General features: G+C 47.2%; 49 protein-coding genes (2 of these 49 running past the window's edge). 10 read left to right on the top strand and 39 right to left on the bottom strand.

The genetic code is table 11. The features are described 5' to 3' along the window. The 14 genes from DC345_RS16115 to DC345_RS16050 form a co-directional block, all read right to left on the bottom strand. A protein-coding gene (locus DC345_RS16115) for a Stp1/IreP family PP2C-type Ser/Thr phosphatase (protein WP_090901037.1) crosses the window boundary here: on the bottom strand, window positions 1–705 show its 5' portion. It extends 72 nt beyond the left edge of the window; the window shows 705 of its 777 coding nt (coding positions 1–705); it begins with the start codon at window positions 703–705; its stop codon lies beyond the left edge, outside the window. Between the two features lie 7 nt (window positions 706–712). After that, entirely contained in the window at window positions 713–1,753 is a 1,041-nt protein-coding gene (gene rlmN / locus DC345_RS16110) for a dual-specificity RNA methyltransferase RlmN (protein WP_090901040.1), read from the bottom strand. A gap of 232 nt (window positions 1,754–1,985) precedes the next feature. After that, window positions 1,986–3,506 carry a 16S rRNA (cytosine(967)-C(5))-methyltransferase RsmB gene (gene rsmB / locus DC345_RS16105; protein ID WP_113053938.1) on the bottom strand — a complete coding sequence of 507 codons (1,521 nt, stop codon included), beginning with the start codon at window positions 3,504–3,506 and terminating at the stop codon, window positions 1,986–1,988. Further along, window positions 3,503–4,456: a methionyl-tRNA formyltransferase gene (gene fmt / locus DC345_RS16100; protein WP_113053937.1), complete on the bottom strand. Its 954-nt coding sequence runs from the start codon at window positions 4,454–4,456 to the stop codon at window positions 3,503–3,505. Before fmt ends, rsmB begins: the two co-directional genes overlap by 4 nt. 12 nt (window positions 4,457–4,468) lie before the next feature. Beyond that, window positions 4,469–4,957, bottom strand: a complete 489-nt coding sequence (gene def / locus DC345_RS16095; RefSeq protein WP_113053936.1) for a peptide deformylase — start codon at window positions 4,955–4,957, stop codon at window positions 4,469–4,471. A gap of 182 nt (window positions 4,958–5,139) precedes the next feature. After that, window positions 5,140–7,689, bottom strand: a complete 2,550-nt coding sequence (priA, locus tag DC345_RS16090) for a primosomal protein N' (RefSeq protein WP_113053935.1) — start codon at window positions 7,687–7,689, stop codon at window positions 5,140–5,142. A 1-nt stretch (window position 7,690) separates the two neighbouring features. Beyond that, window positions 7,691–8,926: a bifunctional phosphopantothenoylcysteine decarboxylase/phosphopantothenate--cysteine ligase CoaBC gene (gene coaBC, locus DC345_RS16085; protein WP_113053934.1), complete on the bottom strand. Its 1,236-nt coding sequence runs from the start codon at window positions 8,924–8,926 to the stop codon at window positions 7,691–7,693. 118 nt (window positions 8,927–9,044) lie between these two features. Then, window positions 9,045–9,260, bottom strand: coding sequence for a DNA-directed RNA polymerase subunit omega (gene rpoZ / locus DC345_RS16080; protein ID WP_024631120.1), 216 nt, complete (start codon window positions 9,258–9,260; stop codon window positions 9,045–9,047). 155 nt (window positions 9,261–9,415) lie between these two features. Beyond that, on the bottom strand, window positions 9,416–9,988 hold the full coding sequence (gmk, locus tag DC345_RS16075; RefSeq protein ID WP_024631121.1) for a guanylate kinase: 573 nt from the start codon (window positions 9,986–9,988) through the stop codon (window positions 9,416–9,418). A gap of 13 nt (window positions 9,989–10,001) precedes the next feature. After that, window positions 10,002–10,262 carry an extracellular matrix/biofilm regulator RemA gene (remA, locus tag DC345_RS16070; RefSeq protein ID WP_006209218.1) on the bottom strand — a complete coding sequence of 87 codons (261 nt, stop codon included), beginning with the start codon at window positions 10,260–10,262 and terminating at the stop codon, window positions 10,002–10,004. 51 nt (window positions 10,263–10,313) lie between these two features. After that, window positions 10,314–11,213 (bottom strand): YicC/YloC family endoribonuclease, encoded by a 900-nt coding sequence (locus tag DC345_RS16065; protein WP_076288229.1) that lies wholly within the window; start codon window positions 11,211–11,213, stop codon window positions 10,314–10,316. A 19-nt stretch (window positions 11,214–11,232) separates the two neighbouring features. Next, on the bottom strand, window positions 11,233–13,122 hold the full coding sequence (locus tag DC345_RS16060) for a bifunctional homocysteine S-methyltransferase/methylenetetrahydrofolate reductase (protein WP_113053933.1): 1,890 nt from the start codon (window positions 13,120–13,122) through the stop codon (window positions 11,233–11,235). Window positions 13,123–13,298: 176 nt separating this feature from the next. After that, window positions 13,299–14,132: a diaminopimelate epimerase gene (dapF, locus tag DC345_RS16055; protein ID WP_113053932.1), complete on the bottom strand. Its 834-nt coding sequence runs from the start codon at window positions 14,130–14,132 to the stop codon at window positions 13,299–13,301. 184 nt (window positions 14,133–14,316) lie between these two features. Then, window positions 14,317–17,193, bottom strand: coding sequence for a cation-translocating P-type ATPase (locus DC345_RS16050; protein WP_113053931.1), 2,877 nt, complete (start codon window positions 17,191–17,193; stop codon window positions 14,317–14,319). Between the two features lie 314 nt (window positions 17,194–17,507). Here DC345_RS16050 and DC345_RS16045 point away from each other — a divergent pair, with 314 nt between their 5' ends. Together DC345_RS16045 and DC345_RS16040 are read left to right on the top strand one after the other, a co-directional pair. Beyond that, the gene (locus DC345_RS16045; protein ID WP_113053930.1) at window positions 17,508–19,274 is read left to right on the top strand and encodes an Rqc2 family fibronectin-binding protein; all 1,767 of its coding nucleotides are present in this window, start codon (window positions 17,508–17,510) and stop codon (window positions 19,272–19,274) included. Window positions 19,275–19,485: 211 nt separating this feature from the next. Further along, window positions 19,486–19,932: a GNAT family N-acetyltransferase gene (locus DC345_RS16040; RefSeq protein WP_113053929.1), complete on the top strand. Its 447-nt coding sequence runs from the start codon at window positions 19,486–19,488 to the stop codon at window positions 19,930–19,932. Between the two features lie 156 nt (window positions 19,933–20,088). Here the strand turns inward: DC345_RS16040 and DC345_RS16035 are convergent, their stop codons facing one another. The 8 genes from DC345_RS16035 to DC345_RS16000 all read right to left on the bottom strand — a co-directional run bounded on the left by DC345_RS16035 (window position 20,089) and on the right by DC345_RS16000 (window position 28,699). Beyond that, window positions 20,089–20,949 (bottom strand): PHP domain-containing protein, encoded by an 861-nt coding sequence (locus DC345_RS16035; protein ID WP_113053928.1) that lies wholly within the window; start codon window positions 20,947–20,949, stop codon window positions 20,089–20,091. Window positions 20,950–21,064: 115 nt separating this feature from the next. Then, on the bottom strand, window positions 21,065–21,991 hold the full coding sequence (locus DC345_RS16030; protein WP_113053927.1) for a selenium metabolism-associated LysR family transcriptional regulator: 927 nt from the start codon (window positions 21,989–21,991) through the stop codon (window positions 21,065–21,067). A gap of 131 nt (window positions 21,992–22,122) precedes the next feature. After that, window positions 22,123–22,560, bottom strand: coding sequence for a hypothetical protein (locus DC345_RS16025; RefSeq protein WP_063565592.1), 438 nt, complete (start codon window positions 22,558–22,560; stop codon window positions 22,123–22,125). A 215-nt stretch (window positions 22,561–22,775) separates the two neighbouring features. After that, window positions 22,776–23,039, bottom strand: a complete 264-nt coding sequence (locus DC345_RS16020) for a YlbG family protein (RefSeq protein ID WP_063565591.1) — start codon at window positions 23,037–23,039, stop codon at window positions 22,776–22,778. Between the two features lie 83 nt (window positions 23,040–23,122). Further along, window positions 23,123–23,560 carry a YlbF/YmcA family competence regulator gene (locus tag DC345_RS16015; protein WP_113053926.1) on the bottom strand — a complete coding sequence of 146 codons (438 nt, stop codon included), beginning with the start codon at window positions 23,558–23,560 and terminating at the stop codon, window positions 23,123–23,125. 141 nt (window positions 23,561–23,701) lie between these two features. Next, complete coding sequence (locus DC345_RS16010) at window positions 23,702–25,603, bottom strand: helicase-associated domain-containing protein (protein ID WP_113053925.1); 1,902 nt, start codon at window positions 25,601–25,603, stop codon at window positions 23,702–23,704. A 50-nt stretch (window positions 25,604–25,653) separates the two neighbouring features. Further along, window positions 25,654–27,330, bottom strand: a complete 1,677-nt coding sequence (locus DC345_RS16005) for a DNA repair helicase XPB (RefSeq protein WP_113053924.1) — start codon at window positions 27,328–27,330, stop codon at window positions 25,654–25,656. 199 nt (window positions 27,331–27,529) lie between these two features. Continuing rightward, window positions 27,530–28,699, bottom strand: coding sequence for a M20 family metallopeptidase (locus DC345_RS16000; RefSeq protein WP_113053923.1), 1,170 nt, complete (start codon window positions 28,697–28,699; stop codon window positions 27,530–27,532). Between the two features lie 212 nt (window positions 28,700–28,911). Between DC345_RS16000 and DC345_RS15995 the strand changes: the two genes are divergently transcribed. Together DC345_RS15995 and ftsW are read left to right on the top strand one after the other, a co-directional pair. Next, window positions 28,912–29,259 carry a YugN family protein gene (locus DC345_RS15995; protein ID WP_053784292.1) on the top strand — a complete coding sequence of 116 codons (348 nt, stop codon included), beginning with the start codon at window positions 28,912–28,914 and terminating at the stop codon, window positions 29,257–29,259. Between the two features lie 13 nt (window positions 29,260–29,272). Next, window positions 29,273–30,559: a putative lipid II flippase FtsW gene (gene ftsW / locus DC345_RS15990; RefSeq protein WP_113053922.1), complete on the top strand. Its 1,287-nt coding sequence runs from the start codon at window positions 29,273–29,275 to the stop codon at window positions 30,557–30,559. Window positions 30,560–30,716: 157 nt separating this feature from the next. Here the strand turns inward: ftsW and DC345_RS15985 are convergent, their stop codons facing one another. After that, the gene (locus DC345_RS15985; protein WP_024631137.1) at window positions 30,717–31,079 is read right to left on the bottom strand and encodes an Asp23/Gls24 family envelope stress response protein; all 363 of its coding nucleotides are present in this window, start codon (window positions 31,077–31,079) and stop codon (window positions 30,717–30,719) included. A 184-nt stretch (window positions 31,080–31,263) separates the two neighbouring features. Between DC345_RS15985 and cax the strand changes: the two genes are divergently transcribed. Beyond that, the gene (gene cax / locus DC345_RS15980) at window positions 31,264–32,334 is read left to right on the top strand and encodes a calcium/proton exchanger (protein WP_063565584.1); all 1,071 of its coding nucleotides are present in this window, start codon (window positions 31,264–31,266) and stop codon (window positions 32,332–32,334) included. 195 nt (window positions 32,335–32,529) lie between these two features. Here the strand turns inward: cax and DC345_RS15975 are convergent, their stop codons facing one another. From DC345_RS15975 to DC345_RS15955, 5 genes are all read right to left on the bottom strand, one after another. Beyond that, window positions 32,530–32,823 carry an Fpa/YlaN family protein gene (locus DC345_RS15975; RefSeq protein WP_024631139.1) on the bottom strand — a complete coding sequence of 98 codons (294 nt, stop codon included), beginning with the start codon at window positions 32,821–32,823 and terminating at the stop codon, window positions 32,530–32,532. A 224-nt stretch (window positions 32,824–33,047) separates the two neighbouring features. Beyond that, window positions 33,048–33,293, bottom strand: a complete 246-nt coding sequence (locus DC345_RS15970; RefSeq protein WP_024631140.1) for an HPr family phosphocarrier protein — start codon at window positions 33,291–33,293, stop codon at window positions 33,048–33,050. Window positions 33,294–33,389: 96 nt separating this feature from the next. After that, window positions 33,390–34,505 (bottom strand): aminopeptidase, encoded by a 1,116-nt coding sequence (locus DC345_RS15965; protein WP_113053921.1) that lies wholly within the window; start codon window positions 34,503–34,505, stop codon window positions 33,390–33,392. 109 nt (window positions 34,506–34,614) lie between these two features. Then, window positions 34,615–35,481, bottom strand: a complete 867-nt coding sequence (locus DC345_RS15960) for a hypothetical protein (protein WP_113053920.1) — start codon at window positions 35,479–35,481, stop codon at window positions 34,615–34,617. Between the two features lie 132 nt (window positions 35,482–35,613). Next, entirely contained in the window at window positions 35,614–37,593 is a 1,980-nt protein-coding gene (locus DC345_RS15955) for a sensor domain-containing diguanylate cyclase (RefSeq protein WP_113053919.1), read from the bottom strand. Between the two features lie 462 nt (window positions 37,594–38,055). Here DC345_RS15955 and rpsD point away from each other — a divergent pair, with 462 nt between their 5' ends. Together rpsD and DC345_RS15945 are read left to right on the top strand one after the other, a co-directional pair. Then, entirely contained in the window at window positions 38,056–38,655 is a 600-nt protein-coding gene (rpsD, locus tag DC345_RS15950; RefSeq protein WP_076288214.1) for a 30S ribosomal protein S4, read from the top strand. Between the two features lie 356 nt (window positions 38,656–39,011). Continuing rightward, a complete protein-coding gene (locus tag DC345_RS15945; protein ID WP_113053918.1) occupies window positions 39,012–42,131 on the top strand; it encodes a transglycosylase domain-containing protein in 3,120 nt (1,039 codons plus the stop codon). A 178-nt stretch (window positions 42,132–42,309) separates the two neighbouring features. Here DC345_RS15945 and acsA read toward each other — a convergent pair whose 3' ends face one another. After that, a complete protein-coding gene (gene acsA, locus DC345_RS15940) occupies window positions 42,310–44,034 on the bottom strand; it encodes an acetate--CoA ligase (protein ID WP_113053917.1) in 1,725 nt (574 codons plus the stop codon). A 272-nt stretch (window positions 44,035–44,306) separates the two neighbouring features. Here acsA and DC345_RS15935 point away from each other — a divergent pair, with 272 nt between their 5' ends. Then, the gene (locus tag DC345_RS15935; RefSeq protein WP_113053916.1) at window positions 44,307–44,939 is read left to right on the top strand and encodes a GNAT family N-acetyltransferase; all 633 of its coding nucleotides are present in this window, start codon (window positions 44,307–44,309) and stop codon (window positions 44,937–44,939) included. Between the two features lie 151 nt (window positions 44,940–45,090). Here DC345_RS15935 and DC345_RS15930 read toward each other — a convergent pair whose 3' ends face one another. From DC345_RS15930 to DC345_RS15915, 4 genes are all read right to left on the bottom strand, one after another. Further along, the gene (locus DC345_RS15930) at window positions 45,091–45,786 is read right to left on the bottom strand and encodes a 5'-methylthioadenosine/adenosylhomocysteine nucleosidase (RefSeq protein ID WP_113053915.1); all 696 of its coding nucleotides are present in this window, start codon (window positions 45,784–45,786) and stop codon (window positions 45,091–45,093) included. A 202-nt stretch (window positions 45,787–45,988) separates the two neighbouring features. Next, window positions 45,989–47,002: a catabolite control protein A gene (gene ccpA, locus DC345_RS15925; protein ID WP_024631149.1), complete on the bottom strand. Its 1,014-nt coding sequence runs from the start codon at window positions 47,000–47,002 to the stop codon at window positions 45,989–45,991. 92 nt (window positions 47,003–47,094) lie between these two features. Continuing rightward, window positions 47,095–47,442 (bottom strand): bacillithiol system redox-active protein YtxJ, encoded by a 348-nt coding sequence (gene ytxJ / locus DC345_RS15920; protein WP_113053914.1) that lies wholly within the window; start codon window positions 47,440–47,442, stop codon window positions 47,095–47,097. A 122-nt stretch (window positions 47,443–47,564) separates the two neighbouring features. Further along, a complete protein-coding gene (locus tag DC345_RS15915; protein ID WP_113053913.1) occupies window positions 47,565–47,978 on the bottom strand; it encodes a hypothetical protein in 414 nt (137 codons plus the stop codon). Between the two features lie 272 nt (window positions 47,979–48,250). On the opposite strand from DC345_RS15915, the gene DC345_RS15910 reads away from it, so the two are divergent. Then, window positions 48,251–48,778, top strand: a complete 528-nt coding sequence (locus DC345_RS15910) for a type 1 glutamine amidotransferase domain-containing protein (protein ID WP_113053912.1) — start codon at window positions 48,251–48,253, stop codon at window positions 48,776–48,778. Window positions 48,779–48,891: 113 nt separating this feature from the next. Here DC345_RS15910 and ptsP read toward each other — a convergent pair whose 3' ends face one another. The 4 genes from ptsP to aroA form a co-directional block, all read right to left on the bottom strand. After that, the gene (gene ptsP, locus DC345_RS15905) at window positions 48,892–50,652 is read right to left on the bottom strand and encodes a phosphoenolpyruvate--protein phosphotransferase (RefSeq protein WP_113053911.1); all 1,761 of its coding nucleotides are present in this window, start codon (window positions 50,650–50,652) and stop codon (window positions 48,892–48,894) included. Continuing rightward, window positions 50,649–52,529 (bottom strand): glucose PTS transporter subunit IIA, encoded by a 1,881-nt coding sequence (locus tag DC345_RS15900; protein WP_063565571.1) that lies wholly within the window; start codon window positions 52,527–52,529, stop codon window positions 50,649–50,651. Before DC345_RS15900 ends, ptsP begins: the two co-directional genes overlap by 4 nt. Window positions 52,530–52,682: 153 nt before the next feature. Then, complete coding sequence (locus DC345_RS15895; RefSeq protein ID WP_053784277.1) at window positions 52,683–53,117, bottom strand: CoA-binding protein; 435 nt, start codon at window positions 53,115–53,117, stop codon at window positions 52,683–52,685. 76 nt (window positions 53,118–53,193) lie between these two features. Next, window positions 53,194–54,489: a 3-phosphoshikimate 1-carboxyvinyltransferase gene (aroA, locus tag DC345_RS15890; protein WP_053784276.1), complete on the bottom strand. Its 1,296-nt coding sequence runs from the start codon at window positions 54,487–54,489 to the stop codon at window positions 53,194–53,196. 163 nt (window positions 54,490–54,652) lie between these two features. Between aroA and DC345_RS15885 the strand changes: the two genes are divergently transcribed. Next, a complete protein-coding gene (locus DC345_RS15885; RefSeq protein ID WP_113053910.1) occupies window positions 54,653–54,958 on the top strand; it encodes a rhodanese-like domain-containing protein in 306 nt (101 codons plus the stop codon). Between the two features lie 284 nt (window positions 54,959–55,242). Here the strand turns inward: DC345_RS15885 and DC345_RS15880 are convergent, their stop codons facing one another. Then, the gene (locus DC345_RS15880; protein ID WP_258530689.1) at window positions 55,243–55,752 is read right to left on the bottom strand and encodes a shikimate kinase; all 510 of its coding nucleotides are present in this window, start codon (window positions 55,750–55,752) and stop codon (window positions 55,243–55,245) included. 520 nt (window positions 55,753–56,272) lie between these two features. Next, on the bottom strand, window positions 56,273–57,671 hold the 3' portion of the coding sequence (gene gndA / locus DC345_RS15875) for an NADP-dependent phosphogluconate dehydrogenase (protein WP_064636561.1). Its footprint extends 11 nt past the window's final position; the window shows 1,399 of its 1,410 coding nt (coding positions 12–1,410); the start codon falls outside the window, past its right edge; its stop codon occupies window positions 56,273–56,275.

The raw sequence follows: 57,671 nt of genomic DNA, 5'->3' as shown, positions 1-57,671 counted from the left end.
GTCATCTCCTCCAGCTAGTAAAGCCAGCTGAAGCAAGCGATCCGCTCGATCTTCCAATGCCAGTTCCAGATTACCAGCGACCTGAATGATCTGCTCATTGCTGACCAGATTACTAAGCCCGTCACTGCACAGGAGAAGCACTTCGCCTTCTTCCAATTTGACGGTATCCAGATCCACCTTCACTTCAGCATCTGTCCCAAGTGCTCGAGTCAGCACATTGCGACGTGGATGATGAGAGACATCTTCTTTGCTGATCTGACCATTTTTGAACAATTCATTGACCAGTGTATGGTCCTCGGTCAACTGGATCACATGTTTATTTGCAATTTTGTATGCTCTGCTGTCACCGATGTGACCAATAACGCCTTCCGTATCATTCAATAATGCCGCAACCACGGTAGTCCCCATGTTATGGTAATTATCATCCGAAGATGCAGTACGGAAGATCACTTCGTTGGCATGCAAAATAGCATCGCTCAATGCGGCCGACAAAGACGCATGTGAAAGACCTGGCTCAAGCGTTCCCAGATCCTGCACCAACGTCTCTACCGCCAGGCGGCTCGCTGTATCTCCTGCAAGATGTCCACCCATACCATCGGCAACAATACCCAGAATATAACCTGTATCGAGATTTCGAATCCAGGCTGAATCTTCATTCACCGAACGCACCCGTCCGATATGGCTCACATGAACTGTTTTGATCAAAACGTTCTCACCTCAACTCCATATGCTTTGCACGAAGCTGACCGCAAGCGGCAGCAATATCATGTCCCTGTTCACGACGAATGGTTACATTAACACCCTGCTCCGAGAGAATCTTCTGAAAATTGAAAATGTCGCTTCTGGATGTTCTTACGTACTTGCGCTCAGGTACATGGTTGACCGGAATCAGGTTCACATGGCACAGCATGTTTTTAAGCACGCTTGCCAGTTCTGCCGCATGTTCCGGCTGATCATTCACACCACCGATAAGTGCATACTCAAACGTAATTCTGCGGCCCGTTTTCGCCAAGTAATAACGCAATGACTCCATTACATCATCAAAAGGAAAACGGCGGTTTACTGGCATCAATTTGGAACGCAATGCATCATTTGGAGCATGGATGGAGATCGCCAGGTTAATCTGTGTATCTTCATCTGCAAACTTGTAAATGTTCGGTACGATTCCACTTGTGGATACCGTAATATGGCGCTGACCGATATTCAGTCCTTTTTCGTGGATCATAATACGCAGGAATGTCATTGTTGCTTCATAGTTCTCAAAAGGCTCACCTGAACCCATGATTACGATGCTGCTGACCCGCTCACCACGTTCATCCAGAATTTTCTGGGCTTGCACAACCTGAGCCACAATTTCGCCAGCTGTAAGGTTACGTTTCAGTCCACCCAGCGTGGATGCACAGAACGTGCAGCCAATTCGGCATCCGACCTGTGTTGTTACACAGATGCTGTTACCGTAGTTGTGCTTCATGATAACTGTTTCGATCGCATGATCATCATGCAGACCGAACAGGAATTTCACTGTTCCATCCTTGGATTCAAATTTCGTAATTTCAGTAAGTGTAACGAATTCGAATTGTTCAGTCAGCTTTTCACGCAGCGCTTTCGACAGGTTCGTCATTTCACTGAAATCATTCACACGTTTCACATAAATCCAGTCGAAGATCTGACCACCTCGAAAAGCCGGCTCCCCGTTCTCAACAGCCCACTGTTGCAGCTCCTCCAGGGAATAATCATATATAAAAGGTTTCATTTTGTTGTCAACACCTATTCCTTCTTTTCTTTTCATTCTTCCTATTCTATCACAAAGACCACTTTACATCCATGTATACCCTTGATGCCTTTACTTCATGCATTATAACACCTCAGTGCCTGCATCGCACCCTATCATCACATTTTACTGATGTAGAACACCTTGAGGCTAATCACAAAGAAATCCGCCGAAGTTCCCCTCGGCGGCTATCCTTCAGTGCTCTATTAAACTGTTAATCCGCTATCCTTGTCAACCTGGCAATGAAGAAGCCATCGCTGTGAGCATACTGTGGCAGGATCTGCACACCGCCGTTCACAACCTTCCAATCGGCTGTTTCCATACCAGACCAGGCAGAGTCTTCAGCTGCCTTGAATTCCGGATGCCGGGCCAAAAAGTCAGAGATCCTATGCTCGTTCTCCGCAGGCTCGATTGTACACGTACTATACACCAGAATACCCCCCGGCTTTAATAACGGTGCAACCCGATCCAGCAGTTCACGTTGCAGATTGGAGATATCTTGAATATCTTCCGCAGTTTTGGTCCATTTGACATCCGGCTTGCGGCGAATAACACCTAAACCGGAACATGGCGCATCCAGCAAAATACGGTCAAATGATGCCTCAGGATAACGCTCATCCAGATCAAGCGCATCACCTGTCACAGCATCAATGCAGCTAAGTCCCAGACGATCTGCCTGATCCATGATCAACTGACGTTTGTGAGCATGTACATCATTGGACACAATCCGTCCACGATCCTGCATTTTCTCCGCCATATGGGCTGTCTTTCCGCCGGGTGCTGCACAGCAGTCCAATACGGTTTGTCCTTCTTCAGGCCCAACTGCCTCGGCTACAAGCATGGAACTTTCATCTTGAACGGACAGCAAGCCATCCCGATACCAGGACGTAAGTGCCATGTTGCCACCACTACGAACGAGAATACCGTCTGGACTAAGCCGGGAAGGTTCCACGATCGCCCCCGTGCTCTCCATCTCCAGCATTAGTTTCTCACGAGTAGTCATTGTCGTGTTCACACGAACACTAACCGCAGGCGGTTCATTATTTGCACGACAGATCGCTTCCGCTGTCTCTTCACCATATTGGCTGATCCAGCGTTCAACCATCCACAGCGGGTGAGAATGCTCCAGTGAGATACGTTCAGCTGCAGGCAGATGATCGGGAATACGCAGTTCATCACGATTGCGAATCATGTTCCGCAGAACGCCATTCACCATACCCGAGATGCCCTGATGACCCAATTTCTTAGCCAAATTGACGGCTTCACTCACCACTGCGTGTTCCGGAATACGGTCCAGATATAACATCTGGTACACGCTGATGCGAAGCAGGCTACGAACCCACGGTTGCAGCTTGGACACACCTTTGGCTACATAGCGTTCCAGAAAATAATCAAGGGTATTCAATCTTGCGATCGTACCATAGACCAACTCCGTAGCCAGTCCGGCATCTGCCGGACTTAGTTCGGCCTCTTTCAGACGCCGGTTCAGCTCAAGGTTGCTGTACGCTCCTTCTTGCTCAACGGCGCTGAGTACCTTTACAGCGAGTGCACGAGCAGATGTTTTGGGTCGCTCCGAGCGTGATTTACCACTGGCAGAAGATGAGGATGCAGATGAATGTCCTGCACGACCCGATTTTCCCGAATTCGGACGACGTTGGTTTCCTCCGCGCCCGGGCGCATTTTCTGCGACTTTATGACCATTTCCTGACGGACGGCCTGATGTATTTCCGCTCATCTCAGCACCGTTCCTGGTTTCAGGGTACCACCACGGGCAAAGTCAGCAGCTTGCATTACTTTTTTGCCTGCAGGCTGAACCTCAGTAAGCCAGAGAGAACCGTCGCCTGTGCGAACTTCAATGCCGTTTTTGCCCAATTGTAACACCGTTCCCGGCTCAGCTTGTCCAGCATCCGATGATGAGAGTACATCTGCCTGCTTCGGATTTGCTGCTGCCCAAACCTTGAATACCTGTTCATCCCACATCGTAAATGCACCCGAGAACGGCACAAGACCACGAATCTGGTTGAACAATTCACGCGACGTGCGATTCCAGTCCATCTTCTCGTCATCCCGAGTTAGATTGCGAGCATACGAAGCATCGGCTTCATCCTGTGCATTAGCCGTTGTTTCGCCTGCAATCAGCCGCGGCATTTCTTCTTGAAGCAATTTGGAGCCCGCTTCGCTGAGCTTTACAAACATGGACCCTGATGTATCTTCATCCGTAATCTCCACTTCCACACGTGAGATCATATCTCCCGTATCCAAGCCTTCGGCCATAAACATCAGTGTAACTCCCGTCACCGGCTCTCCATTAATAATGGAACGTTGAATCGGGGCGCCACCGCGATATTTTGGCAAAAGAGAGCCATGCACGTTCACACAACCACGAACGGGCATATCCAGCACAGCTTTGGGCAGAATCTGCCCAAAAGCCGCAGTCACAATCAGATCCGGTTTCCATTCAGCCAATCGGGCTACAGCTTCTGGAGCACGCAGTTTCACTGGTTGAAATACAGGCAGGCCGTGGCGTTCTGCCGCAGCCTTGACTGGTGTTGGTGTAAGCACCTTTTTACGCCCCTGTGGTTTATCTGGCTGTGTTACTACCCCAACCACGTTATATCCCTCGGCTATAAGCATATCGAGAGACGGAACTGCAAATTCAGGCGTTCCCATAAAAACAATATTCAAATCGATCACTCCTTAGTTACGACGCGGCCCGGTTTGATCGGCTGCAATTTCGTATACCTTTTCAGCAATATCCGTAAAGAGCACGCCATCCAAATGGTCAATCTCATGTTGGAATGCGCGTGACAACAATCCGCTTCCCGTAATAGTCAGTTCCTTGCCTTCGCGGTCCAGCCCTTTGACTGTAACCGTCTCAAAACGACGCACATCACCGTTAATGCCAGGAATACTCAAGCATCCTTCAGGTCCAAATTGCTCTCCCTCGCTCGAAATAATCTCCGGATTAATCATCTTGATCAAGCCCTGCTCATCTCCGCAATCGATCACAATCAGACGTTTCAAAATACCAACCTGTGGTGCAGCCAGACCTACGCCCTCTGCGTCATACATCGTATCTGCCATATCATCCAGCAGTTTCTGTACATTAGGTGTAACTTTAGTTACTTCTTTAGCTCTTTTGTGTAGTACCTCATCTGGTTCTTTCACGATAATACGAATCGACATGTTGTAAGCACCTTCCTAATCCTCATCATAATTTCAGGACATCAGGCTCATTTCAAAAATAAGTACTGATTTTCTGCTATGTAGCAGGTATCAAAAACTGATTTTAAGATCGAGCCATCATTCATGCTGTTTTTAATCTATGTTTATACCGCTTGTTTACATCCGCATTTTACTACAAATGCTCACATTAACATTTGCGGGTCTACATCCAGACTAATTTGCAGTTTTTGCGCCTGAACATCGTCGTCCATGCGCCGGGCCGTCGCGAGCGCCAGTCCAATGGCGTCGACATCCCCCCGCCATTTTATCATACATTGGAATCTGTATCTATTCTTGATCCGAGGAATCGGTGATGCTACCGGGCCAAGCACATCAAAAGCATTATTACTGAAACGGTCCAAACTGCCTAACCAGCCAGCAGCATTTGCCTTTTCTTTCAGTATTCGTGTGTAGTTCTCAGCCAGCCGGATCAGTACCGGAAGCTGCTCATGTGAGAAGGTCACCAAAATCAGGCGACAGTATGGCGGATACTGCAAATTGCGCCGATGCAATAACTCCTCACGGACAAACGAAACATAGTCATGCTGGCTCGCATGCCCAATCGAATAGTGCTCTGGTGTATAGGACTGGACAAATACCTCGCCCGGCAGTTGATGTCGACCTGCACGGCCCGCCACCTGGGTGAGCAGCTGAAATGTTTTTTCGGCAGCCCGGAAATCCGGCAAATTGAGTGCCGAGTCTGCTGTGATGACTCCGACCAGGGTGACATCAGGAAAATCAAGCCCTTTGGCAACCATCTGGGTACCCAGCAATACGTCTGCCTTTTTCTCACGAAACTGCTTCAATAACTTCTCATGCGAACCTTTTTCACTCGTTGTATCCACGTCCATCCGAATGACGCGAATACCCGGGAACAGTTTCGCCAATTCTTCCTCTACCCGCTGTGTACCTGTACCAAAATATCGAATATGCTCGCTGCCACAATCCGGGCACACTTCTGGTGCTGCTTCCGCATATCCACAATAGTGACAACGAAGATTGTTTGAGCGCTGATGATAGGTTAATGAAATATCACACTCGGGACAGCCTGCAACGTATCCACAACTGCGACACATTACAAAGGTGGAATAGCCACGTCGATTCAGCAAAAGCACGGTCTGTTCCCCACGCTCCAACCGCTCTTCCAATCCTTTGTGCAAGGCGCGGCTGAACATCGAGCGATTTCCATCCTTCAGCTCTTCGCGCATATCAACAATCCGTACCTCTGGCAGCTTATTACCAAGTGCGCGGGTAGGCATCTCCAACAACAGTGGTGCAAAATCATCATTGCTCTGCGAACGGGCAGCATAGTAACTTTCCAGCGAAGGTGTCGCTGAACCCAGGACTACGACCGCCTGGTGCTGCTGTGCTCTTTTTACCGCTACATCACGGGCATGATACTTCGGAGTTTCTTCCTGTTTATATGAAGTCTCGTGCTCCTCGTCCATAATGATCAAACCAAGACGACTGAACGGAGCAAAGACTGCTGAACGGGCGCCAATGGCAACCTTCACCTGACCTTCCCGAATTTTGCGCCACTCATCATAACGCTCCCCACCGGACAACCGACTATGCATCACAGCAACCTGGTCACCAAAACGTCCTTTAAAACGCTCTACCATCTGTGGTGTCAGTGCAATCTCAGGTACAAGTACAATTGCCTGTCGATCCTGTTCAATACAGCGCTGAATGGTCTGGAGGTATACTTCCGTCTTGCCGCTGCCTGTTACACCATGAAGCAAAAAGACGCCATGGCGCCTTTCCTGTAATCGACCATTAATATTGTTATAGACAAGCTGCTGCTCGTCGGTCAGATTCAGTGGCTCGGTCGCACGAAACTTCCGGCCCTGATAAGGGTCACGGAAGACTTCGACGTCCTCCGTCACAACCAACCCTTTCTCCTCCAGCCCTTTGACTGTAGCCGCTGATACCTGAAGTGTGGACAACAATTCTTTCATCGCCATCGGCAACAGTTCTTTCATTTCCAGCAAGAAGGCCAAAACTTCCTTCTGCCGTTGCGCCTTTGCCGGGAATGAAGTCAATGCCTCTTCCGCAGCTGCTGCATCCACAGCTAGATTAATGGATTTCATCGTTTTTTTATTCAGCTTGTCCTTAATCGCCTGACTTTCCAGCAGGACACCACTGAGCAACAACTTCTTGATCAGCGCAGCATGATTGGGATATTTACGACTCAATTGTTGCAGGGGAACCTGCCCACGACTCTTCACAAAACGAATAATATCTTGCTGCACTTTTTCTGAAGTCGATTCTTCTCCCCACACAAAAAGAACTTCTTCACCTGACGCAGAACCTGCCATTTGTCCGTCCAGGGCATCTCCAAGTGAGATATACCGTTCTGCTTTCCCTTTCAGCGCAGTCGGTACCATCACCTGCAAAGACAAAATGCGATTGCTGGCATAACGTTCACTCATCCATTCGGCTAATTCAACCAAATCTTCTGACAACGGTGGAACGATATCCAGCAATTCCTGAATCGGTTTGAGTTTGAAAGTCTCCGTACCCGTGCGAGGCACCAGATCAATTACGAAACCCTGCACCGTCCGATGACCAAAAGGTACACCTACCCTGCTGCCAATCTCAATCCATTCACGCATGGATTCCGGCACCAGATAATCAAACGGCCGGTCCGTTTCCTTCACAGGAACATCGACAATAACCTTGGCGATTTCCATATTAATTCCTCCCGGCAATGCGCTCCGCCGCAATCGAAAGCAACCGGCGAGCCACCTCTTCCTTGGCCACCACCTGAAGCTTTTCCACCAAACCTTCACGGTCATAGATGTGCACCGCGTTGGTATCTGTTCCAAATCCGGCACCCGCCTGGGTGACATCATTGGCTACGATCAGATCACAGTTTTTCCGTTCCAGTTTCTCACGTGCATACATTTCTAATGAATTTGTCTCCGCAGCAAAACCAATCAAAAATTGATGGCTCTTCTGCTTGCCCAGCGTTTCAAGAATATCTATATTTTTAATAAGTTCAAGCGATAATGTATCGCCTTTCTTCTTGATTTTCTCCGTGTACACTTCCTTGGGGCGATAATCCGCAACAGCCGCGGCCTTAACCACGATATCTGCATCATCCCACTCACCTGCTACCGCATCATACATATCCTGCGCAGACTGTACCGGGATCACCTTTACATTGGCTGGCGGTTGAACCTGGGTATTCCCCATAACCAAAGTCACATCTGCCCCCAGATCACGCGCTGTCGCTGCAATGGCAAAACCCATTTTTCCAGAAGAATCATTGGTAATATACCTCACCGGATCAATGCGTTCGATGGTACCTCCTGCAGTGACTACAACCTTTTTCCCGCTCAACAACGAAAGCTGTTCGTTACGTTCCCGTTTGGCAGACTCCTGCTGTTCAAAAAAACGTTCCACCACATCGACAATCGTCTCTGGTTCTTCCAAACGTCCTTTGCCCACATACCCGCACGCCAGTTGACCTTCACCCGGTTCAATCATCAGGGTTCCGCGCTCCGTTAACAGGCACATATTATGTTGTACCGCCGGATGATCATACATATGTACATTCATCGCTGGTGCAATCATTACCGGAGCAGTGGTCGCCAGCAAGGTTGTAGAGAGCATATCATCAGCCATCCCATGTGCCATTTTGGCAATCACATTGGCTGTTGCCGGAGCAACCAGAACAAGATCGGCCATATCAGCCAGATGGATATGCGAGACGACCGAAGGCTCCCGCTCATCAAATGTATCACTATATACCACATTTCGGGTCAAGGTTTGCAGCGTTAATTCGGTAATAAACTGTTTGGCAGAATTCGTCATAATGACATGAACGTCCGCTCCTTTTTGCACCAGTCTGCTGCATAATGTAGCCGCCTTGTATGCGGCTATGCCGCCAGTCACACCAAGCACGATTTTTTTACCGTTTAACATGGTTATCCCCCCGATATACGACGTTTATAATGATGAATAGAGAAAAAAATAACAACCTCGCGGTTGTCAAATAAATCCGGCTTGCGCCGTATGCAGTTGAAGAGCAGCCGCAGGCGGCTTACTCTTCTTCCTCTTCGTCCTGTCCTTTGATGACAACGAGCAGATCACCATAAATCTCTTCAAGTGCAACGCCAACCTGTTTATGGGATCTGGCATTTCTCAAATCCGTTTTCTCACCTTCACGAAGCTGTCTTGCCCGGCGGGAAGCGGCAACAACAAGGGAATACTTGCTGTCGACTTTGTTCATCATTTCATCAATAGAAGGATACAGCATATTTACAAAACACCTCTTTGCATTAGTATAATCACAATTCGCCGCCTGACGGAATCATGGTGCACCGCTGGATACACTAACCAGACTGGAGCTGCTCTACATATATACTATGACAGCAGCTCCACTGATTATCGCATTTCGCGGCGGCAAATGGATTATTTATTGATCTTACAATGTTCGGCGATAATGATGCTTTCTATTCGTTTACACGCCAAATCAATTTCATCATTAACGACAGCGTAATCGTACTGCTCCAGCAGACTGATCTCATCTACCGCGACGGACATCCGATGATCAATCGTCGCCTGACTTTCCGTACCACGGCCCTGAATGCGATCTTTAAGCTCGTCCAATGAAGGAGGCAACAGAAATACAAAGATCCCTTCCGGAAACTTCTCTTTCACTTTCAACGCGCCTTGAACTTCAATCTCAAGAATGATGTCCCGGCCTTCGTTAATCGTTTTCTCCACAAAATCACGCGGTGTTCCGTAATAGTTCCCTACATATTCTGCGTGTTCCAACAATTGATCTTCAGCAATCATGTTCAGGAATTCTTCATGGCTTCTGAAGAAATAATTGACGCCATGTTCCTCACCCAGACGTGGCTGACGAGTCGTTGCCGATACAGAATAAATCAATTCCGGCACCCGTTTGCGCAAAGCGCTGCATACTGTACCCTTCCCGACCCCAGATGGGCCGGACAACACTACCAGTAATCCCTTAGACATATTACACTCCATTTTATTCGTCGTTGTCATCATCTTTCGAAGAAAGACGATGGGCGACCGTTTCTGGCTGAACCGCAGACAGAATGACATGATCGCTATCCGTAATAATCACGGCGCGAGTACGTCTTCCGTACGTTGCGTCTATCAGCATATGACGGTCTCTTGCCTCTTGTATAATCCTCTTGATCGGCGCCGATTCCGGACTCACGATGGATATAATCCGGTTCGCCGATACGATGTTACCGAATCCAATGTTAATGAGTTTGATTGCCATAATCAGGTTCTTCCCCCTATACATGCGACTCTTTTGCCGAAATATGACCGTTCATTCGATATTCGCCGCTTGCTCACGAATTTTCTCCAGTTCCGCCTTCATCTCGACAACACGGTTCACCAGAGCCAAATGGTTGGCTTTTGATCCAATCGTATTGACTTCCCTATTCATCTCCTGAATAAGAAAGTCCAACTTGCGGCCTACTGGCTCATCACTTTTCAGCAGCTCCCTGCTCTGTCCAAAGTGACTCAGTAGACGCGTAAGCTCTTCCTCTATGTTAGAACGATCGGCAAACATAGCAATTTCCATACCCAATTTATGCTCGTCAAAAGGGAAAGAGCCTTCTTCCTGCATTTCCGTAAGCCTTTGTCTTAACTTGTTGCGATGATCACTCACCACAGTCGGCGCAAGAGCAAGCATCTCGGTATGCAGTGATTCCAGACGACTGACACGTCGTTCCAGATCACTGGCCAGATGAAGACCCTCGCGGGCGCGCATCTGCTCCAGACCGGATAAAGCCTCTTCCAACCCCTGCTGCAGGACACGCTCCCATTCGTCTTTCTGCTCTTCCGGAAGCGAACTCGTCCCATCCGAATGAACCATGACATCTGGAAGTGCCAGCATATCCATAATACTCGGTTTGCCCTGCATACCATAGCGGCTCTCCAATTGCTCTGCGGCCTGAAGATAGGCCCTGACCGCCTGCTCATTCAGAACAGCGGGAAGAGCCTGGTCTTCATCTTTTTCTTTCATCACATAAACATCAATCCGCCCACGTTTTAAGCGGCTCTGTACCTTTTTCCTCAATCCGTCTTCATAACACGTCCACTCTCTTGGGAGACGCATCATCACTTCGCAATAACGATGATTGACAGACTTGATTTCCAATTGTACCTTATAGCCTCCAAAATGAAAGGCGGATTGACCGTATCCGGTCATACTGAATGACATCGGCATCACATCCGTTACACTATTGTAATTGATTATTAGGGTTGAAACAAGTAGGACATTGATGCTCCGACTTCTCCCACACATATTGGGTCAGTTCGGCCGTCATACTATAGAACATAAATGGAGTCATTAAATAGATTCCTTTGAAATGTTTTGTTGCTACATCCAGAAGCTCCTTGGCGATTTTCACTCCCATTGCCCGACCTTCTTCACCTTCGAGACCAGCCATCCGGGAGCGCACTTCATCTGACAGCTGAATACCCGGAACCTCATTATGCAGGTATTCTGCATTTCGGCCGCTCGCTAGCGGCATCACCCCTACAAAGATCGGTACATCCAGATGCTTGGTCGCTTCATGCATGGCTACGATGAGTTGGGGATCGTACACAGGCTGCGTCATAATATAATCGGCACCGGAAGCAATCTTTTTCTCAAGCCGCTGTACAGCTTTATCCAGATGTTTCACATTCGGGTTAAATGCGGCACCGATAACAAATCCCGCCTTCTGCTTGAGCGGTTTACCAGAGAAGGATACGCCGTCGTTCAGCTGTTTGATCATACGTATAATTTCAAAAGAAGTCAGATCGTATACCGAGCTTGATCCGGGCAAGTCACCAAAACGTGCAGGGTCACCTGTTACAGCGAGTACATGATTAATGCCCAGAGCATCAAATCCCATCATGTGCGATTGGGTCCCGATCAAATTCCGGTCACGACATGCAATATGCACCAGTGGGCGCAATCCTGTACGATCCTGAACAAGATGGCCGAGAGCCATATTACTCATCCGGGTAACCGCTAAGGAATTATCAGCCAATGTTAACGCATCTGCACCTGCCGCTTTTAATGTCTCGGCGCCTTTCATAAACTTCGCAATGTCGAGATCACGCGGTGGGTCAAGTTCGACGATAACCGTATGACGTTGTTTGACCAGATCCACAATCGTAGGCTGCCCCCCCCGTCCAGATCGTTCATCTACATTCTCATGCAGGATAATACGCGGTTTCGACTCGGATGGATCAGGTTCCAGTATTGGAACAGGTGTGTATTCAACAAGAGCCTGGGCAATTGCCGCGATATGATCAGGTGTTGTGCCACAGCAGCCCCCGATGATACGTGCGCCCAGATCAGCGAATTGCACTGCGGTCTGTCCGAAGTATTCCGGAGACGCTCCATAACGGAACTGACCATCGACGTAATCCGCGGCACCCGCATTTGGGTAAACAGACATTGGGACACCGATACGGCCTGACACCGTCTCCATCGCCCGCATAATTCCGTTTGGACCGGAACGGCAGTTGAAACCAATGACATCAGCCCCTTGCTCACGCATGATTCGGAAAGCTTCAGGCATCGTATATCCATCCAGTGTGTGTCCTACATCCTCAACAGCGAACTGTCCAATTACCGGCAGATCACTCAGCTTGCGCGCCTGCAGAAGGGCGATATCCATCTCCTCGATATCATAGAAGGTTTCGAGCAGAATGCCATCCACTCCTTCATCGAGCAATGCAAAAATCTGTTGCTGATAGAAACGCTTCAATTCACTTGTTGATACGTTCGTCCGCTTTCCTCCACGAATGGAGCCAACTGCGCCCAGAACATACCCGTTTGCGCCCGCTACTTCTTTGGCGATACGCACACCGGCACGATTGACATCCTCCACTTTGGACTCCAAACCAAACTTGGACAGTTTATCATAATTGGCAGAGTACGTATTGGTTTCGTGAATTTCCGTACCCGCATCGCGGTAACGACGATGCACATCTGCCACCACTTCAGGTGATATCAAGTTCAACTCTTCATAAGAAATCCCTACCGGGAATCCCATCTGATACAGGAAAGTTCCCATTGCCCCATCCCCTATGAGGACCCGTTCCTGCATTACACTGCGTAAATCCGCCTTCATCCCTTTTCCCCCCGCCTGACTGATCATTTCATACTAATGTAACACAAAAAACATCTGAAAACGAAGAAAAACACAGGTTTTTCGTGAAATTCAGTCTCAATAACCATCCTGACAAGTAGGAATTCATATAACAGCAAAAAAAGAGGCCCAAAGGCCTCCTCATTTAAACGTATTCTTTACGAAGTGACTCCTTTGAAAACAACTTCAGCAGGACCAGTCATGTACACGTGATTGTCAGCTTCGCTCCACTCAATATGAAGATCCCCGCCCTTGAGACTGATCACCGCTGTACGATCCGTATGCCCGTTCAGAACGGATGATACCAGTGTTGCACAAGCTCCGGTTCCACAGGCCAGTGTTGGTCCTGCACCGCGTTCCCATACACGCATGTCCACATATCCGCGATCGCGAACCGTTGCGAACTCTACATTGATTTTTTTCGGGAACATGGGATGAACCTCAAGTAATGGCCCCCATGTAGAGAGATCAAAATTCACAGCATCATCCACATAGATGACTGCATGAGGATTACCCATGGAGACTGCCGTAAATTTAAACTCCTGTCCATTTGCTTCAATGGAATGATTCACCACCGGATTGGCATCGACGGTGGTCGGAACCTGAAGTCCATTCAGAATAGGTTCTCCCATATCCACTCGAACAGTTTCCACTTTACCATTACGAATGTTCAAGCTTACGGGTTGTACACCCGCACCGATGGTTTCAATCGTAATCTTTTCTTGGGTCACATGACCGTGATCATATACATATTTGGATACACAGCGTATGGCATTGCCACATTGCTCTGCTTCCGAACCGTCCGAGTTCATGATGCGCATCTGAAAATCCGCCTTCTCTGAAGGCAGTATATATACCAGGCCATCCGCACCGATGCCGAAGAAACGGTTGCACCATTTTACAGCCAATTCAGCTGCATCAGCCGGAAGCTGTTGTTCTCCAAACACAACAATAAAATCGTTGCCGAGTCCATGCATTTTTGTAAATTCCATAACCTTGCCCACTCCTTTTGGCAGTCTGCTGCCAAAGCGTTATTCTTGCTTCTCTACAGAATACCCTGGATATTCATATCCAACATTCCCAATGAAAAAAGCTATCCTGCAAAATGTCGAGGAATCTCGCCTCGAATCATTTTGAGGATAGCATAACGAAAACGGTAAGCAATTGCTATTGATTTTATGCCGAAAACTTTGTACTTTTCGGTACGAAGCGCCCAGGGCCCATCCGGCGACGGTTGCGACGACCTCCCCACACGCTGCCCACTCCCATGAGGAAGGTTGGAATACCTGCGGCAACGATGGAAATGGCCCATTCACGCATACCCAGGGGCACGGTTTTGAAGATAGGCTGCAACGGCTCTACATACATGACTGCCAGCATCAGCACGATGGATGAAATGACTGCAAACACCAGATATTTATTCTGCAATGGATTCCGGTGGAAAATGGAGCGGGAACTACGGCAGTCAAATACATGAATGAGCTGTGCTAAAACGAGCGTAGCAAAGGCAACAGATTGAGCTTTGATGAGCTGACCCGGTTGATCTGGCGCCGCCTGTAAGGTAAGCCAGAAGGCCCCAAGTGTACAAAGCCCGATCAATACACCCCGACTGACAATTTTCCAGCCCAGTCGTCTGGCAAAAATATTTTCCTTAGAGCCGCGCGGCTTGTGTTCCATCAGATCTTTTTCCGGCTGATCCACACCGAGCGCCATTGCTGGCAAACCATCCGTCACCAGGTTGACCCACAAAATCTGGATCGGCACGAGTGGCAAAGGTAATCCCATCATCATCGCGAAAAACATCGTTAAAATCTCGCCTACATTCGATGCCAGCAAATACCGGATAAACTTGCGGATGTTCTCATAAATATTACGCCCTTCTTCAATTGCAGCTACTATTGTAGAGAAATTATCGTCACTCAGAATTAACGCCGATGCTTCCTTCGTCACATCCGTGCCTGTTATTCCCATTGCAATACCGATGTCTGCTGCTTTAATGGCTGGTGCGTCGTTGACGCCATCTCCAGTCATCGCTACGACATGTCCTTTGCGCTGCAATGATTTTACAATCCGCAGTTTGTGCTCAGGCGATACTCGTGAGAACACGTAAATGCTCTCCACCTGTTTATCCAGTTGCTCATCCGTCATGCCCGCCAATTGTTGTCCACTAAGTGAAGCCCCACCCCGTGGAAGAATACCCAGTTGCTGCGCAATAGCCTCTGCTGTCGTGCCATGATCGCCGGTAATCATAACGGTACGTATGCCTGCTCTGCGACAAGTCGCAATTGCATCCCGTGCTTCACGCCGCGGTGGATCAATCATGCCTGCAAGCCCGACAAAGACGAGTTGGTTCTCGGCAGCATGTTCATTCTCCACTTTTTCATCCGGCTTTACATCGCGGTAAGCCATACCGAGAACCCGCAGTGCAGAACCAGCCATACTCTCGTTCGCTGCCATGACTTTCTGCCGCAGCGTTCCTGTGAAAGGCACAACATTACCTTCCCACAAAATGTAGCTGCATTGCCCAATCAGAACATCCGGTGCACCTTTGGTGTAGATCATGCGCCCACCCTGATGATGAACGAGGACGGACATCCGCTTCCGATCAGAATCGAACGGAAATTCCTGCTCACGTGCATATAACTCTTTGAGACCAGCCGGGGTAAGCCCCATTTTGGAGGCCAGTGTTACAAGTGCCCCTTCCGTAGGATCGCCTTTCAGCTCCCAAACCACACTGTCTTCCTTGACCGTTTCATTAACATGATCTTTCTTTGTATCTTTCTTTGTATCTTTCTTTGCTTCTTTCTTGCTACCCTTATTTGTCTCTTTGACTTTCTTTTTATTCCGCATCTCATCTGCAGCACTTTCGATAATACTGGCATTATTACATAGTGCGCTGATCTGAAGCATTCTCCGCAATGTCTGGTCACTCTTCAGTTCCAAGGTACGACCATTCTCCAGCATCTGCCCTTCGGGTGCATAGCCATCCCCTGTGACCTTGATACTGCGTCCCTCCAGCCACACGTCCGTAACCGTCATCTTGTTCTGGGTCAACGTACCCGTTTTATCCGAACAGATGACCGAGGCACAACCAAGGGTTTCGACGGAGGGAAGCTTGCGCACAATCGCTTTTCGCTTGATCATACGCTGTACCCCCAGGGCTAGCGCAATCGTTACAATCGCTGGTAACCCCTCTGGTATGGCGGCAACTGCAAGACTGACCCCTGCCAGAAACATGCCTACTGCCGGTTGTCCATGCAGAATTCCTGCAACAACAACCATGACGGTTAATCCGAGGGCCACAAAAATCAATATTTTACCCAGTTGTTCCAGTCTGTGTTGCAGTGGTGTTTCCTGTTCCTCCGTATTCTGGATCAGGTCGGCGATTTTGCCCATCTCAGTATCCATGCCTGTCCTGATCACAACACCCTTGGCTGTACCGCGAGTGACCATCGTCCCCATGAATCCAATGTTCTTCTGATCTCCTAGCGGTACGTCATCCGCTGCTATGGGATGGCAATGTTTGCTTACAGGAACTGATTCCCCAGTGAGCGCAGATTCCTCCACATCGAGGCTATTTGTGGACAGCCAGCGCACATCGGCAGGAATACGATCCCCGCTCTCCACAAGCACGATATCCCCTGGCACCAGAAGTTTGGCTGCAAGATGAGCTTCCTGACCCGACCTCAACACTTTTGCCAGCGGGGCTGACAATTGTTTCAATGCACGAAGGGAACGCTCCGCCCGGAATTCTTGTACGAATCCAAGAATGGCATTAAGGACGATGATGGCAACAATCGTTACAGCATCCAAATATTCTCCAAGCAATCCGGACACCAGTGTGGCCCCCATCAACACCAGAACCATGAAGTCCTTAAATTGATTAAGCAATAATGTAATTGGAGATATGCGCTTTCCTTCGCTCAGCTCATTCGAACCGGCGGCCTTCCTCTTCTCTGCTGCAGTCTCTTCGGTTAATCCTTCCTCAAGACTGACGCCAAGAGTGTTGCGAAGCTCTTCAACGCTTAGTTGGTGCCACTTGGTATGTTCCATGCTTCAAAATTCCCTCCCAGTCTGTATTTCCTCTGTAAAACGTCACACCTACTACACCGGCTATGCTAATCAACAGGTTGTACTCAATGCCGGACAAACTACCTGCTCTATATGTATTCGGACAGGACCCCAAATAGCACCCGATGGCGAATCCTTTCCCTGATGGGCAGAATAAGCTAAAATAAAGGTCTGCGGTTATATACGCAGCGGCAATCCGATTTTTTGCTATACAAACAAATACGAATCTGCAACGGGTTCTTTTTTACATATCCCGGTGTTCATTTCAGTTATAGATAGAGAGGACGTTGAAAAAAATGGCATTGGACGGCATCGTAACACGAGCGATCGTACATGAACTGCAAGGCTGCAAGGGCGGACGCATCAGCAAAATACATCAACCTAACGGCCATGATGTTGTACTGACTCTCCGTGCTCAGCGCGGAAATAGCAAATTGCTTATTTCGGCCAGCCCAACATATCCGCGTGTGCACTTCACCGAAAAAACGTTTGTTAACCCTACTGAAGCTCCGATGTTTTGCATGCTGCTGCGCAAGCACTGTGAGGGAGCAATCATTGAGGAGATCCGTCAGATTGGCATGGAGCGGATTATTCATATCGATGTGCGTCAGCGCGATGAATTGGGTGATGTTTCGGTCAAACGGATCATCATTGAACTGATGGGACGTCACAGTAATATTGTTTTGGTGGATCCGATAACAGGAACGATTCTGGATGGAATTCATCACGTAACCCCGTCCATCAGTAGTTACCGGGTCATTATGCCTGGATTTTCGTATACCGAACCACCCGAGCAGCATAAAAGCAATCCACTGGAAGTGAGCAGCACTGAATTCCAAAATAGCTATACTGCTGCTGAAGAAGAGGCCTCTCGCTGGCTGGTGAATTCATTCAGCGGTCTTAGTCCGCTGATTGCAGGCGAGATTGCCTCTCGGGTATCTGCTAATAAAGGTGACGATCACGCTGCAAGTGAAGGTGAGGCTCGAATCGAAGCCGAAGCATTGTGGACTGCTTTTGAGTCCGTCATGGGACCAGTAAGAGATAATAGTTATGCGCCTGTGACTGGGCTGAACGCCAAAGGCAAAATGATTTTCTCGGCCGTTATGCTCCAGAGCATTCAGGACGCAGAGAAAACCTATGACACGATGAGCAAGTGTATGGAGGATTATTACGGAGACAAGGCCGAGCGAGACACGGTCAAACAAAGAGTGAGCGATCTGCTTCGTTTTCTGCAAAATGAGCGCAGCAAAAACATCAAAAAGCTGGACAACCTTAACAAGGATCTGCTGGAAGCCGACGATGCGGATAAATTCAGATTATGGGGTGAGCTGCTGTTTGCCTCCCTGCATCAGGTTAGTAAAGGAGACAAAAGTGTTGAGCTTGTGAACTTCTATGATGAAGATCAAGCCAATATTACCATTCAGCTTGACCCATTACTTACACCGTCTGACAACGCTCAACGTTATTTCAAACGATATAACAAATACAAAAACAGTCTGGCTGTTATTCATGAGCAACTTGGAAAAACAAAAGACGAGATCGACTATCTCGACAATCTGCTCCAGCAACTATCTATCGCATCCATGAACGACATCGAGGAAATTCGCGATGAACTTGTGCAACAGGGTTATCTTCGCGACCGCAACAAAAAAGGGAAAAAGAAAAAGAAAAACGACCGCCCTACAGTACATCAGTTTACTTCATCGGAGGGAATTGAACTTCTTGTAGGCAAAAACAATCTGCAAAATGAGTACGTCACCAACCGTTTGGCTTCTTCCAATGACACTTGGTTGCACACCAAAGACATCCCTGGTTCACATGTCGTCATTCGCAGCACAGATTTTGGCGAAGCAACCCTGGAGGAGGCTGCCCAACTCGCGGCTTACTTCAGTCAGGCCAAAGAATCCAGCAGCGTGCCGGTGGACTACACCTTTATCCGACATGTGCGCAAGCCAAGTGGCTCCAAACCAGGCTTTGTCATTTATGACCACCAGAAGACCTTATTTGTAACTCCGAACGAAGATCTGGTTAAAAGTTTGCCATCCACGATCAAAAATGGATAAGATGCTTGCTTTCAATCCTGTTAGGAAACCTAAAATCCCCCGGAACAAAAGACTGTTCGGGGGATTTTTTTTGTTTCTCAAATAATAACACGATAGACTTGGGTTGGTGATTTCAGTTTATTGTTTTATTTTGAGTATAAATTCATTTTAATGTATAATAATCCAATTATGAATTATGAAATCTATAAATAAACTTCTAAGGATGTGTCCCATGACGCTAAATATCAGACTAACTCAGCCTAATGATGTACTGCCATTGAATGAATTAATGCGTGAGTATGTCGTCGGTTTTTATAACAACCCCTGGCCTGGTGATCAGGCAATCGAGCTTTTGATCAAAAACCTGCTTGATCAGCAAATAGGTGTTCAATTCGTTGCAGAGCAGGATGGTGCACTCATCGGATTCGCTACACTTTATTTTACCTACAGCACGATGAAGGCAAACCGCGTTGCCATTATGAATGACTTGTTTGTGACGGAAGCTTGGAGAGAAGGCGACGCTGAGGCCAGACTGTTTGAACACTGTCAGCAGTACACACGTGAACACGGATGTGCTTACATGTCCTGGATCACAGCAGCAACCAACGAACGGGCACAGCAGTTATTTGAACGCCTTGGAGCTGCTCGGGGCACATGGGTGAATTATTCCATCACCTAGCCAACTATAGGCAATCAAAAAGGACATAGAAACATGGCTAGTGACTAACACTCACCCCATCCCTATGTCCTTTCTTTTTTCATATTCAATTTCAGCACGATGACATCCGATCCCTTATGCCCTAGTCTCATACAACATATGAAGAGAGTTTCCGAATCAAGACTTCCTGGCAGCAGCCCGGAGTTTATCGAGCACATCAATGGTTACGGTTTTGCTACCCAGATCCCCGTGGAATACTACCCCTTGTCTTATACCATGGTAATCCGAACCACCTGTTTGAATGAGCCCAAATTCCCGTGCCAACTCGGCATATCTGCGCTCTTCTTCTGGCCCATGATCCGAATGAACCACTTCAATACCGTCAGGGCGGGAGTCCACCAGAATACGACGAACCAATTCATCGTCTCCGTATAAACCAGGATGGGCAATAACAGCAGCACCACCCGCATCTTTAATCCACTGGCATGCGTCTCCCGGTGCAACTCGGGGAACCGACACATAGCCCGGCTGACCTTCAGCCAGATAACGATTGAACGCATCCCTCATATCAGCTGCATAACCTTTTCGTACCAACACATCGGCCATATGAGGTCTACCGATGCTTTCATCCGGCTCCAGTGGTCGACCAAGGCCATCAATGACCTCCTGCCAGCTGATTTCAAGTCCAAGCTCCTGCAGCTTGGCGATGATCAGATGATTGCGTTCTTCCCTCGCTTCCCGAAGCCCGCGCAGTCGCTCCAGAAATTTCTCATCTTCTGTATTCACATAATACCCCAGCACATGAATATCCTTGCCACCTGCTCGGGTACTGATCTCTACCCCTGCCACAACGTCAATCCCATACTCACCGCCAGCCTGCTGTGCCTCGGCTACCCCCGCTACGGTATCATGATCCGTCAGCGCCACCGCAGACAAACCTCTTTGTTTGGCCAGCTTTACATTCTCTGCAGGGGGCTGCATTCCGTCCGACGCTTGGCTATGCGTATGAAGATCACAACGTCCTTGATGATGATTCATAAATAACAACTCCCTTTAATCGGCTCATTATAGGTCTGACCATTGCAAGGTATTGCATTCACCATTCTTTGGATCAATCATGCATTATTCCGGCTCTGTATTTATTGTCCCTGTTTTATTGTCCCTGTTCCGCTCGTCCTTCTGATGTTGTCTGCTCATGCTGACGCAAATAATTCAGGAATGCTACAGCTGACAAGGGAAGCAACGACGATTTCAGATGTATGGCGTAGAATTGTCGTTTGAACTCAAGCCCACGAATATCCACGATATGAACCAGTCCAAGAGCCAGTTCATGCTGAACCGACGACGGGGATAACATGGTGATCCCCACACCCGCTTCCACGGCGGATTTCACAGCACCTGTACTGCCAAGTTCCATCACCACATTCATGTCCTGCGGATCGATATTTCTCTTCTGCAGCTGATCTTCCATCACCTGACGGGTACCCGAACCTTTCTCCCGCAGTACAAATGCATAGTTCAGCACATCTTCCAGCTCTACTTCACCACGATCTGCCAGTGCATGTCCTGCCGGAACAACCAGCTTCAATTCATCCTGCATGACCGGCTCCACAATCATATCCGGGTGGTGAACTGGCGCTTCAATCAGTCCAAAATTAAGCTGATGTTTCAAGATATCATCCATAATTTGCGTAGTATTCATCACTTTCATAACGATCGAGATATCCGGGTATTGACGAGCAAAAGGACCCAGCATTCGTGGCAGCACATACTCACCAATCGTCAAACTTGCACCCAGCTGCAATCTGCCTTGCAGCATCTGTGTGAACGCAGACATCGCCTCATCTGTCTGTCTGACCAACTCTACACTGCGTTTGGCATGAGGCAGTAATGTCCGACCCGCCTCGGATAATTCTATTTTCTTGGTTGAACGGTGAAGCAGCTTGGTCCCAAAATAATCCTCAAGCGATTGAATCTGCATCGTCACCGCAGGTTGTGTCATATGTAATGCTTGCGCAGCCGCTGAAAAACTACCCTTCTCTGCTACGGTATAAAAAATATGCAATTGATGAAAATTCATATCTTCGCCCCTCTTCTGTACGCTTTCCCCATTGTAGCCGATTTCCTGAATTCCAACAAAAAAAGCATGCAGCTTGTCTGCATGCGATGTAACCTGAATCTATCAATTCGAAAATATGGATTATTCCAAACTTACTTATGCTTGCGACTGTTCTTGACAAGCGTCATTCGTCTTGAATGTCTTAGCCAAGAATAATACGATTTTAAATCCCGCAGTTCAATTGTCTCGGACATTTTCCCCAGAAATGTAACAACAATCATCTTATGAAGCGGATTGCCAGCGATATCATATTCCCCTTCAAGTTCGGAAAATTCAGCAACCACGACCAGATCTTCATCGATCAGGTAAACATCCTGCTCATTACGGTAGTATGGTGTAATACGGTCCTGCTTCAGACACTCCCATAACCATGCCGCAATATGGTCATCATCATTACGTGCCGGCTCAATACGGTCTGCATACCGCATCTTGGCATGATTGGTAATGACGATGTCGGCCACTTTTTTGTCTCCAAGAGCCACGAAAAAAGGCTCGTACGTGCTCCAACGTTGCATCACCTTATCACGCATGGGAATCACTCTCCACCAGATAGGACTTTCTATCTATTTATTTACCCAATATATTACAACATAAGTCCTGTAACCTCAAGGCGTAACTTCAGATTTTTTCACAAAATCCAGTTTATGCATAATTCAATAAAAGAGCGGCCCCGAAGGACCCCTCTGGTTAATCGTTTCGAAATGTACAGCGGCAAAAATCCAATGCACATTCCCAAACCATGTTGTTATATCCCGTAAAAACTCGTTTTGTCCATCGTTTTGCTAGCATACTCTGTTTTGATCTCATTCCGGTAGGAACGTTCAACCTTGCGCACATAGGAAAGTCTGTTCACATTTTTCATCGTATCTTCAGCCCGCTCTGCATTAACATACATGACGACATAATGCATACGGCGGGAGATGTAATGAACGGTACCATACTTTTCGAGATTACGAGCCGCTTTTAAATCGCTGACCCATATAATGAATCCTGTCCTTTCCGCGAACATCATTTTTTCCCCGCCTTTCTATAGTGGAGACCGGATCCTCAGTAAGGTCCGGTCTGTCATGAATTTATTTTCTTATCGAAATCTTAGCTACAACCACACTTGCCCCCGCTACCGCAGCCACCCTTCGGATTTGGATCATTGCTCGGTACCTTAATAGTCGTTGACACGGCGAATGCAATCGTCTCCGACATCTGGAACAACATATCGTCCAACGCCTTCTCCGCCTGTTTGAAGCGGGCTACCGCCTCGAAACTTTCCAGTTCCAGCTCCAAAGCCTGAACCTGATCTTTGGCCGCGTGATAATCCGGGTGAAAATGCCCAAAACGCTGAGTTTCTTCAAATAATTCCTTTTTGGCGTCCAGCTTGCGTATTCCCGCCTGAATTTCAGGACTTGTCTCCACTTGCTGCTTCCAATATAAATAATCCGATACTTCGGCTGATTGGTTAATCATGTCGCCCAGTTCATACGCGCCCGTTAACACTTGGGCCATATCGACCGTGTTCATTTCCGCTACGCTCATGAAATTCATCCTATCTATATATAAAGTTCTACTTAACGTAGACTACTTCATCATATCATATCCCCGAAAAGTTAAGAAGAGTTTTTCCTGCAAATAGAAATAAAGGGAACAGGTGATCTGCTTTGGTATAGTCAATCAAGTTTATGCATGGTTCGGAATAATAAGGCGAATCTGGTTCCATTCGTTAGGCGAAAAAGTACGACGTTCTGCGGGATCTGTTCCACCCTCAGATATGTACCAGCCCGTTAGTGTCCAATCTTCATGACCCTGAATCTGATCCGGGATAACATAAAAGATATGGTTGTCCAGCTTCAGACCCAGTTTTGTCTGCCATTCAATGGCTTTTGCAGCAATCTGACGAGCCGTAGACACATGATACCCTCGCCACTCGTTATGCCACATCTCCGGGATCTCTCCGTATCCGGGAAACAGACCCGATTGTTCCGTGATGGAATAATCCTGTTCATACGTGTGAAGTTTGGAATCGCCTTGAATGAGCCCTACTTTTCCACGAATATAAAAGAGTTCCTTCGGTACCTTAAGTCCATCTTCGAACTCATCTGCTCCGACAATGGATTCATCTGCAATTACTTCCGAATCTGTGCGGTTCAACTTCTCAAGTAATTCACTTCTCGATTCATATATCCATGTATCCTTTTTCTTGACTTTATCCGTTGCTTCATCTTGATCAACGTTCTGTCCAGCATCCATCTGAAGTCTCTCTGCCTCCTGTCCCCACTGCTGGATTGCTAACTCCACATGCTCAGGCACTCCCGAGCCAGCATAGCGTCTAAGGAAGTTTATCATTACATCCGCTGTAAGATCGATCTCTGATGCTGCGACGATTCGTTCCTTTGTCATCCGATATATGGACATTCGATCACGACTCATCAGTTCTGCACCAATTTCCAGAATCCAGCGGGCCTGGGGAGTTACATCTGGCGGAACCATAATTTCAAAGTCAGGTTGTACAAAAATAGTATTATTCCCCACATGTTCCGCCTCATCATCCGTCAAGTTCAATAAGATTTTAGGATCAATCTGCCAGCGATAAAAAAGCTCTCCCGCTGCTGACTCACCCACCTCCCCATATCCCAAACCTGCCAGAAGATCGAGCCATCCCCTAATATGTGCTATGAAGGATGGTCCTCTACTCTCTCTACTTTCCATTGTTTCTTCCAGGCTGTCGTAGTCTATAATTCCTGCTGTAATATTCAGCCATTCATTTTCCCGTGAAGCAAACATCAGCAATTGATAACGAAAATGTTGAAGTTTGGGCTCGGCTACACCATATCGGTCCATGCATACGCTATAAATTTCTCGGTGCATTGAAGACCACGGCAACGATAACCAGTGGTAAAGACGGTCAGCTGACACATAAATCCGACTATGCGCCTTTTCAATCAAACCCAGACTAAGCAGCAAATCAATAACAAGGGCCAAATGGACTGGATACACATCCGCATGATCGTAGCGAATACCCAGTTCGGCAAAGTCTTCTGGGCCCAGAACCGTCATTCGACTTAATCGCTGCACCATTTTCTTGTGGATCGTTCCCTTACTTGTTAATGGAAGTCCTCCTTGAGCTTGACCTTCTCTTACCATCCAAGCCAATACATGCAGAAGCTCCGAAGCAATATCCGGCTTTCCCTCTCGAACAATTTTCATGTTCTGGACTTCATTTTCGGATATGAACTTAGCTTGTATCATGTCATCCTGTAAAATGTTCACTTTCTTCTGAACGAATTGCCCGACCCGTGCCGCATAGGCGATAGTTAACAAAGAAAGTAATGATTCTGGTATGTAATACAGGCGTTCGCCCCAAGACTTGCGCACAGCTTTGATCCACCCTTTGTGCCGAAGCGCTATAAACGCTGTTACTGCTTCAGCTCTGCTAAGACCTTTCACAGCCCACTCTGCTGATGTCAGCATGTTGGAAAAAGGTTGTCCGGCATATTTGCAGAAAATCACACCTAGTACCGCTCTTTCAACACATGAAAGCTCTTTTAATGAATTCACATCCAGCTTACCTTGTGTATGCATTGCTTATCATGCCTTTCCCATTATTTTAATTAGAGGTGTACACCACTTTTTCATTGCAATTCATGAACGATTTTGTACTCATATCCTTGTTCGACCAAGAACATCTGACGATGTAATGCAAACTCCTGTTCCTTACTGTCCTCTGATACCAGGGCATAGAAATAAGCTTTATTTTCTCCGGACTTCGGCCTTAAGATCCGACCCAATCGCTGGGCTTCTTCCTGCCTTGAACCGAAACTTCCGGATATTTCAAGTGCAACAGCAGCATCCGGCAGATCTACGGCAAAATTGGCAACCTTGGATACGACAATCGTTTTGATCTCACCACGCCGGAATGCTGCAAAGCATTTCACTCGCTCTTGTTGGGACATCGTACCCGATATAAGCGGTGCTTCAATTTCCCGGGCAATGCTCTCAAGCTGGTCCAAATACTGTCCGATGACAAGCGCTGGCATCCCCTCATGATGATCCAATATCCGTCTGATCACAGCTAATTTGGCCGGATTCTCAGCTGCAAGGCGAAATTGATGCTTCACCTCCGCTTCCAAATAGTTTGATCGAAGCTCAGGAGTGAAAGGAATACGTATCTCCTGGCACTGTACATTCGCAATCCAGCCTTGCTGCTCCAATTCTTTCCACGGCATGTCATATAGTTTCGGACCAATTAATGAAAATACATCCTGTTCACAGCCATCCTCACGCACCAATGTTGCTGTCAACCCCAGTCTTCTCGTAGCCTGAATATCTGCAGTAGCCCGAAATACAGGTGCTGGCAGCAGATGGACCTCATCATAGATGATGAGTCCCCACTGGCGTTCACTGAGCAATTTGATATGAGTAAAATCAGCATCTTTGGATTTTCGATGTGTAAGAATCTGATAAGTAGCCACAGTCACAGGTTTCACCTGTTTTTTCTGACCGGAATACTCACCAATCTGTTCACTCGTTATCGTTGTTTTATCCTGCAATTCCTGAATCCATTGCCTCACCGATGTGGTGTTTGAGGTCAAGATCAGGCATTCACATTGCAAACGTTCCAATACAGCCATCCCAATAACCGTTTTGCCTGCACCGCAGGGAAGAACAAGCAGACCGCTTCCTCCCATGCCTTCGCTGCCTTCAAAAGCATCCACAGCATCTCGTTGATACGGGCGCAAACGGAAACCGTCCGAACTGTCGCCTAGCGTGTTTGCACGCCATTCAAACGGAAGACTTGTTCCTTCTCGATATCCCGCATAATCCAGCACCGGATAACCCAATCGGGTCAATTCCCGCTTCAGCAATCCGCGTTGCTCACCGCCAAGCATAAGCTCATGGGGATCGACACGCTCCATCCGAAAAGCCGAGATGGTCTTCATACTGCTTAATTCATCCAGCAATCGTTCGTCTTCACTCACGAGACGCATTCTTCCATGATCTGCCTCTGGTTTCAGTTGCAGCTTCCCATATTGATGGATAATTCTCCGGATATCCTGAATCAGGGCGGCAGGAACATTCCAACGAGACACTGATTCCAGACTTGCTATCACTTGATCAGCACTCCATCCGAGTGCAGCCGCATTCCACAGTGATAATGCAGTGATACGATATGTATGAAAAGCTGCAGGTGTCTTCACCAGTTCGGCATACATCCCTATTTGAGCTCGGGCTTGGTCAAATCCAGGATGACCCACTTCAAGCAATATTGTAAAATCACGCTGGACAATGCAGGCATCCGTTTTCTCCATTCCGCTTCCTCCCTAATTTGAAAATGATCTATATGTTATCTGATTAACAGGCATCACAAAAAGTCCAGTTCCGGTTTCTTCCGAAATTGAACCTGTATCCTACAACAGTTCGACCTTGCCTTGACAATTTGCAAAGACCATACAAAAAAAGCACCCCGATCATACCGTGGTATGAATAGGATGCCCAACTATACTCAAATCATTCGGCTGTATATCCTTTAGCCATGGCTATAAATAGTTTTACAGCATTCTGCATCGCATCCTCATCAAAGTCAAACTTGGGATGATGATGCGGATAGATGGCATTCTTCTCCGGGTTGCCTGCTCCGACAAACATAAAGCACCCAGGAATCTGCTGCAGGTAATAAGCGAAATCTTCAGCCGGCATCAGCATCGGTGACTTCTGTACATGGTCTGCGCCAAATACATCCACCGCTTCCCTGAAGAACCGTGCCGTTTCCTGCTCATCATTCACAACTGGAGGATATCCCATAATATAGTTCAACTTGGTCTCAGCACCATAGATCTCTCCGGTCTGAGCTACGATCGTATGCACACGTTCCTTCATCATACGGCGTGTCTCTTCATCAAAGGTTCTCACCGTACCCGTCATTTTGCATAACTCGGCGATAATATTCTGTGCTGACCCTGCCTGCATCGTGCCAATCGTCAATACTGCGGGACGCAAAGGATCTACTGAACGGCTGACAACCGTCTGCAATTGCATCACAAGGGCTGAACCAGCCACCAAGCTGTCCACTGTGGATTGCGGCATGCCGCCATGTCCACCTTTCCCTTTGATCTCAATATAAAAGTCATCTGCCGCTGCCATCATCGGCCCCGGGGTACTTGCTGCCACGCCTACAGGAAGTGGGGTCCACAAATGAATACCATAGATGACATCTACCCCTTCTAGTCCTCCGTCTGCAATGACCTTGAGAGCCCCACCTGGAAGCAACTCTTCTGCAGGTTGGAACAAAAAGCGAATCTCACCTTTGATTTCATGTTTATGGCGACTGAAGTACAATGCCGTGCCCAGCAAAATGGATATGTGACCATCATGACCGCAGGCATGCATGGCTCCTGCTTGTTGTGATGCATATTCAACGTCCTTTTCGTCCTGGATCGGAAGTGCATCCATATCTGCACGAAGCATTACGACAGGCCCAGGCTTGTCCCCACGAAGGGTACCTATAACCCCGTGTCCGCCAACATGCCGTTTCACTTCAACGCCAAAGCTCTCCAGCATACCCGCTACAAAAGAGGATGTTTTCTCCTCATGAAAGGAAACCTCAGGATTCCGATGAAGATGACGACGCCATTCTACCATGTGGATTTGCAGGTCATTCCACCATATATTATTTGTCATGTCTCTCCATCCTTTCGCTCTCTATACGGGACTTTCATCAAGCCCGAACCTTCCTCTTGAAACCTATTGCTGTATATTGTAGCAGAATTGGAAGAAAACCGATACGAATGACCGCTTGAAAGCTTGCACGGGAAGGGGAAACATACTATCATAAAATAGAGAAAAGAACGAGATTTATACTCTCGGAAGCTTATGAGGAGGATCAAACGCTTATGATTTTTGAGAATACAGGCTTGGATGGCTTGAAGAGCGACTTGGCATACCTGGATGAGAGCGCCGAGAAAGTCGGATTTGTCCGGTGGCAATGGGAATATTATCGTGCTACATATGACTACAAAATTGAAGATGAGCAAACCAAATCGGAATACTTTGTACGTATTAATACCCGTGCGATAGATGGCAAACTCGAAAAACCGGATACGGTTCTCGCAGTTGAAGCTGTTTATCTTGGAAAAGCAACCTTTCCACATGGTCTGGATTATGACTCTACCGTACCGCAGCCAGTCGTGAAGCTGGCGGCCCAAAAATTACAGCAGCTTAAAGAACTGCTGGAAGCTTAGGCTGGGCCGAATCATGAAACAACAAACGGCCCAAACGAAAACGAAGAGAGGCACGCCGGATTTTCAACTGCTAATCCTCACTTTATTGTTGGTGGGCTTCGGACTGGTGATGGTGTTCAGCTCCAGTTCCAGCATTGCAATTGCAAACAAAAGTTTTAACAATGATGCCCTGTTCTTCACGAAAAAACAACTTATGTGGGCGGTTATCGGTTTAGTGGGCATGTTTTTTGCCATGAATATCCGATTTAACAAATACAAGAAACTTTATGCACCCTTTTTCTTACTTACCACGGTATTGCTACTAATTGTATTAGTTGCAGGCAAGAAGGTAAACGGTGCCCGAAGCTGGATTGAAATTATCGGATTCAGTGTCCAACCTGCGGAATTTGCCAAAATCGCTATTATTCTGTACCTTGCGGCGCTAATCACCAAAAAAGGGGAACGATTCAGGGATCTTAGGACAGGATATATTCCCGTGCTGGTCATAGTCGGTTTCATTGCAGGACTGATTATGCTGCAACCGGATTTTGGTACCTGCTTCATTCTGGTTTCTACGTGCGGATTGGTCATTTATGCGGGTGGAGCAAGTATGAAACACATTATGGCTTCCATTTTGCTGGTAGTGTTGGGAGCAGCATTAGCACTTGGAGCGAATGCGTTGTTTTCTTCCATGTCTTCTTCCGATACTGCCAGTAGCACTACAGCTACGGAAGCTACACAGAACTACAAAATCGGGCGGATACAGGCGTTCCTTGATCCATTATCCGATACGAAAGGCGGAAGTCTTAACCTCTATCGCTCCCTTGTTGCAATTGGAGATGGAGGCATCACCGGCTCCGGAATCGGACAAGGTACGATGAAGCTGCATTATTTGCCTAATGCCTATAATGACTTTATTTTCTCCGTAATTGGGGAAGAGCTTGGCTTTGTTGGAACAGCGCTGTTTCTGTTGGTCTACCTTTACTTCATCTGGCGAGGAATTATTGTCTCCCTTCGCTGTCCCGATCCATTTGGGACGCTGGTTGGTATTGGTATTATGGGATTAATTGCAATTCAGGCCTTTATCAACATTGGGGGCGTGACCCAGACCATTCCAGTGACAGGGGTTACTCTTCCATTCATCAGTTATGGCGGTACCTCACTCTTTGTGATGATGGTGGCCATGGGAATCCTGCTCAGCATCTCGCGTACCAATAATTTGGACGTCATCAAGGAAGAGAAAACGAAGTCGGTGACAGTTCAAACATCACGTACCTCTCCCGCACTTCGTTCACGTGAATCCATTCGTCGAATTCGCTAATGCGAAGCAAACGTGATACGAATGGTTTTGAAACAAAATGAATTGGAAACAGAAAAAGACTTGGCATCGGATTTGATGCCAAGTCTTTTTGCTGTTGTCTATCTAGATGAAGAACCAGGTCAATTTACCGCTGTTCTTCCTCACGGATTGCTAAAGTTTACAGATCGTCGCCTCTGAAAGATACGCCTTCTACCTTTACATTGACTTCAACAACACGTAACCCGGTCATAGTCTCTACCGCTTCTCTTACATTCTGCTGAAGCATGCGGGAAACTTCGTGAATCGGTGTCTCGTACAGGACGATGATGCGCAGGTCAATGGCTGCTTCCAGCTGGCCGACCTCCACGCCTACGCCTTTCTGTACGTTTTTACCGCTCAAGCGCTTCGCCCAGCCCTCTGACAATCCTCCAGACATTGCGGCAATTCCGGGTGTCTCCATCGCAGCCATTCCGGCAATTTTCGCCACTACGTCATCGGCAATCCGGATGTTTCCGCCCTCTAGTTGAAGTTGTTCTGCCATGCCACATCCTCCTTCACTTCGTTACTCGTATTTTAAATCCTTTCCACCCCAAAAAGCAAATTAAACTCAAAAAGATGCGTTTACAACCTACCATGATTTGGTTATATTGAAATATGAAAATAATCTCATAAGTGTTTAGTACTATCGTTTAAAACAAAATAATAAAGTTACCGAGGTGTTTGTTGTGAGAAACCGAATTTCATCCATTTTGCTGATTGCCACCTTTGCACTCAGCGCCGTCGCCCACTACTTGAAATGGGATTCGATTCTGCAATTCGTCATTTCAGCCATTTCGGTTATTTTTGTGGCCGGTTTTTTAGGCAAAGCCACCGAAAATGTAGCCCATTATGCCGGACAACGCTTAGGTGGATTTTTAAATGCTACATTCGGCAATGCCGCCGAATTAATCATCGCCATTTTCCTCGTTAAAGAAGGATTGTTCGACATGGTTAAGGCCAGTTTGACAGGCTCCATCATCGGTAACCTGCTGCTGGTGCTAGGTCTAAGTATCTTTGCCGGAGGACTCAAGTTCAAAATTCAGAATTATAACGTATCCCTTGCCGGTCTAAACGGTTCCCTGATGATTGTAGCCATCATTGCCCTGTTTATTCCAGCCGTCTTTCTGAATACCCATTCCATCACACAGAAGGATACGAATACACTAAGCCTCATTGTTGCAGGTTTGCTGATCCTTGCCTACATAGCGTGGTTGGTGTTCTCCATGGTTACACACAAGAACTATCTCGCAGATGTCACGGTGGATGAAGATGAAGAATTACCGCATGAACATGCACCCGAGTGGTCCAAGAAAAAATCAATTCTCTATCTCGTTCTTGCGACAGTCATGGTTGCCTTCGTCAGTGAATGGCTGGTTGGCACCCTTGAGGTGTTTACTGAACAATTTGGACTCAGCGAACTGTTCGTTGGTGCGTTCCTCGTGGCCATTATCGGTAACGCCGCAGAGCATAGTGCAGCCATCATGCTTGCCATGAAAAACAAAATTGGTGCCGCCGTAGAGATCGCCGTTGGCAGCAGTTTGCAAATTGCACTCTTCGTTGCTCCTGTGCTCGTTTTTGTCAGTTACTTCACTGGCAGAACGATGGACATTGTGTTTACAACGATCGAGCTGGTCGCCATTGGCGTAGCCGTATTTATCGCCAAGTCCATCACCCAGGACGGTTCAACGAACTGGTACGAAGGTCTGCTCCTAATGGTTGTGTATGTTATTTTGGGTGTATCCTTCTTCCTTGTATAACAGTACTCCCATCATCCTAATGGATAGACAAAAAAAATTAGCGCGTAAAAAGGCAGCCTGGGAATCGCATTTCCAGACTGCTTTTTTCTTTTCTCCCTCTTCCTGAACCACATCAGACGAGCTGTTCGATCCAGGCGCACAAAAAAAGCATGCAAACACCTGCATGCCTTCTATTCTGACCCACGCTATTGCAGGCTATTGCTCATTCTTCTTGTTCAAAGCTTCATATAGAATTGCCAGATTCCGCTCAAGCGCGCTTACCAGCTGCTTACCAGCACCTTCTGGAAGAAGCCCTGCACGAACAGCAAAATCGACTTCCTTGGAGAACCCATACATCTGTGTATCCAATACTTCCTCATAGAGAGGGCAGTAGCGGGTAGCCAGATTCTCCATCTGTACTTCAATGAGCTTCTGTATTTTATCTGCATCTTCTTGAAGAAGACTGATCGCTTTCAAGTGCAACTGGTCCTGCAGATCAGATGAAGTCATGCATTTTTCCCCCCTATGTCCCAAAAATCGCGTAAAGACGTTCTACCTCTAATATTAGACGAAATCAGGAGCTAATACAAGAACCTGACCAAAATAACCATAGATCATGGAGAGCTTTATTCCTGCCTAAACTCCCTATTTTCGGAGGTCTTGCCTTACATCTGAATGATCTCATGCAAAAAAAGCACCTCTGCCATAATAGGCAGAGATGCTTCTTAGTGCCATTACTCGGATGCGATACTTACGTTCAGTCCATGTTTGGCAAACACTTCTGACATAGCTGCTTTGGCTTCAGCTGCATCCGGACCATGAACGTGCAGTTCATAGCTGTGCGTGCTAATCAGCGTGGTGAACAGTCCAAGAATACTTTTTACATCGATATACTTGTTTTCTGAATGAAGTACGATTGAAGAAGTAAATTTGCTCGCTGTTTGAGCAATTTCAACTACCGCTGCGTTATTACTCGACATAGGAATCCCTCCGTCTTTTCACTTTTGGTATCATCTATTAATTACCACTACATGATACCGTGAATCCGCTTTCCTAGCAACAGCAAAATACTGTTCTTACTTCAGACGATCCGGATTGAGGCATTCCAGCTCAGGAATAACGAAAATCCCGTCTTTACGGATCAATACATCATCAAAATAAATTTCGCCACCACCGTAGTCCGGACGCTGGATCAACACCAGATCCCAGTGAATGGAGGAACGGTTTCCGTTATCTGTTTCTTCATATGCTTGGCCTGGCGTAAAGTGCAAGCTGCCTGCAATTTTCTCATCAAACAGAATGTCCTTCATTGGGTGCAGGATATGTGGATTAAATCCAATTGCGAATTCGCCAATATGACGAGCGCCATCATCTGAATTCAGAATTTCATTGATGCGGTCTGTATCGTTGCTTGTTGCTTCAACAATTTTACCGTCTTTGAACGTGAATTTAATATTTTCAAAAGTAATGCCATTATACAGCGTTGGCGCATTATAACTAATTGTTCCGTTTACTGAATCCCGTACAGGGGCGCTGTACACTTCGCCATCCGGAATATTTTTTTGGCCAGAACATTTCTCTGCACCGATATCTTTAATGGAGAAACTCAGGTCTGTTCCCGGTCCAGTGATACGCACTTTGTCCGTGCGTTTCATCAGATTAGCCAATGAATCCTGTGCTTTGTCCATTTTAGCGTAATCCAGGTTACATACGTCGAAGTAGAAATCTTCAAACGCTTCTGTGCTTGTATTCGCCAGCTGTGCCATACTTGCATTCGGGTAACGAAGAACAACCCATTTTGTATGTTTTACCCGTTGCTCGCTATGTACCGGATGGGAATAAAGTGAATTGTACATTTTCATTTTCTCTTCCGGTACATCGGACAGATCATTCACATTCTCTCCTGCACGGATACCAATATAACAATCCATTTGCTTCATCCGGTTCAAATCGATCTCTGCCCAGGTTTTCATCATTTCTTCTGTCGCATTTTTGAGCATGGCACGCTGAACTGTTTTGTCCGTCAGCTGTACAAAGACGTTACCGCCTTTTTTGCCTACTTCTTCAATAATTGCATTAATCAGATCACGCTCTGTGCCGATCATCTCAACCAGCACATTCTCGCCGGGCTGTACATCTACAGAGTAGCCCACCAGATTGGCTGCGAGCTTCTGAATTCTTGGGTCCTTCATCGTGTAAACTCCTCCTGTCATCCGCCATTCCTGAATTGAACAACGGTAAATTACGATACTATTGTAGCACGCTACAACGATCCCGTCAGCAGGCAGTCCAGCAACTCATCTACTCATAGGCCCTGAAGTTTACATCTGTTACAAGAGCTTCTTTATTCCTTTTGCTGTTCATGTCCTTATAGCTCACCTGACTTTCCGAGGAAAGTCGCAAGGGCAAGCTAGTTTTCCGATCTACGGTTAGATGATATACCGTCTGTACCTCGGCCTGTTTCATCATCTCTTGCATCGATGTTTCCCCTTGCTCCCACACTTTGTTCAGATCCTTCTCCAGCTTCTCCTGACTGCCTCCCTTAACCGCAGTAGCCTTGTGCATATACTCCGCCCGAATCGCATTCATCTCGTCATTAAGCTGCGCGAGTGCCCACGTTTTGGCGTCTTTCGGCGCGAGTTCAATTCGCAGTATTTTTGTTCGACGGCCTGAACCGTACTCAGACTTTATCGTCTTGTTCATACGATCGATACTTTCCATTTGAGCGATAGGATTAAAACGGGACAGCGAACCACGCAGGGGCTCATGTTGGGCAGTTAAAGCCATCCATTGTCCTTGTTTTCGTTCAAAAGATGCACTGAATCCACTCGGTTGCCCGTTATTGTTAACAGCGGCGGTATTTACCCCTTTTACTCCCGTTCCGGCAGCAGTCACAGCTCCAGGCAGCCTCGTTTGCAAGGTCAAACGGTCATGATTCTCCAGCTTGCCCTCAAATTTAAACTGATTTTCGAACAGCCCGCTGCTTTCTCGTCGTAACCCCGCTTCCCCATCAAAACTCAGCTTTTCTTTGCCTGCAATTCCTGATAAAGCCAGAGAAAATAATTCCTCGGGAGTTCGATCTCGCTCTAACAATCCACAACCAGGAGCACACAATACAACAATGCTCAGAATCAACAATAATCCACGTATATATCGACGATTCAACATGTTCTATTCCACCTTTCCATCAAACTTTCTCCATAGCCTGCCCCTCCCTTATTTGCTTATACTTCCTTCCTTTGGCATATCCCCTTCTAAAAAATAAAGAGAGGACGACTCCGCAATCGGAATAGTCCTCTCTTAACGTGTAACTTCCTGTTCTTCCATGACGATACGATTTCGACCACCATGCTTCGCATCGTACAAGGCCATATCAGCTCGGTAAAATAACGATTCCACACTAACCTTCTCATCCATCCAGTTCCATTCCGCAATACCGCTGGAAACGGTCACGGGAGGCCTTGTCTCCTCAGCAACCCTGGTACGAATGATTTCCGCATATTCCAGTGCCTGACGAGCACCGATCTGAGGCATATAAATAGCCAGTTCTTCTCCACCCCATCTGGCACAGATATCCTCAGGGCGCACGGAACTCGTCACAATATCGCTCACCTGTTTTAATACCTGATCACCTGTTTGGTGCCCAAACGTATCATTCACCTGTTTAAACTGGTCGATATCCACGACAACCAGTGAACCACAGAATTCATGAGCCTGACGTTCATGGATCACACTATCCAGGTAATGCCTCACAAAAAGCCCTGTTAGCATATCCAGGTTAGCCAAACGTCGTACCTCGGCGTGAAGTGTTGCATTGGAGAGAGCAAGTCCAATATGAATGGACAGCATCTGCAGCAGGCGGTAATTATCGTACGAAAAATACTGCTTTTTCGGATGTCCCAGCAAAATGGCACCCTTCACTTCACCATTCACCCGAACGGGTGAGGCAATCAATGACATAGAGCCGGTAAGATCCATGAAGACCGATGACACTCTATCGTATTTCGCATAATTGGATAGAATGAGCGGTTCTTCGGTTTGATACAGTAGCCCTGCGATACCATAATCCGTTGGAAACGATTTGCGACATAATTCATTTACATTAGATGACATCACTTCAAAATGATCCGTACTGTCATTTAGTTGAAGAATACAGCATGATTCAGCCTGAAAAATGTCCTTCAATTCCTGCTCGGAGAATTGATAAATCTCCATTAGCTGCAAGCTCTTGTTCAAACGTTGTGTCAGATCGTTGATTAGACGAAGTTCCTGGATCAACATATTCGATTGTTCGTGCAACTTGGCATTTTCAAAAGCAGTTCCTGCTGTATCCGCCATCATCGTTATGAGCTGCAGATCGGAATCTTCCATTAGCTCCTCATTCATCTCAATATGAAATACACCATAGATCCCTTGTTTGCCTTTTAGAGGAAGGCCAACCTCCAGAATGCGGCGTTCACCTTCATCTGATCGAACAACAATAAGTTTGCCTTCCATAAACGATTGTACACAGATGTCTTCTCCACGTTCATGAACAAGCAACGGTTTGATACGTGGGTTGAGGCTGCTCTGATCCTGAGACATATACAATGTCATGTGGGTCGTTGGATATAAGTAGTCAATACTGTCAAACACTTCATCCAATATCGCGTCCACATCCATCTTGTCATGCATCCGTTGAACGATTTGGAACAGAATCGACCTTCGATGCTCTTCACGGGCAGTTTGTTCATGAGCTTGTAGTAGATCCGTCATAAATATGTATTCAAATCTTCGGTAAAAGCAGGTACGATAATGCAATGCCTCCGATCGAACAACAGCTTCAGACGTGTCATCCCGATTTTGCTCGTAGGTTACAGCAGTGAAGACAGCAAACATATCCCTGTTTGTTCTGGAGAACAGAGGTTCAGCCATTAGATGATACTCTCCATTTTCAGTGGTTCCCCGTAACGACTGGGCCTGCCCCGATTCAAGACATTGCATCACAGTCGAATGTACATCGAGTAATGGAGCCCCTTCAATCCCTTGCCCCATACAGATCCCTTCTGTATTCCATACGTTGTATATTATTGACGATCTGTCTGAGTATGGTCGCCGTTGGATATGCCAGTCGGTGTATGCTTGCTGCAGAAGGGTCCCCAAATATGAAAAATCAAAAGGTGTGATGTCCATTTTTTGCATCCAGAATACATGCGCTTCGTGAGGAGCGACAGAAGATGCGGAATCGCCCGAACTTCGCGAATTCAAGCTGGCTGGTTTACTTCTTAGATGTTCTAACATGTCAGGCGCTCCTTTGCACCGTTTTTGCATCCTCTCGGATGCATTAATCTGCAGACGTTATCGCAAACCTGCAAATCTATGCGATAACCTTAATGTACAAGATCATTTAAAGTTAAGATACAATCTATTTTACTCTCTTTAAAGCTTTTTTGCATCCATATTTCAGAAAATTGTCCCATTATTTTGGGCCTAAGGACCTATCGACAAATTTAGACGTTTTTTTGCTTTTATCACACGCTTGACTTTGGTTCTAGTAAACTGTAAAATAAATTGTTGATGAAGACTACTAATGGGTCTTTAAATTTGGGCATTACCGGTTGTGTCACCCTCATTCTTTTTGTTGCTTTCAGGACAGCGGCTGAACTTTTCTGATCGTCTTATGTGTGGCCTAGCCCGCATCAACAAATTGGAGCGCAAACAGAGCCCTATATGAACTTTAACTAAAAAGGAGCTACTTTAAACATGGCACGTTACACTGGTCCTAAATTTAAATTGAGCCGTCGCCTCGGCATTTCCCTGAGCGGAACAGGCAAAGAATTGAAACGTCCTTTCCCTCCAGGTCAGCACGGAGCTAACCAACGGAGAAAAATGAGCAACTACGGTATGCAATTGCAAGAAAAACAAAAACTGCGTCACATGTACGGTTTGGGCGAGAAGCAATTCCGCACTCTCTTTGCTAAAGCGCAAAAAATGCAAGGTATCGCAGGTGAAAACTTCATGTTCTTGCTTGAGAGCCGCCTTGATAACCTCGTATACCGCCTTGGATTCGCTAACTCCCGCGCTGGTTCGCGTCAGTTGGTATCCCACGGTCACGTAACTGTAAACGGCAAAAAAGTCGACATCGCTTCTTACCAAGTAAGCACTGGCGACGTTATCAGCCTGCGTGAAAGAAGCCGCGGTCTTTCTTCCGTTAAGGAAGCTTTGGAAAACCGTTCGCATCTTCCGGCATACGTAGAATTCAACGATACTGCTCTGGAAGGTAAATTCATTCGTTTGCCTGAGCGTTCGGAATTGTCCCAAGACATCGACGAAAAACAAATCGTCGAGTTCTACAACCGTTAATCGTTGGAATTTCATTAAGCTTCACACCAAACAGCTGTCCGAGATTTTCTCGGCAGCTGTTTTTTATTTCGAGAGAATCAAAGAGCAGAATAAAGGAGGTCACACCTGCACCTAATGCATGGATATGGCCTCCTTTCTATACATAGTCATCTATTTTCTCTACACTCCGACGCTCAGTGCTTCCACGTTTTACTGAAATTCTCCACGACTTCTCATGATATGCAATTCAATTCCACATGATATATATCATAATCCAAGAAAGAATGGCAATTTTCGACCATTGCTTGTATTTCTCAGGCATGCAAACCAGCCTTTTTATGCTATAATAAGTGCTGTTAAAAGGAGGAAGACACTGAATGGTTGATGTTAATAAGAAAAAGCCCGATGAACAGCCTGCCCGCAAGCGCAGCTTTGCCCGCAGACTGGGTAGTTTCGTCAAATGGATGGTTGTCCTGGGATTCATGGGGGTACTATTTGTAGGCGGTGCTCTGATGGGATACGTCAGTTCCATTGTGAAAGACGAACCCGTCCGTTCAAGGGCGCTGATTGAACAAAAAGTCAGCGAAAACTCCATCACAGGCTTTGCTTACTTTGCCGACGGCAGCCCGATCGGCCAATTACGAACAGAAGAAGACAGGCGTCCGGTCACCTTTGACCAGATCCCGCAGAAGGTTATTGATGCAGTCATTTCGATTGAAGACAATCATTTTTACGAACATAAAGGTGTAGACATGAGCGGAACGCTCCGTGCCGTCAAACAGAAAGTGCTAAAAGAATCTGTTCAAACGGGCGGTAGCACACTGACTCAACAGTTAGCCCGGCGTGTATTCCTTAATCTGGATCGAACCGAGGATCGGAAAGTGAAAGAAATACTACTTTCGCTTCGACTCGAACGTTTCCTGACCAAAGACGAAATTATGACAGCGTATCTGAACAAGGTTCCTTTCGGTAACGGCTCCAGTGGATATAATGTATATGGAGTCAAGGCAGCTGCCAAAGGACTGTTCAATATTAATGATTTGAGCACATTAAACACAGCTCAGGCTGCTTATTTGGCAGGATTGCCTCAGCTTCCCTCCTCTTATTCTGCCTTTAATGGAAAAGGCGACTTTGTTGAGGACAATTTTGAGCGTGCAATCAATCGTCAGCATCTTGTCTTGCGCCGTATGCTGGAACTGGGCAAAATTAATCAATCCGAGTATGACGAAGCTCTTGCTTTTGACATCAAGAGTTCACTCGCACCTAAAACCATCAAAGCTTACAATACTTATCCATATCTTATGATGGAAACAGAGCGACAAGCTGCACAGATTTTAATGCAACTCAATTCGGATAAAGCTGAAGGCACCGATGCCAAAGCGGATACAGCCAAGGAGACGGATACAGATACACCACAAAAAGAAAGCAGTGCCCTGCTGGAAGAAGCTCAGCAGCAATTGCGTACAGGTGGATATCGTATCTACACGACGATCAACAAGAGTATCTACAAAACGATGCGAACCATTGCCGAAGATGACAGTAATTTTGCTGCTGACGATTCCGTGAAGGGAAAAGAACAGACTGCTGCCATGTTGATCAATCACAAAACAGGCGCCATTCTCGGCATGATTGAAGGCCGTGATTTCCAGGATGAGCAGATGAACTATGCAACCCAGATGGTGCGTCAGCCAGGTTCAACCATGAAACCCATTGCTGCTTATCTGCCTGCATTGGATGAAGGACTTGTTCAACCGGCTTCCATTATTGATGATTCACCGATAATTCTGAAGGACGGCCAGACCGGATTCCATATCCCGAAAAATGCCAACAATCGCTACCAGGGACTTGTGACTGCCCGTAGAGCACTCAACTACTCGCTGAATGTTCCAGCCCTGAAGCTGTTCAACGAAGATGTTGGTATCGACAAATCATGGGCTTTCGCCAAGAAGCTCGGGATTACCACCATCCAACCGATTGACTACCAAGCCCAGACTGGTGTTCTTGGAGGACTTCAGTACGGAGTTACCGTTGAAGAGCTCACCAATGCCTATGGAGCCATTGCCAACAATGGTGTGTACAATGATTCCTATATGATTAGCAAAATTGTAGACTCCAAAGGAAATATCGTATATAAACACGATGCAGAACCTGTTCAAGCTTTCTCAGAACAGACGGCATACCTGATGACAGATATGCTTCGTACCGTTATTACGGAAGGTACAGCTGATAAAGTCCGTGAAAATTACAAGTACTCCAAGAGTGTGCCTATCGTAGGCAAAACAGGTTCAACTCAAAACTACGCCGATGTCTGGTTTGAAGGCTATACGCCGGATGTCACGTTGGGTGTATGGGTTGGATACAAACAGCCTGTAAACACACTGGAGACCAAATCACAGAAGAAACGTGCACAGCAGCTGTGGACGCAAATCATGAATCAAATCATCGCTACAAACAAAGAGATGTTTGTAACCGATTCGTTCAAGAAACCATCCGGGATCGAGACACGAACTGTATCGGCTTATAGCGGCAAATTGCCGACATCTCTGACTGACAGATTTGTCACTGATATCTTCAATAGCAAATTTGTGCCGAAAGACAGCGATGATGGCGTCGCAAAAGCCAAATATATCACTTACAATGGTGTCAACTACATTCCGCGTGATGAAACACCTGGAGATATGACGAAAGAGAAAACGGTCATTAAGCGCAAGAAACCGATCTCTGATCTCATCAAGGAACTGCAAAGTGCATTCTCACGCATGAGTCGTCACGAATCACTTGCATATTACCTGCCGGAAGATGCCGATGCAGACATGCCGACACAGATCGATCCAAGAACGGATAACGGCAAAGCACCGGATGCACCAGGCAATGTTAGAATTTCCGTTGCCAACGGAAACGCCGTGATTACATTTAATGCAACACCAGAAAGTGATGTGGTTGGTTATCGCCTGTATCGCTCAGTAAATGGCGCCGGATTCCAGAATCAGGGGCAGGTTGTCCTGACAGGCGAGTCTAGATCATTTACCGCATATGCACAGGGTGGAAACTTTGCATTCTACGTTACAGCGGTCGATGTAGCGGGTCGTGAGTCTGCTCCTAGCGCAGCAGTTAGCAGTGCGGGAACGGTAGAACCTCCTGCAGATGAAGAAATAAATGAACCGATTAATGTTCCGGGAACTGTTGTTACACCGGAAGACTCCCAGAATGAGAACACCACAACTACGGCTCCAGCTACACCGGGCCAAGTGAGCGTGTCGTCACTCTCCCAAGGACTGCGCATTCAGTGGGCCTCCAATCCGGAATCGGATGGTGTTCAAAGTTATGCTGTATATTTTAGTGAAACAGGGGCAGCCCCTTACACCAAAATTGGCACTACTTCGGGTACCTCCATGGACTACGGAGTGCCTGCATCAACCAGTGGATGGTTCAAGGTATCCGCCAGCAACAGTATTGGCGAATCCGAGCCGTCCGGAGCCGTGCATTTCCAACCATAATACAGAGTTTCATGACTATGCTCTTAACCCCATTCTCGCATCATGAGGATGGGGTTTTGTTATTTATGCAAACTCCAAAGTAAAAAAGCCTGATCCGCAAGTGAGACACGGGTCAGGCCTTGTATTGGAATCATGGGACGAACAGACACGTTGTATCCGCTGGTTTATGGTTTATGCTTTAGTCTTCAATCGTCGATAGATCGCCTGTCGGCAGATCCAGCTCCCAAGCTTTCAATACACGGCGCATAATTTTGCCGGAGCGGGTCTTGGGCAGTTTATCCTTGAACTCAATCTCACGCGGAGCTGCGTGAGCAGATAAACCCTCTTTTACAAATCGATAGATCTCTTCCTTCAGCTCCGGTGTTGGCTCATAGCCCTCACGCAATGCCACAAAGGCCTTAATGATCTCTCCGCGAGTTACATCCGGTTTGCCGATAACGCCTGCCTCAGCTACCGCAGGATGCTCTACGAGCTTGCTCTCCACCTCAAAGGGGCCAATACGTTCACCCGAAGAGTTAATGACATCATCAATCCGGCCCTGGAACCAAAAGTAGCCATCTTCGTCCATATAAGCGGAATCACCGGATACATACCAGCCAGAAAGTCGGAAGTACTCCTCATATTTGGCCGGGTTATTCCAGATCTTCGCCATCATGGACGGCCAGGAAGTACGAATAGCCAGGTTACCCATACTGTATGGTGGCAGTTCCTGTCCTCGATCGTCAATAATGGCGGCTTCGATTCCCGGTAATGGACGACCCATGGAACCTGGCTTAATTGGCATGCCCGGGTAGTTACAGATTAATTGTCCACCCGTCTCCGTCATCCACCAAGTATCATGAATTCGCTGTCCATAGGCTTTCCAGCCCCAACGCACCACCTCGGGGTTGAGTGGCTCACCCACAGACATGACGTGACGGAGACTGCTCAGATCATGCTGGGCAATGGTCTCTTCGCCCGCTCCCATCAACATGCGGAAAGCCGTCGGCGCACTGTACCATACGCTAACTTTATTTTTCTCAATGGTGCTATACCAGTCTTGCGGACTGAAACGCCCTCCACGAATAACGTTGGTTACACCATTCAACCACGGTGCAAAAATTCCGTAGGAGGTACCTGTTACCCAGCCTGGATCGGCTGTGCACCAGTATACATCATCCTCACGCAAATCAAGTACAACCTTGCCAGTGTAATAATGCTGAATCATCGCATTCTGCACATGATATACACCTTTTGGTTTGCCTGTAGAGCCGGAAGTATAGTGAATCAGCAGACCATCTTCACGAGTCAGCCACTCCACTTCCATATCATCCGAAGCCGCGGACATCTCTGCATCAAAGTCGATGAGTCCTTCTTCCGTCTGCGGACCGCCACCTACAACAAAAATATGTTTCAGTTCAGGCAATTCCGAACGTTTGATTCTTCCAAGTAACTGAGGGGTCGTTACTAGTGCCACGGCGCCGCTATCCTCAAGCCGGTCCTTCACCGCAGTTTCCATGAAGGCTTCAAATAGCGGGCCTGCAATGGCCCCAACCTTCAATATGCCCAGCAGACTAAAATAGAGCTCAGGACTTCGTGGCATAAAAATAAATACCCGATCACCCTTGGCTATGCCATATTTGCGGAGAACGTTACCAAAGCGACTCGACTGCTCGCTCAAATCAGCAAACGTGTATGCCTCTTCACGCGAAGCATCACTGTATAATAGTGCGGTTCTCCCGCCTCTTCCTTCCAGCACATGACGATCTATCGCTTCATGCGCCATGTTGACTTTCCCGCTGGCGTGCCACGTAAAGTGCCTTTCAACCGTTTCCCAATCAAACCGGCTTCGGGCCTCCGTGTAATCGCCCAGATTAGATTCAGACACAACCGTTTGCAGCATCTCACCATGTGCTTGACTCATGCTTGCCAGCCTCCTTCAACTCGACATTTCGATTCCCAATATGGGTCACTTCTGATTGCCTTTGTGTTGACTGAACTTCCAGTTAGCGCTTACATTAGTAGAGAGAACTTCTCATCATGTACTTGCCTGGCCAAAACCGATGAACCCAAACTGCAGTTGAATTGTGAACATTTTTTGTCTACGCAATTATAGCAAATCTTTTCAATCATCGTCTATGGCTTTTCAAATTTTTGGTTTTTTGCTATAAGTAGGGGGAGAGAGGAGCATGAACTATGGAGCATATTAAGGAGCATCATATGCGTTCCATCTTCAAGTCCGGCCACCGAATCATCATTGAGGGACCAGTTCAGGCCGAGACGGTTACGCAGCTTGAATTTCATTCCGATCTGGATGCCTTCAGGCGCCCTTCGGAACAACAGGAGGCATTGGCCGAAATTGCCGCTTTGCCTGAGGGTCGAATCATCGTTGCACGGGAAAATGAGACCATTGTCGGTTATGTAACTTTCCATTATGCAGATGAATGCGAGCGTTGGTCGGAAGGCAATATGACCGATCTAATTGAGCTGGGCGCCATTGAGGTTGCGGATTCCTATCGCTCTCTCGGGATTGGGCGCGAAATGCTGCTTACGGCGTTTGAAAATGGACAGATGGAGAAATATATCATATTCACAACGGAATATTACTGGCATTGGGATTTGAAGGGCAGCACCCTTTCCGTATGGGATTACCGCAAGATGATGGAAAAATTGATGCAAACCGTAGATATGACTTGGTACGCCACCGATGATCCCGAGATTTGTTCACATCCGGCGAACTGCCTCATGGTCCGCATTGGTAGCCAAGTGCCCCTGGAATCGGAAGAACAGTTCGACCGGGTGCGATTCCGCCATCGTTTTATGTATTAATCACGAATTCACATGGATGATTCCCGAATACGTATACATAGAAAAACCGCCTCTTCGCGAACAGGTTCATCAAGGATGATCTGAAAGGAAGAAGCGGTTTTTGTTTCTTTTTAAGCCACTACCATGCTCAACATGCATATACCTTATGGAATTACATATGTTCCAGCATATGTTCCACAATACCGTGAGAACGCTGGGAAGACTCCACAGTAAACTCGGCAAAGTTCACGTGTGCTGATCCATCTGCTTTGTCAGACATTGCGCGAAGTATAACGAACGGAACACGATTCATGAAGCTTACTTGCGCTACGGCAGCTCCCTCCATCTCCGCACATGCCCCATTCATTTCGGTATACAGCATTTTCACCGTATCCTTGCTTGCAATGAATTGATCTCCAGACAGCACTTTACCGATCAGATAGTTCGCTCCCTGCGCTTTGCAGGCTTCTTCAGCTAACGAGATAAGTGATGCTTCCGCTGGGAAGGCGGACGTCTCCTGATAAGGAATAACCCCGCGCTCAAATCCAAGTGGAGTCACATCCATATCATGCTGCACACATTCGGAAGAGATGACCATATCTCCAATGTTCAACTCCGGATTAAGTGCACCCGCAACACCTGTGAAAATAATACGGTTAACCTGAAAACGATCAATTAAAATCTGTGTCGTCACAGCCGCATTTACTTTCCCCACGCCTGATTTGCAGACTACAATCTGTTTATCCAACCATTCACCTGCAACATAGGTAATACCGGTTTGTTTTACAGTCTCTAATTGCTTCATACCAGCCAAGAGAAGTTCTACTTCCTCATCCATTGCACCAATAATGCCGATTGTTTCACGCATGTTATGACCTCCTATATAGCATTCTGCATGTAAACCTGGACTCGTTTCCTCCAAGTATGTTTTTCCGTCTACGTCCAAAGCCCTGTTCAGCACAAAAGCTCCGTTTCCGGAGCTTCCGTAATTCCACTATGTAGAGAGAATGCCTTCTCCCTTTCTTAAAGCAATTCCATCAGAAATGACGGTGAATCATCCGAACCTGTATTTAAACTACGTCTGCATGGCTTACAGACAGACGAAGAATCGTTTCATGCGGCAAAATAACCCGTGGGTTCTCCACATTTTCTTTCTTCATGAGCTTGGTCAGCAAACGCATCGCTACAGCGCCCAGGTCATACATCGGTTGAGCTACAGTAGTCAACTGAGGACGGACCATGGAAGCCATACGAATGTTATCCACACTGATGATGGAGAAGTCATCCGGTACTTTCAGACCTTCATCCTGAATGCTGTGAATCGCACCAATTGCCATCTCATCTGTTGCAGCGAAGATTGCCGATGGTTTTTTCTTCAATCCGAGGAAATACTTCATCGCTTCCACACCTGACTCATAACGATAGTTACCAATGCGTACGAGATCCTCCTGATATTCCATACCTGCTGCTTCGAGCGCTTTCTTGTACCCTTGGAAACGGGCATAACCGTTGGCAGGATCTTGCAGTGTACCACTGATCATTGCGATTTCCTTGTGTCCATGACGGATCAACGTATTTACAGCGTCAAATGCCGCTGCTTCATGATCGATATCTACAGAAGGATACGTGCCCTTCTCGTCACTAGTTGCACAGAGAACAATCGGCACAGCCGCTGATTGGAACGCCTGAATATGCTCGTCAGTCACAGTTCCACCCATGAAGAGCAGACCGTCCACTTGTTTTTCCAACAAGGTATTAATTACACGAATTTCTTTTTCTTTCTTCTTATCCGCGTTACACAAAATAATGTTGTAGTGATACATATTCGCAATATCTTCAATTCCGCGGGCAATCTCTGCAAAGGTTGAGTTCGAAATGTCCGGAATAACGACCCCGACCGTGGTTGTCTTCTTGCTCGCCAAGCCTCTGGCTACCGCATTTGGACGATATCCCAACCGATCGATGGCTTCATATACTTTTTTGCGTGTCTGTGGCTTTACATTAGGGTTATTGTTAACAACCCGTGATACCGTTGCCATAGAGACACCGGCCTCACGTGCCACATCATAAATGGTTACCGTCACAGTACTTCTCTCCATTACCAGTAAATTTTCATACCATTTTCATTAAGATTTATATTACGACAAATTTATGCATTAATCAATTAAAATAGGCTTTAGGACTCACGAAGTGCATTCGTGATTGTGGTTGAAGTAATATTCGAGTGGGAAGTATGCCATACAGGAATTCCCTTTTTGACTAGAATCGCCTGCGGAGATTCGTGCTTAACACCCAGCTTGTCCGCTGCTTCATTGGACACAGGGCGGTCTTCCACTACATAGATGATACCGTATTTCACTTGTTCATTTGGACTATTTTGCAAATAATCGTTCATCTCCTGATAAGCATTCGCGCTGATCGGGCAGCGTGTACTGTGCTTAAACAGAAGCAAGGGTTGATCCTCGGTAGCCTCCACTGCGGAGTTTAGCTGTTCAATACTTGTCATTTTAGTCATGTCAGCCATTTGATATACATCCCCCTTTACCAGGATTACCGCTATGTTGAGCGTTTTCACTCTACGATATCTTAACAAAAAGCGGGCGAAAAAGCCAATTTTCATGAAAACAAGCATTTTGCACGTCAAAATCAGACAGCATTCGAGAAGTGTGCCTGCCATACAAAGCCGGATAATTGACCTAATCTTCGCTGTGTTGTTTCAATCCATTCTTGATCATTAGATTTTTGGGCATAGCCCATAATATCCAGCAGAAGGTTAATTCTCTCCTCCACAGCACGTTGCATCCGATGCTCCATCTCGCGATCCGAAGCGTCCGGCCAGGCCAACAATTGTTCATGGAAGAGGTCCGCAAGTTCATTTCTCTCCCCAAACGATACATCCTGTTTCGATGGCTGTTCACCTAGTGTACTGATGCACTCTTTCAAATCCGGCTTGACCGGCTGAAGCACTTCATAGGAAATGCAATCTGTACAAGCAAATACAGGTACGTTACGAATCTCCACCTTTTTGGCATATACCACCGTTCTTAATTCCAATTCCATTACATGTCCGCATCTGCACGTCTTACGCACAGTCATCACCTCATTCGTTCTATACTCTTATACAGATACCATTCGACCTATTTCCGTTCAAATCCTGCTATAAACCATAGGTTGCACAAATTACCACCGTCTCCAGAAGAAGGTTGTCGAATGTAGGCGTTCATTAAGTTGTAATCGCTTACCCGATTGACAGATTGCGTGACGATGAAGTCACCACGAGAATCTGTTACAATAAAGACGCTATGTGCTAATTACCGCAAAAAGGAGAGATGATGATGAGATTAACAGGCAAAAAAGTCATCGCCCTGGTCGATGAAGAATTCGAAGATCTGGAACTGTGGTATCCGGTGCATCGTGTCCGTGAAGAAGGCGCTGAGGTGCATCTTGCCGGAGAGAAAAAAGGCAAAACCTACATTGGTAAATATGGTGTTCCCGCCGAGGCGGAATACAGTTTTGATGAACTCGATAGTTCACAATATGATGGTATTCTTGTACCCGGAGGCTGGGCACCAGACAAGCTTCGTCGCTATCCCAAAGTACTTGAGCTTGTCAAGGAAATGCATGCGGACCGTAAGCCGATTGGACAGATCTGTCACGCAGGCTGGGTACTGATATCCGCCAAAATACTGGACGGGGTTACGGTCACATCTACACCAGGTATCCGGGATGACATGGAAAATGCCGGAGCCATCTGGAAAGATGAAGCCGTTGTTGTGGATGGACACATCATTTCAGCTCGTCGTCCACCTGACCTTCCGCCTTATGGCAAAGCATTTTGCGATGCACTTGCTAAAAAATAAAACAAAACCCCGCGCCAATGGCGTGGGGTTTTATCGTTGAAATAAGACTATTTTCCAAAATTGTACAAAAGTTAATATTTTCATTTAAAGGTATTTATTTGAAAACAACCCATTCAAGATGCATTCGATCCACTCTGTTCATCTGGACTGCCCATCGAATCATTGAAGACCTGTAGGCGCTCTTCGATGTCTGCACTTGTCCGCAGGGTAAAGCAATCATGGGCTACCTCTTTGGCAGCAGCAGCTGTCGTATTCAATACCCTGTGCTTCACACGCAGCAAGGATTGTGGAGACATACTCAAATTGCTGATCCCCAGCTCCAGCCATAGGGGAATCGAACGCTCGTCTCCTGCCATCTCTCCACAAACACTGATATCAATGCCTGCCGTATGGGCCGCGTCAACTGTTGCGCGAAGCATGCGAAGTACAGCCGGGTGATACGGATGATACATATGTGCAATCTGCTCATTCATTCGGTCTACAGCCAGTACATATTGCACGAGATCATTGGTACCGATACTGAAGAAATCAGCTTCTTCTGCAAGCAAATCGGCTATCATCACCGCTGCCGGAACCTCAATCATGATACCCACCTGAATATGCGGATCGTAAGGCAATTTGCGCTCATCCAGATCAGACATCGCTTCACGCAGGATTTCATTGGCCTCCTGAAGTTCCTCTACCGAAGAGATCATCGGGTACATAATTTTGACATTGCCCGAAGCACTGGCCCTCAGAATGGCAGTGAGCTGTGTTTTGAACAGATCTTTGCGGTCCAGACTGATCCGAATCGCACGATATCCGAGAAACGGGTTATCTTCTTCTGGCAGTTCAAAGTAATCTAACTGCTTGTCACCACCAATATCGAGCGTACGAATAACGACAGACTGACCAGCAGTTTTCTCAGCGACCAGACGATAGACCTCATACTGTTCCTGCTCACCCGGAAACGTAGCACGGTCCATGTATAGGAACTCTGTCCGGAACAACCCCACGCCCTTTGCCCCATGTTTCAGTGCCATATCCAATTCCTTCACGGAACTGATGTTAGAAGCCAGATGCAGAACGGAACCGTCTTTGGTTACGGCATCCACTGTTGCAAGTACCTGCAGCTGTTCTTTTTTCTTCAATTGTTTGCTGCGAATCATCGTGTAACGTTCAATCGTCTTCCGATCCGGCTCCGTAAATACGAGGCCATTATCCCCATCGACAACCAGCATATCTCCGGTCTCCACCGGCATGCCAAGACTCGCTTCCAGACCGGAAACGAGAGGAATGCCAAGGGCACGAGCCATAATCGCCGAATGTGATGTTTTGCCTCCGATAAGTGTCACAATACCCAGCACGTGGCTTGGATTCAAATGCGCCAATTGAGAGGGAGAGAGCTCTTTGGCAACGAGTATATAAGGCTGGGTATCCGACGGAAGCGTAATTTCCGGTGCGCCCAGCAGATGTTTTAACAGACGGTTCCCCACGTCCTTGATGTCAATGGCCCGCTCCTTCATATACTCGTCTTCGAGCAAATCAAACATGGTGACAAAATGATCAATGGCCTCTTTGACGGCTACTTCTGCTGCTTTGTACTGCCGTTCAATAATGCCTCGAATCTCGTTCATGAACACCGGATCTTCCAGAATGGCCAGATGCGCATCAAAGATGCTGGACTCTTCAGGACCGACTACTTCCTTGAACTCGTTCTTGATATATTCAATCTCATCCTTCGATGTCCGTATGCCCTCGTACAGCCGTTCGAACTCTTGGGCGAGGTCCACCGAATCCATCTTCTGATCCGGCAGATCCCATTCCCAACTGGGCAGGACAAATGCTTTGCCGATGGCTATGCCTGCAGCGCCGTTGATGCCTTGTATCTTCATTCTACCCCTCCAACGTTCCTGTCATAGAGCACCACGGACATAACGGATGCCTGACCTTTCTTAACTTGCTTAAATGGAGCGAAGCTCCATGATTTGACACGATCAGGATTCGTGATAACCATCGGTGTCGTCAGCGATGCCGCCTCGGCTCGCAATACAGCCAGGTCAAACTTGATTAACAACTGCCCCGGCTCCACCGTATCCCCTTCCTGAACAAAGGCTTCAAAGTGGCCTTTCAGTTGGGATGTGTCAATACCGATATGCAGCAGGACCTCAAGTCCCTCCCGGGTTGAAATGCCCAGTGCGTGCATCGTCGGATACATGTGCATAATCGTTCCGTATACGGGCGAGACCAGCTCTCCCTTTTCAGGGACAAATGCTACTCCATCGCCCACAAGCTTGGCTGCAAATATCTGATCCGGCACCTCTTCAATCGGCAGCATTTTACCCTGTACAGGAGCACAGAACAGAACTTGTTGCAGGTCCCGTTCAAGCAGCTTCGCAATCTCTTCCCGGATTAACTCCGAATAGGTGCCAAATACCACTTGTACGTTACCGCCACCCAACTTAATGAGCCCTGCGGATCCCATACTCTTCATTGCCCCTGTATCGATTAACCGATCATTATGCACGGTGAGTCGAAGTCGTGTAATACAGGCCTCTACCTGCACAATGTTTTCTTTCCCGCCCAATGCTTCCAAAATGAGAGGAGCCTGATAAGGAATGTTACCTACCCAATCTTCCAGCATGGACCCCTCTTCGCGCCCTGGAGTTGGAATCTTGAACGTACGAATCGCCCACCTAAACAGGAAATAATAGACCAACCCATATAGTATGCCAATCGGTATGAGCTTCCAAGCATTCTCCGATAGATGGAAATTGAGTATGTAGTCAATAATGCCGGCCGAATAGGAGAAACCATGGCGTATATCAAGCCAGTAACTGATCCACATCGCAAGTCCTGACATGACTGCATGCACGATGAACAGATAAGGTGCCGCAAACAAAAAGGCAAATTCAATCTGCTCCGATACCCCTGTCAGAAAACAAACAAGTGCGGAAGTGAGAAATGTTTTTTTGATTTTCGGCTTCAGGTCTTCCCTTGCTTCCTGAATAATCGCAAAGGCAATCGCTGGAATCGCAAACATCATGATCGGGAATAATCCGGCCATAAAATACCCTGCTGTTGGATCACCCGCAAAAAAACGCGGCAAATCACCTTGCACAATATTGCCGTCTGCTGTTTCATACGTCCCCAGTTGGAACCAGAACACATTGTTAAGCAAATGATGCAGTCCGAAGGCCACCAGCACCCTGTACAAGACCCCATATATAAACAGCCCAAAACCGCCGAGACTGTATTCCCAGGTGGCGATGGCGTTCAATGCATGTTGCAAAATGGGTGCAATCCATAACATAAAGAAGGAGAACAGTGCCGAGCACAGCCCTACGATGAGCAAAACAAATCTGGAACCACCGAAAAACTGTAAGATTTCGGGCAGTTTAATACTTTTGAAGCGATTATGCGTCACCCCGGCAAGTGCGCCGAGAATAATCCCGATTAAGGAAGCAGGTTGAACGGTGCCATCCCCGAAATTGCGAGTCACCTGATCATATATCACAATACCAGCCAGAGCAGCGAGTCCCGCTTGTCCGGCCTGGTTGGAGAGTCCCAGCGCTACACCGACAGCGAACAAATACGGCAAAAAATAAAAAATACCGTGTCCGGCCACGGTAGACACTTCACCAACAACTTTCAATCCCCAGGCGTCCCAGGGCAAACTGCCAACACTCAGCAAAATTGCGGCGGCGGGCAGGACCATTGTAGGCAGCATTACCGCTCGTCCGAGCTGCTGCAAGGATCCGAGCCAATTCATGGCGACCTCTCCTTTCTATCCTAGATGGTAAGCTTTACGCAACGTTTTGTCAAAGCAAAACAGTAACCTGTTGGTAATTTATTCTATACTCCAATGATGCCACAGAAAAAATCCCGTTAACTCGAAGTTAACGGGATTTTAAGTGATCGAGATTTAACCGCGTCCAGCACCGCGCAGAACGATGGAATCCTCTACCTTGATACAACGATTCGTTACCGCTGTCATGCCGTTCTCAGCAGCAATCTGTACGGCTTCATCACTATGGATACCAAGCTGAAGCCACAATACATTTGCCTTGATTGCCGCAGCTTCACGAGCGACATCCGCGCAATATTCATCCCGGCGGAATACGTTCACGATATCTACCGGTTCAGGGATATCTGCGAGGGTTGCATATACCGTCTCACCGAGAATCTCACCTTGTACCTGTGGATTTACCGGGATGATGCGATAACCTCTGCTTTGCATGGCTTCCGCTACCATATAGGAAGTTCGATCTGATTTGTCCGATAAGCCGACGACTGCGATGTTGCCTGCCTTGCGCAAAAGTTGTCCAATTTCTTCACGAGTAGGATTGTTAAATTCCATGTTCAAGCACCATCCTTTTCTGCTTAAAGTGCGTGTTCAAAAAACCGTTTTTGAACAACTTCTTAAACGTGTTATTTTACTCTTTTACCCATTGAACCGAGGCACCAAGCGCCTGCAAATGATCAAAATATTGCGGATAAGACTTGGCTACATGGTGTGCATCCCGAATACGAAGCGGTTCTTTCGAACGCAAACCAACAACGGTCAGTGCCATAATTACGCGATGATCGTAGTGAGCATTAATCTCAACGCCGCCTTCGACGCCTTCCGGACGACCATGTACGATAATCTCAGCCTGACGTTCTTCTACGTTTGCTCCTGCCTTCCGCAGTTCGTTCAAATAATCCGTAATTCGGTCACATTCCTTGTAACGTAAGTTCTCTACATTATAGAACCGTGAAGTGCCTTCCGCAAACACTGCCGCCGCTACCATGGCCAAAACCGCGTCTGTCGCGGCATCTCCATCGAATTCCACGGCTTTCAATGTACCGTTACCTTGCACGTGAACCACGTCGTTCTCATGCGTCAACGGCACTTCCATCATGCGCAGAACGTCAACAATAGCACGCTCACCTTGTTTGCTCTGTTCCATCAACCGCAAAATTTTAACATCTGATTGGGTGACAGCCGCGGCCGCGAGGACAGCTGCTGAACCCGGATAGTCTCCTTGAACTGTATATGTTTGCGGTTTATAGGCTTGGCCGCCAGGTACACGGAAGGACATATAATCATCACTCGCATGAATGACGATACCCGCTTGTTCCAGTACTTCCAGCGTCTGACCAATAACCACTTTGGATTTCAAATCGTTTAATACTTCAATCGTGCTGTCTTCGGCCAGAAGAGGAGTTACAAACAGCAACGCACTCAAATACTGGGAGCTAACCGAACCTGATACGCGAATATGTCCGCCCTTGGCCTGACCACCTTTGATGGTGATCGGCAAGCGTCCTTGTTCGTGCTGTACCTCAACACCAAGCTGACCAAGCGCATCGATCAGGTCATCATGTGGGCGTTTGCCAAGAGAATCTGGGTACGTATTGACAAACGTCACCTCAGGACAAAGTGCCGTTACCCCCATCAGGAAACGCAGCACTGCACCCGCATTACCCACATTCAATTCACGCACATCACGTGGATGGCTGCCGAAGCCTTGGATAACGATTTTGCTATCATCTTCTTCAAGTACCGCTCCAAGATCGCGAATACATCTGCGCATAGCATCGCTATCTTCACTATGAGCAGGGTAATGGATCGTACTCGTGCCTTCTGCCAGCGCAGCAGCTAGCAAATAACGTGTGGTGTAGTTTTTGGAAGACAAAGCTCCAATTTCCCCGTTCAGGGATGGGGTTGGTTTAACGATAACGTCCATGGATGAAATTCTCCTTCATTGATTATAATTTGCTTCGTTAGATGATCCTGTTACGTGTTTGGTTCAGGATACATAGGGTGTGCGGTACTGCCAAATTGACATTCCATACATCGCTTGGGTATCATTATAGGCGTTAAGTCCATACAGAAAAGAGGACCTGAATATGACACAAATTGCTGAAATTGAACCTTCTGAGCTGCGCCGCCGTTTGCAGGCGGGAGAGAAGCTGCAGATGATAGACGTCCGAGAGGACGATGAAGTCGCACAAGGCATGATCGCAGGAGCCAAACACATCCCGCTCGGACAGATTCCCGACAGACTCTCCGAAATTCAAAAGTCTGGTGAGATTGTTCTGATCTGCCGCAGTGGATACCGCAGTGAGCGTGCCTGTGAGTACTTGCAGCAGCTCGGATATGATGGTTGCACCAATATGGTTGGCGGCATGCTGCAATGGCAAGAGGAAGACTGAGTAACATCAGGATCGGCGTTATAAGGTTAGGATAGATAGCTGCAATCAGCAGTTCTTGATAACCACCATGCATCCTGATCCTTGCAGTCAGTCAAACGGGCCAATCGGCCCGTTTTTCATATCCATCTACCACTACGATCACATGGCTCCATTTAAACTTTAATTCCTTCGACATCTCTTCTTCCACATACACGCGATAGATATCTCTTTCCTCGCTTCGAGCATGCACTCCTGTGTGTACATTCTATCCATACCTAAGACGAGAAAATGAAATAATCACAAGCTTAGACGCGGTAATGCGCTAAAATTAAACGTGTCACTTCAGAAGCGGATAACTCGGTTGTATCCACCGTGTAATGTGCAAACCGGTATGCGTCCTTCCGTTCCTGCATAATGGTCTTAATGCGTTCCTCCGCATTACCTGCCAAGAGTGGACGGTTATCACAGCCGCTGACGCGTTCTACGATCACTGCCGGATCGGCAGTCAGGGCAACCACCCAGCCGTTCTTCGACATGACGTCACAGTTGTCCGAACGCAGAACCACACCGCCTCCGGTTGCAATCACCTGTGCCTTTTTCTCTAACACCGAGCACAACATGCGACTCTCTGCATCGCGGAAATATGTCTCTCCCTTGCCTGTGAACAATTCAGGAATCGTACAGCCTTCCTCTTTCTCCACTGCGGCGTCAACATCAATCAGTCGGTAACCTAACTCGCGCGCGAGCATGTCAGCAACGGTTGATTTGCCAGTTCCCATCATGCCGATGAGAATAATATTGTTAGACTTGCTCAAGGTGTACACTCCTTTAATTCAAGCAATTCGTGAGCACTTTTGTCCTATCATAACACAGCCCTGCAGACGGGGGAAGGCCATAGTGCCCCCTTCCCTCCCAGCATCCGCAAGCACTTCCAGAGCATGTCGTAGCATGTTTATGTACTCCATACGATTTCAACGAATTCAGATAAGTTTATTTTTGAATTAGAGGCGATTATAAAACTCTAACGAATCTCAGGAAACTTATTTCACAAAAACACCTTCAAAACAGCGCAATTTCGCTCCATCTGTTCTAAATAGGATCTTCTCATTTCGTTAGAGAATAGAAAAGGTTCATATTCATGAAATAAGGCTTCTCAGGTTCATAAGATGTAGGATCAACAGCTTACATATACGGTAAAAAAGAGACCTGGAGGTCATCGGTATGAACCGACTCTCCAAGTCCCCTTTCCAAGCTTCTGCCCATGCCTTTCTTCCAGCCAAGGCTCCTGATTCAGGACACTTTAGCCAACTCACACGGACTTGCATATATACGTTACTATTCCATCCAGTTGTGGTGGAAACTGCCTTCTTTGTCCAAACGTTTGAACGTATGAGCGCCAAAGTAGTCACGTTGTGCTTGCAGCAGGTTCGCAGGCAAACGCTCTGTACGGTAGCTATCGTAGTAGGACAAGGCACTGGAGAACCCAGGAACCGGAACGCCTTGAGTTACCGCAGCAGCTACAACTTCACGCCATGCACCTTGGTAGGATTCTACAATGTTTTGGAAGTATGGATCCAGAAGCAGGTTTTTCAGTGCTGCATCTTTGTCATACGCTTCTTTGATGTTTTGCAGGAACTGAGAACGGATGATGCAGCCACCACGGAAGATCATGGCGATGTTGCCGTATTTCAGATCCCAGCCGTACTCGTCGGAAGCTGCACGCATTTGTGCAAATCCTTGTGCATAGGATACGATTTTACTTGCAAACAGCGCTTTACGCACATTCTCGATGAACGCCTTTTTGTCACCGGAGAAGGCTTCAACCGCAGGTCCGTTCAGGATTTTGCTTGCTGCCACACGCTCATCTTTCATCGCAGACAGGAAGCGGGAGAATACGGATTCGGTAATCATGGACAATGGTACGCCGAGATCCAGCGCGCTTTGGCTTGTCCATTTTCCTGTTCCTTTTTGTCCGGCTGCATCCAGAATGACATCAACCATTGGTTTGCCCGTTTCTGGATCGTATTTGGAGAAGATGTCTGCCGTGATTTCGATCAAATAGCTATCCAGCTCTCCCTGGTTCCATTCTGTAAAGATAGCGTGAAGCTCTTCAACGGACACATTCAACACAGATTTGAGCAGGTGGTAAGCTTCACCAATCAGCTGCATATCTCCGTATTCGATACCGTTATGCACCATTTTCACATAATGTCCGGCACCGTCTGGTCCAATATATGTACAACAAGGATCGTCACCGACTTTGGCCGAAATGGCTGTCAGGATCGGTTCAACCAGCTTGTACGCACTCTCTTGTCCACCAGGCATAATTGCTGGGCCTTTCAACGCGCCTTCTTCCCCACCGGATACACCTGTACCGATGAAGCGAATGCCTTTGTCTTCCAGCTCTTTGCTGCGACGTTGGGTGTCAGGGAAGTATGCGTTACCGCCATCAATGATGATGTCGCCCTCATCCAAATGAGGAAGCAGTTGTTCAATGGTAGCGTCGGTTGCATAACCAGCTTGTACCATGATCAGGATTTTGCGCGGGGATTCCAGGGATGCCACAAACTCTTCAATAGAGAATGTGCCTGTCAGGTTTTTACCTTCGGCTTCTTTCAGAAGATCGTTGGTTTTCTCCGGGGAACGATTAAATACCGACACCGTGAAACCTCTGCTTTCAATGTTAAGGGCCAAATTTTTGCCCATTACTGCAAGTCCAATGACACCGATCTGT

It is taken from the genome of Paenibacillus taichungensis, assembly GCF_003287275.1.
GTDB classification, from domain to species: domain Bacteria; phylum Bacillota; class Bacilli; order Paenibacillales; family Paenibacillaceae; genus Paenibacillus; species Paenibacillus taichungensis_A.
The sequence above is the reverse complement of the archived record's forward strand: the minus strand, read 5'-3'. Positions and strand labels throughout refer to the sequence as shown.

Coding starts and splice junctions, on each gene's coding strand:
- DC345_RS16000 (WP_113053923.1), bottom strand. CDS start 28,699: ATGACAAATAATATATGGTGGAATGACCTGCAAATCCACATGGTAGAA.
- DC345_RS15895 (WP_053784277.1), bottom strand. CDS start 53,117: ATGGAATTTAACAATCCTACTCGTGAAGAAATTGGACAACTTTTGCGC.
- DC345_RS15910 (WP_113053912.1), top strand. CDS start 48,251: ATGATGAGATTAACAGGCAAAAAAGTCATCGCCCTGGTCGATGAAGAA.
- def (WP_113053936.1), bottom strand. CDS start 4,957: ATGTCGATTCGTATTATCGTGAAAGAACCAGATGAGGTACTACACAAA.
- DC345_RS15930 (WP_113053915.1), bottom strand. CDS start 45,786: ATGCGTGAAACAATCGGCATTATTGGTGCAATGGATGAGGAAGTAGAA.
- acsA (WP_113053917.1), bottom strand. CDS start 44,034: ATGAGTCAAGCACATGGTGAGATGCTGCAAACGGTTGTGTCTGAATCT.
- DC345_RS16015 (WP_113053926.1), bottom strand. CDS start 23,560: ATGAGCGTAGCGGAAATGAACACGGTCGATATGGCCCAAGTGTTAACG.
- DC345_RS15985 (WP_024631137.1), bottom strand. CDS start 31,079: ATGGCAGAACAACTTCAACTAGAGGGCGGAAACATCCGGATTGCCGAT.
- DC345_RS15955 (WP_113053919.1), bottom strand. CDS start 37,593: ATGTTAGAACATCTAAGAAGTAAACCAGCCAGCTTGAATTCGCGAAGT.
- ytxJ (WP_113053914.1), bottom strand. CDS start 47,442: ATGGCTGACATGACTAAAATGACAAGTATTGAACAGCTAAACTCCGCA.
- DC345_RS16060 (WP_113053933.1), bottom strand. CDS start 13,122: ATGAAGGCGGATTTACGCAGTGTAATGCAGGAACGGGTCCTCATAGGG.
- DC345_RS16010 (WP_113053925.1), bottom strand. CDS start 25,603: ATGCATACACAAGGTAAGCTGGATGTGAATTCATTAAAAGAGCTTTCA.
- ptsP (WP_113053911.1), bottom strand. CDS start 50,652: ATGAAGATACAAGGCATCAACGGCGCTGCAGGCATAGCCATCGGCAAA.
- rpoZ (WP_024631120.1), bottom strand. CDS start 9,260: ATGCTGTATCCTTCTATTGATGAAATGATGAACAAAGTCGACAGCAAG.
- coaBC (WP_113053934.1), bottom strand. CDS start 8,926: ATGTTAAACGGTAAAAAAATCGTGCTTGGTGTGACTGGCGGCATAGCC.
- gmk (WP_024631121.1), bottom strand. CDS start 9,988: ATGTCTAAGGGATTACTGGTAGTGTTGTCCGGCCCATCTGGGGTCGGG.
- dapF (WP_113053932.1), bottom strand. CDS start 14,132: ATGGAATTTACAAAAATGCATGGACTCGGCAACGATTTTATTGTTGTG.
- DC345_RS16045 (WP_113053930.1), top strand. CDS start 17,508: ATGGCATTGGACGGCATCGTAACACGAGCGATCGTACATGAACTGCAA.
- rsmB (WP_113053938.1), bottom strand. CDS start 3,506: ATGAGCGGAAATACATCAGGCCGTCCGTCAGGAAATGGTCATAAAGTC.
- DC345_RS16005 (WP_113053924.1), bottom strand. CDS start 27,330: ATGGAGAAAACGGATGCCTGCATTGTCCAGCGTGATTTTACAATATTG.
- DC345_RS15915 (WP_113053913.1), bottom strand. CDS start 47,978: ATGGAATTGGAATTAAGAACGGTGGTATATGCCAAAAAGGTGGAGATT.
- DC345_RS16050 (WP_113053931.1), bottom strand. CDS start 17,193: ATGGAACATACCAAGTGGCACCAACTAAGCGTTGAAGAGCTTCGCAAC.
- DC345_RS15970 (WP_024631140.1), bottom strand. CDS start 33,293: ATGTCGAGTAATAACGCAGCGGTAGTTGAAATTGCTCAAACAGCGAGC.
- priA (WP_113053935.1), bottom strand. CDS start 7,689: ATGGAAATCGCCAAGGTTATTGTCGATGTTCCTGTGAAGGAAACGGAC.
- DC345_RS15975 (WP_024631139.1), bottom strand. CDS start 32,823: ATGACTTCATCTGATCTGCAGGACCAGTTGCACTTGAAAGCGATCAGT.
- DC345_RS16030 (WP_113053927.1), bottom strand. CDS start 21,991: ATGAATTTTCATCAATTGCATATTTTTTATACCGTAGCAGAGAAGGGT.
- DC345_RS16065 (WP_076288229.1), bottom strand. CDS start 11,213: ATGTCATTCAGTATGACCGGATACGGTCAATCCGCCTTTCATTTTGGA.
- remA (WP_006209218.1), bottom strand. CDS start 10,262: ATGGCAATCAAACTCATTAACATTGGATTCGGTAACATCGTATCGGCG.
- aroA (WP_053784276.1), bottom strand. CDS start 54,489: ATGGACGTTATCGTTAAACCAACCCCATCCCTGAACGGGGAAATTGGA.
- DC345_RS16040 (WP_113053929.1), top strand. CDS start 19,486: ATGACGCTAAATATCAGACTAACTCAGCCTAATGATGTACTGCCATTG.
- DC345_RS16020 (WP_063565591.1), bottom strand. CDS start 23,039: ATGTTCGCGGAAAGGACAGGATTCATTATATGGGTCAGCGATTTAAAA.
- DC345_RS15965 (WP_113053921.1), bottom strand. CDS start 34,505: ATGAAGGACCCAAGAATTCAGAAGCTCGCAGCCAATCTGGTGGGCTAC.
- rlmN (WP_090901040.1), bottom strand. CDS start 1,753: ATGAAACCTTTTATATATGATTATTCCCTGGAGGAGCTGCAACAGTGG.
- DC345_RS16025 (WP_063565592.1), bottom strand. CDS start 22,560: ATGCGTGATAAGGTGATGCAACGTTGGAGCACGTACGAGCCTTTTTTC.
- DC345_RS15935 (WP_113053916.1), top strand. CDS start 44,307: ATGGAGCATATTAAGGAGCATCATATGCGTTCCATCTTCAAGTCCGGC.
- DC345_RS15945 (WP_113053918.1), top strand. CDS start 39,012: ATGGTTGATGTTAATAAGAAAAAGCCCGATGAACAGCCTGCCCGCAAG.
- ftsW (WP_113053922.1), top strand. CDS start 29,273: ATGAAACAACAAACGGCCCAAACGAAAACGAAGAGAGGCACGCCGGAT.
- DC345_RS16035 (WP_113053928.1), bottom strand. CDS start 20,949: ATGAATCATCATCAAGGACGTTGTGATCTTCATACGCATAGCCAAGCG.
- rpsD (WP_076288214.1), top strand. CDS start 38,056: ATGGCACGTTACACTGGTCCTAAATTTAAATTGAGCCGTCGCCTCGGC.
- DC345_RS15900 (WP_063565571.1), bottom strand. CDS start 52,529: ATGAATTGGCTCGGATCCTTGCAGCAGCTCGGACGAGCGGTAATGCTG.
- DC345_RS15995 (WP_053784292.1), top strand. CDS start 28,912: ATGATTTTTGAGAATACAGGCTTGGATGGCTTGAAGAGCGACTTGGCA.
- DC345_RS15960 (WP_113053920.1), bottom strand. CDS start 35,481: ATGTTGAATCGTCGATATATACGTGGATTATTGTTGATTCTGAGCATT.
- DC345_RS15885 (WP_113053910.1), top strand. CDS start 54,653: ATGACACAAATTGCTGAAATTGAACCTTCTGAGCTGCGCCGCCGTTTG.